This is a genomic window from Sphingomonas sp. P4_G3, from assembly GCF_056401105.1.
The window spans coordinates 338,592-395,766 of record NZ_JBFUJZ010000004.1; the positions used below are offsets into that span (position 1 = coordinate 338,592).

General features: G+C 64.3%; 54 protein-coding genes and 1 tRNA gene (2 of these 55 only partly in view). 28 read left to right on the forward strand and 27 right to left on the reverse strand.

Annotated features, from left to right (window positions below):
* From dnaE to AC1DQQ_RS13470, 7 genes are all read right to left on the reverse strand, one after another.
* Positions 1-541 carry the beginning of a DNA polymerase III subunit alpha gene (gene dnaE / locus AC1DQQ_RS13440; protein WP_478045459.1) on the reverse strand. The gene continues 2,975 nt to the left of window position 1, outside the view, so 541 of the gene's 3,516 nt are visible here — the first part of the coding sequence; the start codon lies at positions 539-541; its stop codon lies beyond the left edge, outside the window.
* 78 nt (positions 542-619) lie between these two features.
* On the reverse strand, positions 620-1,099 hold the full coding sequence (locus AC1DQQ_RS13445) for a glutathione peroxidase (protein ID WP_478030206.1): 480 nt from the start codon (positions 1,097-1,099) through the stop codon (positions 620-622).
* Complete coding sequence (locus AC1DQQ_RS13450) at positions 1,096-1,701, reverse strand: GNAT family N-acetyltransferase (protein ID WP_478045460.1); 606 nt, start codon at positions 1,699-1,701, stop codon at positions 1,096-1,098. Before AC1DQQ_RS13450 ends, AC1DQQ_RS13445 begins: the two co-directional genes overlap by 4 nt.
* Positions 1,701-2,405 carry a signal peptidase I gene (gene lepB, locus AC1DQQ_RS13455; protein WP_478030208.1) on the reverse strand — a complete coding sequence of 235 codons (705 nt, stop codon included), beginning with the start codon at positions 2,403-2,405 and terminating at the stop codon, positions 1,701-1,703. Before lepB ends, AC1DQQ_RS13450 begins: the two co-directional genes overlap by 1 nt.
* Positions 2,402-3,076: an ABC transporter ATP-binding protein gene (locus AC1DQQ_RS13460; protein ID WP_478030209.1), complete on the reverse strand. Its 675-nt coding sequence runs from the start codon at positions 3,074-3,076 to the stop codon at positions 2,402-2,404. Before AC1DQQ_RS13460 ends, lepB begins: the two co-directional genes overlap by 4 nt.
* A complete protein-coding gene (locus tag AC1DQQ_RS13465) occupies positions 3,069-4,325 on the reverse strand; it encodes a lipoprotein-releasing ABC transporter permease subunit (RefSeq protein ID WP_478030474.1) in 1,257 nt (418 codons plus the stop codon). Before AC1DQQ_RS13465 ends, AC1DQQ_RS13460 begins: the two co-directional genes overlap by 8 nt.
* Before the next feature lie 905 nt (positions 4,326-5,230).
* Positions 5,231-7,768 (reverse strand): TonB-dependent receptor, encoded by a 2,538-nt coding sequence (locus tag AC1DQQ_RS13470; RefSeq protein WP_478045461.1) that lies wholly within the window; start codon positions 7,766-7,768, stop codon positions 5,231-5,233.
* Positions 7,769-8,001: 233 nt separating this feature from the next.
* On the opposite strand from AC1DQQ_RS13470, the gene AC1DQQ_RS13475 reads away from it, so the two are divergent.
* Positions 8,002-8,478, forward strand: a complete 477-nt coding sequence (locus AC1DQQ_RS13475) for an Hsp20 family protein (protein WP_478040960.1) — start codon at positions 8,002-8,004, stop codon at positions 8,476-8,478.
* Between the two features lie 109 nt (positions 8,479-8,587).
* Positions 8,588-9,484, forward strand: coding sequence for a diacylglycerol/lipid kinase family protein (locus AC1DQQ_RS13480; RefSeq protein WP_478040961.1), 897 nt, complete (start codon positions 8,588-8,590; stop codon positions 9,482-9,484).
* A gap of 12 nt (positions 9,485-9,496) precedes the next feature.
* Here the strand turns inward: AC1DQQ_RS13480 and AC1DQQ_RS13485 are convergent, their stop codons facing one another.
* Entirely contained in the window at positions 9,497-11,131 is a 1,635-nt protein-coding gene (locus AC1DQQ_RS13485) for a CTP synthase (RefSeq protein ID WP_478040962.1), read from the reverse strand.
* A gap of 98 nt (positions 11,132-11,229) precedes the next feature.
* A complete protein-coding gene (secG, locus tag AC1DQQ_RS13490) occupies positions 11,230-11,664 on the reverse strand; it encodes a preprotein translocase subunit SecG (protein WP_478045462.1) in 435 nt (144 codons plus the stop codon).
* Between the two features lie 248 nt (positions 11,665-11,912).
* Here secG and AC1DQQ_RS13495 point away from each other — a divergent pair, with 248 nt between their 5' ends.
* The 8 genes from AC1DQQ_RS13495 to eda all read left to right on the forward strand — a co-directional run bounded on the left by AC1DQQ_RS13495 (position 11,913) and on the right by eda (position 19,569).
* Positions 11,913-12,233 (forward strand): MarR family transcriptional regulator, encoded by a 321-nt coding sequence (locus AC1DQQ_RS13495; protein ID WP_066583478.1) that lies wholly within the window; start codon positions 11,913-11,915, stop codon positions 12,231-12,233.
* 142 nt (positions 12,234-12,375) lie between these two features.
* On the forward strand, positions 12,376-12,543 hold the full coding sequence (locus tag AC1DQQ_RS13500; protein ID WP_478045463.1) for a hypothetical protein: 168 nt from the start codon (positions 12,376-12,378) through the stop codon (positions 12,541-12,543).
* The gene (gene argC, locus AC1DQQ_RS13505; RefSeq protein ID WP_478030218.1) at positions 12,540-13,469 is read left to right on the forward strand and encodes an N-acetyl-gamma-glutamyl-phosphate reductase; all 930 of its coding nucleotides are present in this window, start codon (positions 12,540-12,542) and stop codon (positions 13,467-13,469) included. Before AC1DQQ_RS13500 ends, argC begins: the two co-directional genes overlap by 4 nt.
* A gap of 83 nt (positions 13,470-13,552) precedes the next feature.
* Positions 13,553-15,022: a glucose-6-phosphate dehydrogenase gene (gene zwf / locus AC1DQQ_RS13510; protein WP_478030219.1), complete on the forward strand. Its 1,470-nt coding sequence runs from the start codon at positions 13,553-13,555 to the stop codon at positions 15,020-15,022.
* A 168-nt stretch (positions 15,023-15,190) separates the two neighbouring features.
* Positions 15,191-15,904 (forward strand): 6-phosphogluconolactonase, encoded by a 714-nt coding sequence (gene pgl / locus AC1DQQ_RS13515; protein ID WP_478030220.1) that lies wholly within the window; start codon positions 15,191-15,193, stop codon positions 15,902-15,904.
* A gap of 155 nt (positions 15,905-16,059) precedes the next feature.
* Positions 16,060-17,871 (forward strand): phosphogluconate dehydratase, encoded by a 1,812-nt coding sequence (gene edd, locus AC1DQQ_RS13520; protein ID WP_478045464.1) that lies wholly within the window; start codon positions 16,060-16,062, stop codon positions 17,869-17,871.
* 118 nt (positions 17,872-17,989) lie between these two features.
* Positions 17,990-18,958, forward strand: a complete 969-nt coding sequence (gene glk, locus AC1DQQ_RS13525; RefSeq protein ID WP_478030222.1) for a glucokinase — start codon at positions 17,990-17,992, stop codon at positions 18,956-18,958.
* Positions 18,955-19,569, forward strand: coding sequence for a bifunctional 4-hydroxy-2-oxoglutarate aldolase/2-dehydro-3-deoxy-phosphogluconate aldolase (gene eda / locus AC1DQQ_RS13530; protein ID WP_478030224.1), 615 nt, complete (start codon positions 18,955-18,957; stop codon positions 19,567-19,569). Before glk ends, eda begins: the two co-directional genes overlap by 4 nt.
* A 110-nt stretch (positions 19,570-19,679) precedes the next feature.
* Here the strand turns inward: eda and mltG are convergent, their stop codons facing one another.
* The 6 genes from mltG to fabD all read right to left on the reverse strand — a co-directional run bounded on the left by mltG (position 19,680) and on the right by fabD (position 24,758).
* The gene (mltG, locus tag AC1DQQ_RS13535) at positions 19,680-20,669 is read right to left on the reverse strand and encodes an endolytic transglycosylase MltG (RefSeq protein WP_478045465.1); all 990 of its coding nucleotides are present in this window, start codon (positions 20,667-20,669) and stop codon (positions 19,680-19,682) included.
* A 7-nt stretch (positions 20,670-20,676) separates the two neighbouring features.
* Positions 20,677-21,936: a beta-ketoacyl-ACP synthase II gene (gene fabF, locus AC1DQQ_RS13540; protein WP_478045466.1), complete on the reverse strand. Its 1,260-nt coding sequence runs from the start codon at positions 21,934-21,936 to the stop codon at positions 20,677-20,679.
* Between the two features lie 118 nt (positions 21,937-22,054).
* Positions 22,055-22,291 (reverse strand): acyl carrier protein, encoded by a 237-nt coding sequence (locus AC1DQQ_RS13545; RefSeq protein ID WP_066583498.1) that lies wholly within the window; start codon positions 22,289-22,291, stop codon positions 22,055-22,057.
* Between the two features lie 92 nt (positions 22,292-22,383).
* A complete protein-coding gene (locus AC1DQQ_RS13550; RefSeq protein ID WP_478040970.1) occupies positions 22,384-22,899 on the reverse strand; it encodes a hypothetical protein in 516 nt (171 codons plus the stop codon).
* Positions 22,896-23,636 carry a 3-oxoacyl-[acyl-carrier-protein] reductase gene (fabG, locus tag AC1DQQ_RS13555; RefSeq protein ID WP_478040971.1) on the reverse strand — a complete coding sequence of 247 codons (741 nt, stop codon included), beginning with the start codon at positions 23,634-23,636 and terminating at the stop codon, positions 22,896-22,898. Before fabG ends, AC1DQQ_RS13550 begins: the two co-directional genes overlap by 4 nt.
* Positions 23,637-23,822: 186 nt before the next feature.
* Entirely contained in the window at positions 23,823-24,758 is a 936-nt protein-coding gene (fabD, locus tag AC1DQQ_RS13560; protein WP_478045467.1) for an ACP S-malonyltransferase, read from the reverse strand.
* A gap of 253 nt (positions 24,759-25,011) precedes the next feature.
* On the opposite strand from fabD, the gene AC1DQQ_RS13565 reads away from it, so the two are divergent.
* The 4 genes from AC1DQQ_RS13565 (at position 25,012) to rplI (ending at position 26,975) form a co-directional block, all read left to right on the forward strand.
* Positions 25,012-25,386, forward strand: a complete 375-nt coding sequence (locus AC1DQQ_RS13565; RefSeq protein ID WP_478040973.1) for an RcnB family protein — start codon at positions 25,012-25,014, stop codon at positions 25,384-25,386.
* Between the two features lie 326 nt (positions 25,387-25,712).
* Positions 25,713-26,111 (forward strand): 30S ribosomal protein S6, encoded by a 399-nt coding sequence (gene rpsF / locus AC1DQQ_RS13570; protein WP_066826697.1) that lies wholly within the window; start codon positions 25,713-25,715, stop codon positions 26,109-26,111.
* Positions 26,112-26,123: 12 nt separating this feature from the next.
* Entirely contained in the window at positions 26,124-26,348 is a 225-nt protein-coding gene (rpsR, locus tag AC1DQQ_RS13575; protein ID WP_066583513.1) for a 30S ribosomal protein S18, read from the forward strand.
* Positions 26,349-26,360: 12 nt separating this feature from the next.
* Positions 26,361-26,975 (forward strand): 50S ribosomal protein L9, encoded by a 615-nt coding sequence (gene rplI / locus AC1DQQ_RS13580; protein WP_478040974.1) that lies wholly within the window; start codon positions 26,361-26,363, stop codon positions 26,973-26,975.
* Positions 26,976-27,393: 418 nt separating this feature from the next.
* Here rplI and AC1DQQ_RS13585 read toward each other — a convergent pair whose 3' ends face one another.
* From AC1DQQ_RS13585 to mutL, 3 genes are all read right to left on the reverse strand, one after another.
* Positions 27,394-27,591, reverse strand: a complete 198-nt coding sequence (locus tag AC1DQQ_RS13585; protein ID WP_478030240.1) for a hypothetical protein — start codon at positions 27,589-27,591, stop codon at positions 27,394-27,396.
* A gap of 146 nt (positions 27,592-27,737) precedes the next feature.
* The gene (locus AC1DQQ_RS13590; protein WP_478040975.1) at positions 27,738-28,178 is read right to left on the reverse strand and encodes an anthrone oxygenase family protein; all 441 of its coding nucleotides are present in this window, start codon (positions 28,176-28,178) and stop codon (positions 27,738-27,740) included.
* A gap of 261 nt (positions 28,179-28,439) precedes the next feature.
* Positions 28,440-30,227 (reverse strand): DNA mismatch repair endonuclease MutL, encoded by a 1,788-nt coding sequence (gene mutL, locus AC1DQQ_RS13595; RefSeq protein ID WP_478040976.1) that lies wholly within the window; start codon positions 30,225-30,227, stop codon positions 28,440-28,442.
* Between the two features lie 141 nt (positions 30,228-30,368).
* Here mutL and AC1DQQ_RS13600 point away from each other — a divergent pair, with 141 nt between their 5' ends.
* From AC1DQQ_RS13600 to AC1DQQ_RS13625, 6 genes are all read left to right on the forward strand, one after another.
* Positions 30,369-31,412, forward strand: coding sequence for a rod shape-determining protein (locus AC1DQQ_RS13600; RefSeq protein ID WP_066583527.1), 1,044 nt, complete (start codon positions 30,369-30,371; stop codon positions 31,410-31,412).
* Positions 31,413-31,481: 69 nt separating this feature from the next.
* On the forward strand, positions 31,482-32,357 hold the full coding sequence (locus tag AC1DQQ_RS13605) for a rod shape-determining protein MreC (protein ID WP_478030245.1): 876 nt from the start codon (positions 31,482-31,484) through the stop codon (positions 32,355-32,357).
* Positions 32,354-32,863: a rod shape-determining protein MreD gene (mreD, locus tag AC1DQQ_RS13610; RefSeq protein WP_478030246.1), complete on the forward strand. Its 510-nt coding sequence runs from the start codon at positions 32,354-32,356 to the stop codon at positions 32,861-32,863. Before AC1DQQ_RS13605 ends, mreD begins: the two co-directional genes overlap by 4 nt.
* On the forward strand, positions 32,860-34,938 hold the full coding sequence (mrdA, locus tag AC1DQQ_RS13615; RefSeq protein ID WP_478045468.1) for a penicillin-binding protein 2: 2,079 nt from the start codon (positions 32,860-32,862) through the stop codon (positions 34,936-34,938). Before mreD ends, mrdA begins: the two co-directional genes overlap by 4 nt.
* Positions 34,931-36,058 (forward strand): rod shape-determining protein RodA, encoded by a 1,128-nt coding sequence (gene rodA, locus AC1DQQ_RS13620; protein ID WP_478045469.1) that lies wholly within the window; start codon positions 34,931-34,933, stop codon positions 36,056-36,058. Before mrdA ends, rodA begins: the two co-directional genes overlap by 8 nt.
* A 122-nt stretch (positions 36,059-36,180) precedes the next feature.
* Positions 36,181-36,256 (forward strand) — tRNA-Lys (locus AC1DQQ_RS13625).
* 107 nt (positions 36,257-36,363) lie between these two features.
* On the opposite strand, the gene AC1DQQ_RS13630 is transcribed toward AC1DQQ_RS13625, so the two are convergent.
* The 4 genes from AC1DQQ_RS13630 to AC1DQQ_RS13645 form a co-directional block, all read right to left on the reverse strand.
* The gene (locus tag AC1DQQ_RS13630) at positions 36,364-37,458 is read right to left on the reverse strand and encodes a glycoside hydrolase family 62 protein (protein ID WP_478040980.1); all 1,095 of its coding nucleotides are present in this window, start codon (positions 37,456-37,458) and stop codon (positions 36,364-36,366) included.
* A 73-nt stretch (positions 37,459-37,531) separates the two neighbouring features.
* The gene (locus tag AC1DQQ_RS13635; RefSeq protein ID WP_478045470.1) at positions 37,532-39,142 is read right to left on the reverse strand and encodes an alpha-N-arabinofuranosidase; all 1,611 of its coding nucleotides are present in this window, start codon (positions 39,140-39,142) and stop codon (positions 37,532-37,534) included.
* A gap of 62 nt (positions 39,143-39,204) precedes the next feature.
* Positions 39,205-40,434: a glycoside hydrolase family 27 protein gene (locus AC1DQQ_RS13640; RefSeq protein WP_478045471.1), complete on the reverse strand. Its 1,230-nt coding sequence runs from the start codon at positions 40,432-40,434 to the stop codon at positions 39,205-39,207.
* A 147-nt stretch (positions 40,435-40,581) separates the two neighbouring features.
* Positions 40,582-41,988: a glycoside hydrolase family 5 protein gene (locus AC1DQQ_RS13645; protein WP_478045472.1), complete on the reverse strand. Its 1,407-nt coding sequence runs from the start codon at positions 41,986-41,988 to the stop codon at positions 40,582-40,584.
* A 296-nt stretch (positions 41,989-42,284) separates the two neighbouring features.
* Between AC1DQQ_RS13645 and AC1DQQ_RS13650 the strand changes: the two genes are divergently transcribed.
* Positions 42,285-44,273, forward strand: a complete 1,989-nt coding sequence (locus AC1DQQ_RS13650; RefSeq protein WP_478040983.1) for a family 43 glycosylhydrolase — start codon at positions 42,285-42,287, stop codon at positions 44,271-44,273.
* A gap of 138 nt (positions 44,274-44,411) precedes the next feature.
* On the opposite strand, the gene AC1DQQ_RS13655 is transcribed toward AC1DQQ_RS13650, so the two are convergent.
* The 5 genes from AC1DQQ_RS13655 to AC1DQQ_RS13675 form a co-directional block, all read right to left on the reverse strand.
* Positions 44,412-45,515: an NAD(P)-dependent alcohol dehydrogenase gene (locus AC1DQQ_RS13655; RefSeq protein WP_478040984.1), complete on the reverse strand. Its 1,104-nt coding sequence runs from the start codon at positions 45,513-45,515 to the stop codon at positions 44,412-44,414.
* Positions 45,516-45,519: 4 nt separating this feature from the next.
* On the reverse strand, positions 45,520-48,135 hold the full coding sequence (locus tag AC1DQQ_RS13660; RefSeq protein WP_478045473.1) for a TonB-dependent receptor: 2,616 nt from the start codon (positions 48,133-48,135) through the stop codon (positions 45,520-45,522).
* A 136-nt stretch (positions 48,136-48,271) separates the two neighbouring features.
* Positions 48,272-49,162, reverse strand: coding sequence for an amidohydrolase family protein (locus AC1DQQ_RS13665; RefSeq protein ID WP_478040986.1), 891 nt, complete (start codon positions 49,160-49,162; stop codon positions 48,272-48,274).
* Positions 49,159-50,235 carry a 4-oxalomesaconate tautomerase gene (locus AC1DQQ_RS13670; protein ID WP_478040987.1) on the reverse strand — a complete coding sequence of 359 codons (1,077 nt, stop codon included), beginning with the start codon at positions 50,233-50,235 and terminating at the stop codon, positions 49,159-49,161. Before AC1DQQ_RS13670 ends, AC1DQQ_RS13665 begins: the two co-directional genes overlap by 4 nt.
* A complete protein-coding gene (locus tag AC1DQQ_RS13675; RefSeq protein ID WP_478045474.1) occupies positions 50,228-50,902 on the reverse strand; it encodes a 4-carboxy-4-hydroxy-2-oxoadipate aldolase/oxaloacetate decarboxylase in 675 nt (224 codons plus the stop codon). The genes AC1DQQ_RS13670 and AC1DQQ_RS13675 overlap by 8 nt, the downstream gene beginning before the upstream one ends.
* Positions 50,903-51,008: 106 nt before the next feature.
* On the opposite strand from AC1DQQ_RS13675, the gene AC1DQQ_RS13680 reads away from it, so the two are divergent.
* The 7 genes from AC1DQQ_RS13680 to pobA form a co-directional block, all read left to right on the forward strand.
* Positions 51,009-52,196, forward strand: a complete 1,188-nt coding sequence (locus AC1DQQ_RS13680) for a LysR family transcriptional regulator (RefSeq protein WP_478040989.1) — start codon at positions 51,009-51,011, stop codon at positions 52,194-52,196.
* A gap of 78 nt (positions 52,197-52,274) precedes the next feature.
* Entirely contained in the window at positions 52,275-53,147 is an 873-nt protein-coding gene (locus AC1DQQ_RS13685) for an NAD(P)-dependent oxidoreductase (protein ID WP_478045475.1), read from the forward strand.
* The gene (locus tag AC1DQQ_RS13690; RefSeq protein ID WP_478030268.1) at positions 53,144-54,169 is read left to right on the forward strand and encodes an amidohydrolase family protein; all 1,026 of its coding nucleotides are present in this window, start codon (positions 53,144-53,146) and stop codon (positions 54,167-54,169) included. The genes AC1DQQ_RS13685 and AC1DQQ_RS13690 overlap by 4 nt, the downstream gene beginning before the upstream one ends.
* Positions 54,166-54,612 carry a protocatechuate 4,5-dioxygenase subunit alpha gene (gene ligA / locus AC1DQQ_RS13695; protein ID WP_478030270.1) on the forward strand — a complete coding sequence of 149 codons (447 nt, stop codon included), beginning with the start codon at positions 54,166-54,168 and terminating at the stop codon, positions 54,610-54,612. Before AC1DQQ_RS13690 ends, ligA begins: the two co-directional genes overlap by 4 nt.
* Before the next feature lie 2 nt (positions 54,613-54,614).
* Positions 54,615-55,511: a class III extradiol dioxygenase subunit beta gene (locus tag AC1DQQ_RS13700; protein ID WP_478030272.1), complete on the forward strand. Its 897-nt coding sequence runs from the start codon at positions 54,615-54,617 to the stop codon at positions 55,509-55,511.
* A 39-nt stretch (positions 55,512-55,550) separates the two neighbouring features.
* Complete coding sequence (locus tag AC1DQQ_RS13705; protein ID WP_478030273.1) at positions 55,551-56,501, forward strand: Gfo/Idh/MocA family oxidoreductase; 951 nt, start codon at positions 55,551-55,553, stop codon at positions 56,499-56,501.
* Positions 56,498-57,175, forward strand: the 5' portion of a protein-coding gene (gene pobA, locus AC1DQQ_RS13710) for a 4-hydroxybenzoate 3-monooxygenase (RefSeq protein ID WP_478045476.1). 501 nt of this gene lie beyond the right edge of the window; 678 of the gene's 1,179 nt are visible here — the first part of the coding sequence; its start codon is at positions 56,498-56,500; the stop codon falls past the right edge of the window. The genes AC1DQQ_RS13705 and pobA overlap by 4 nt, the downstream gene beginning before the upstream one ends.

A 57,175-nucleotide genomic window follows, 5' to 3' on the forward strand; every position in this document is an offset into this window, starting at 1 on the left:
CTGGATCGAAGCGCCGCGCGATCTCGATATAGAGCCGGTCGCCGAAAATCGCCTGCAGCCGGTCGACATAGGCATTGGCGCCGTCGGGTTGATCCTCGGCGAACAACCGGGCGACCCCGCCCTCGCCGCCAGCGGTCAGCGCAATCAGCCCCGCCGAATTGGCTTCGAGCGTGGCGAGATCGACATGCGGATCGAGGTCGAGCGGGCGACCGAGATGCGCCTCGCTGACCAGCCGGCAGAGATTGAGATAGCCGGCCTCATCCTGCGCATAGAGCGCGATCCAGTCGGTCTGCACCGCCTGGCCCTCGGGCAGATCGGGTCGTGCCACCCCCAGCATCGTGCCGATGATCGGCTGCACCCCGGCATCGGCAGCCGCGCCCGAGAACGACATCGCCGCGAACAGCCCGTTTCGGTCGGTCACCGCGGCGGCAGGGAAGCCCAGCTCGCGCGCGCGCTTGGCGATCGCCTTCGGCTCGATCGCGCCGTCGAGCATCGTGTAGGACGAAAAAATCCGGAGGGGCACGAAGCCGGAATGGGGCATGGTGCCAACCTAAGTCGCTCGCCCCGCCTTGGCCACCCCGGCGGCGAGCTTACCCACAACTTTCGACGGTACGCGCGTTCAAAGCAGCTTTTCGATATCCGCCGCGATCTCTTCGGGCTTGGTCGTCGGCGCATAGCGTTCGACCACCTGGCCGTCGCGGCCGACCAGGAACTTGGTGAAGTTCCATTTGATGCCCTCGGTACCTAGGAACCCCGGCGCCTGCTTCTTGAGTTCGCCGTAAAGCGGATCGGCGCCCGAGCCGTTGACGTCGATCTTGGCGAAGACCGGGAAGGTCACGTCGTAGGTCAGCGAACAGAAGTTCGCGATTTCCTCGGCATTGCCCGGCTCCTGCGCGCCGAACTGGTTGCAGGGGAAACCCAGCACCTCGAACCCGCGATCGGCATATTTGCGATGCAGCGCCTCCAACCCTTCATATTGCGGCGTGAAGCCGCATTTCGAGGCGACGTTGACGACCAGCAGGACCTTGCCGGCATAGGCCGAGAGGTCGGCGTCGCTACCATCCGCCGCCTTGACGTGAAACTCGGTGATCGCGGTCATGCGCCCTTCCCCTCATAACGGGCCATCAAGGCGGCGATATTGCGCTTCACCCCCGGCCATTCGTGTTCGAGGATCGAATAGAGCACGCTGTCGCGATAATGGCCATCGTTGAGGATGAGATGGCCGCGTATCACCCCGTCCATCCGCGCGCCCAGCCGCTCGATCGCCGCGCGCGATTGGCGATTGAGGAAATCGGTGCGGATCTGGACGCAAAAGCAGCCGAGCGCCTCGAACGCGTGGGTCAGCAGCAGCATCTTCGCCTCGGTGTTGAGCCCGGTGCGCTGAACGCGCGTGGCATAGACCGTGCCGCCGATCTCGACCCGGCGGTGCTGCTTCGCCATGCGCAGGAAGCGCGTGACGCCGGCGATCTCTCCGGCGGCATCGCGGACAGTGAACGGCATCGCGCGCCCGGCCTCGAACTCGCGTTCGAGCCGTTGGTACCAAGCCTCGACCGTGGACGAATTGGGTATGGTGGTGTGAAAGGCGCCCTCCAGGCCAGAGGCGAACGCCGCGAGGATGCCCTCGCGATCGCCACGCGTCAGCGGCGAGAGCGTGACGTGTCGGCCGTTCAGCGTCGGAATCGTCCGCCAGGGATCGCTCATCACTTTCCGCTACCGGCTGAAGTCGCGGGATCGCGGCGGTCGATCGGTCTCGCCATGCGCCCTTTGACCTTCGACCAGGCGATATAGTCGATCACGCCCAACACCTGCTCGATCGGCACCATCCCGACCCCCATTTCATCGACAGGTGCTCGGCTGTCGGCTGCCTGATCGCGGTTATCGCCCAGCACGAACAGCGTGCCGGGCGGAACCTTGGCGGCGGGCATATCGTCGAACGGACCCGGGATCGTCATCCTGATAACGCGATGCGAGCCGCGTTCACCCGGCAGCCGCTCGGCATAGAGCAGGCTCCGAGTATTCCCGTCTAACGTCGGACCGGCCCCAAGCTCGCGCCGCCGGGCGGCCACGCCATTGATCCAGGGAAAGCCGCCGCGCATTTCGATCGTATCCCCGCCCACGGCGGCTACGCGGGCGACGCGCACCTCGTCCGGCGTGCGCCGATAGACGATCACCTCGCCCCGTGTCGGCTCGCCCGGTTGGCGACGGCGCGGCAGAACCCGATCACCCGGGATGAGGTTCGGCATCATGCTTTGCGATGGGATCGAATAATAGCGCCCGGTGCGCTGACCGTCGAACATTAGACCAACCACCGGCCAGCACAGGTAGAGCAATGCTCCGATGACGAGCGATCCGATGACGAACAATCCCGCGACGATCCGCATCTGGCGGCGCGCGGAAGCATTCATTGAAGGTGCCCTTCGTGCAGGCGCAGGACGCGGTCCATCCGCGCGGCCAGCCGCTCGTTATGAGTCGCTACCACGGCCGCCGACCCTTCCTGCCGCACCAGCCGCAGGAATTCGCCGAACACGATCTCCGCGGTCGCCTCGTCGAGATTGCCGGTGGGCTCGTCGGCGAGGATCAAGGCGGGCCGGTTGGCCAGCGCGCGGGCGACCGCGACGCGTTGCTGCTCGCCGCCCGACAATTGGCTCGGCCGATGCGTCAGGCGATGCCCCAGGCCGAGCGTCGTCAACAGGTCGGCCGCGCGAGCGTCGGCATCTGCGCGCGAGGCCCCCTTCACCAATTGCGGCAGCACGACATTCTCGATCGCGTTGAAATCGGGCAGCAAGTGATGGAATTGATAGATGAAGCCCAGCATGTCGCGGCGCGTCGCGGTACGCTCCGAACTGCTCATCTGCGCCGCTTCGGTGCCGGTGATGCGGATCGACCCGCCGAACCCGCCTTCGAGCAGGCCGACTGCCTGGAGCAAGGTCGATTTGCCCGAGCCCGAGGGGCCGAGCAGCGCGACGATCTCACCGGGCGCGATCGACAAGTTCACCCCGCGCAGGACGTGGATCGTCTCCCCGCCTTGCTCGAAGCTGCGGGTCAGGCCGGTGGTGGCGAGGACGGCGTCACTCATAGCGAAGCACCTGGACTGGGTCGGTGCTGGCGGCGCGCGACGCCGGGTACAGCGTCGCGAGGAAGGTCAGCAGCAAGGTGATCGCGACGACCATCGCGATCTCGATCGGATTGGGCTTGGATGGCAGTTCGGTCAGGAAGCGGATCGAGGGATCCCATAGATTCTGCCCCGACACTTTTTGCACGAAGTCGACGATCGGCTGGCGGAAATAAAGCAGGACGAATCCCAGGATCAGCCCCGCGATCGTGCCGAGAATACCGATCGTCGTGCCGACAGTGATGAAGATCCTGACCATCGCGGCGCGCGGCGCGCCCATCGTCCTGAGAATCGCGATGTCGCGCGTCTTGGCGCGGACCAGCATGATCAGCGATGACGCGATGTTGAACGCCGCGACCAGGATGATGATGCACAGGATCACGAACATCGACACTTGCTCGATCGCCAGCGCCTCGAACAATTGCGCGTTCATCTGGCGCCAATCGCTTACGGCGGCGGTCTGGCCAAGCGACGCGCGCAGCGGCGCCAGGATCGGCCCGACCTGATCGGCGTCCCTGGTGTTGACCTCGATCATCCCCACCGTGTCGGGATCAAGCAGCAGCAGGGTCTGCGCCTCCTCCATCGGCATGACGACATAGACCTTGTCGTAATCGTAGACGCCGATCTCGAAGATTGCGCCGACCGTATAGGACACCATCCGCGGCACGGTGCCGAACGGGGTCGATTGTCCCATCGGGCTCCAGATCGTGACCTGACTGCCGATATCGACGCCAAGCGTTTCGGCCAGGCGCGATCCGATCGCGATCCGGTTGCTGCCGGCGGTCACGCTGTTGAGGTCGCCGGCGACGACATGACCGGCAATCGTCGGATTGCCGCGGATATCGGGCACAGTCAGCCCGCGCAGGCTGATCGGCTCGGCGCGACCATTGTTGGTCATCATCAACGGCTGTTCGATCATCGGCACCGCGCTGGTGACGCCTGGCGTCGCCTTGGCGCGTGCAAGCAATTGCCGCCAGTCGTTGAGCGGACGGCCGCCATAGCCCTGGATCACGGCATGGCCGTTCAGTCCGACGATCTTGTCGAACAATTCGGCGCGAAAGCCGTTCATGACGCTCATCACGATGACCAAAGCGGCGACGCCCAGCATCACCGCGCCTAGGCTGAACCCGGCGACGAGAACGATGAAGCGCTCGCCTTTGCCGGGCAACAGATAGCGCCCGGCAATCATGCGTTCGTAGCTCGACAGGAGAATCAATCAGGCCTCGCGATCCGCCCCCGGAATGTCGGGTGCTTAGGGTCTGTACTCAATAGCGGCGGGGATCGAGATTGCGTTGTGGAGCCCGTCGGCGAGGAGCGCAGCGCAGTCGCGTAGCTTGAGCTACGCGCAAGCAAGCGACGACGTCCGGCGGGCTCCACAACGCAACCTCATCGGGGCGGGCGGATTTTGTCGCGTGGAGGGCGTCGCTCGTCGGTCACGATGCATAATGCATCGCTCCCTCCTCGCTCCTACCCACGCGACAAAATCCGCTCCGTCTCGACCCCGTCGCTATTGAGTACAGACCCTAAGGCGTATCGCGATTACAGGCAACCAAGGCGGTGCTGTGGCGGATTCGACACATGCGCGCCGCAATCGTGCGGCGACCCGTTGTTTGGCGATGACAAGACACCAGTCGCCGCTTAGCAGTTTGCTTCGCGAAACGCAGGTCAATGGCCGTGGTTCGGGGATCGCTTCCAGCTCCGCCTTAAAAGAGGCGTGCGGGCGGAAGTTACAAGGGGGCTGACGAGCAATCGTCACGCAGGCGCCCGGGTCGGAAACGGCCCGGGCGTTTGTCATTTGGGGCGAWGGCGAGCAGCGAAGCTGCAAGCCGGTGCGCGAAGAGCATCGCCCCAAACGGCCGCCGGTCCGCAACGCGGCCCCAGCGACGGCGGCTTCGCCGACCGGCGCTTCTCTCCACGCTTCCTTCTCCCACTTTCCTCTCCCGCTTGCGGGAGAGGAGCGAGACTTGGTGAGCGAAGCGAGCCTAGTCGCAGCGGTGAGGGTCTTCTTTCTTCTGCCGAGCGGGTGTCGAGATAGAAGAAGTAAGAAGACCCTCACCTTCCCACCGCCTTCGGCGGCGGGCCCCTCCCTCTCCCGCAAGCGGGAGAGGGCATAATCGCTCAAAAACTGATCCGGAACGTCCCGCCATAAGTCCGCGGGTCGCCCGGCTGGCCCACAATCAGCCCCGTGCTGCCCGATTGCGTACTCAGCAGCTCGAAATAATGCTGGTCGAACGCGTTGCGCACCCAGCCGTACAGGTTCCACTTGTCCTTGCGGAAGCCGAGCCGGAAGTTGGACAGCGAATAGCCATTGATGTCGGTGTAAAGCGAGCGCGACGGGTTGGACGAGAATTTCGAGCGATAGCTGCCGTCATAGCCGAGATAGACCTGGCCCCCGTTGACCGGGACGTTCACTTCGCCGCCGAACGAGAACGACCATTTCGAGATGCCGGGCAGGATCGATCCCGAGATATCGCAAACCAAGGGACTGAGGCCCGGCGTGCCGGGCGCCGCCGGCGTCTGGCCGGCAAGAGCCGGGTTGCCGCCGGACAATTCGGGCGGGCACGGCGCATTGCGGAAGCGAACGTACTTGGCATCCGTGAAGGCGCCGTTGGTATACAGGCTCAGTCGCGGGCTGGGGCGGAACGACGAGTCGAACTCGATGCCGCGCACGCGGACCCGCGCCGCATTGGCCAGATACCCGCGGATAACGGTCGTCTGCCCGTTATTCACGGTGGCCTGGTAATCCTTGATGTCGGTCCAGAACGCGGCGAGGTTGAACGTCACCCGGCGGTCGAGGAACTGCGTCTTCAACCCGAGCTCGAAGTGATTCTCCTTCTCGGGCTTTACCGTCTGGGTCGACAGGTCGACTCCGGTATTGGTGGAATTGAGCGGCAGTCCCGACAGGTTGATCCCGCCCGACTTGAAGCTGCGCGCATAGGTCGCATAGCCGTGAATGTCCTTGGAGAAATCGTAGGACAGGGTCAGGTCGCCGGACAGGTTCCAGGCGCTGAATTTCGGGCTGTAACGTTGCGGCGCCAGCGTATTGAGCTGATCGGCAAGCGCGGTCCCGTTCTGCAGCAGGGTCGCGACATTATCCGCCGTCGCGACGAAATTGTACTTGGCGTTGTGGATGCTGACGACCGACTCGTAAAAGCCTGATTTCTTGTCGTAATTGAGTCGCAGGCCGGGCTGGATGTGAAAGCCGGGCGCCGCTTCCCAATTGAGTTTGCCGAACACGGCGAAGCTCTGATTGCTGAAATGGATCGAGTTGGTCGAGGTCAGCCCGTCGAGCACCAGCGGATTGCACGCATTGGCCGTCGGCGTGGCGCAACCGCTCGATCCTACCGGTACGTTGCCAGGATTGAGCAGCCACCGGCTCGCCGCCGGGCCCTGCACCTGCGACCCCTGCGTATCGATCGTCTGGTCGAAGAAGAATGCGCCGAGCGTGTAGTTGAGCTTACCGTCGCCGTTCGAGGCGAGGCGCAATTCCTGCGACCATTGCTTCTGCTGCGACGGATTTTGCGAGACGGTGGTGATCGGCAAGCCGACGAAATCGCGGTCGTTGGCGGGCTGCCAATCCCAATAGCGCCAGGCGGTTACCGACGTGATTGTCGCGCCGCCGACGTCCCAGCTGCCGACCAGCGACAGCCCGCCGACCTCCTGGCGTGAGTTGATCGATGCGTCGAGGTCGGTCACGCGGTCGAACGGATCGAAACTCGGCGGCTTGTAGCCGAGCGCCGCGGCCAGCGCGGCATATTGGCGGTTGAGCGGCCGCTGCGTCGCGCCAACCCGGGCGTAATATTGCACGCAGCAATAGGGATTCTGCAGACTGAAATCGGCCGAGAAGTTGAAATCCAGATTGGGCGTCGCTTGCCACAGCAACTGCCCACGCACGCTGAAATTGTCCTGCTTCTGCAGATTCTTGTCGATCGCGGTGTCGTAGATCGACCCGCCTCGCTTGCTCACCGAAGTCGACAGACGCACGCCCAACTTGCCGTCGGCGATCGGCGCCGAGGCCGAGCCTTTCAGCTGGACCAGGCCGTAATTGCCGGCGCTGACCTCGAACGTCGCTTCTGGCGACGAAAGGTTGGGCTTCTTGGTCGTGATGTTGACCGCGCCCGCGGTGGTGTTCTTGCCGTACAGCGTCCCCTGCGGCCCACGCAGCACCTCGACGCGATCGATGTCGACGAAATCGAAGGTCGAGGCGCCGACGCGGCCGATATAGACCTGGTCGATATAGAGGCCGACGCCCTGCTCGATGCCGTCATTGGTCAGCCCGAACGGCGCCCCCAAACCGCGGATATTGATCGCCGAATTGCGCGGATTGCTCGAATAGAATTGCAGCGCGGGCTGGAATTGCTGGAGCCGGTTGACGTTGAACGCCCCGGCATTGGCCAGCGTTTCGCCGCTCAACACCGCCACCGCGAGCGGCACGGTCTGCAAGCGTTCCGACCGGCGGCGTGCGGTGACGACAATGTCGCCCCCTGGCGTCGGCGCGGCTTGCGGATCGGCTTGGGGCTCGGGCGCCGGTGAGGGTGCGTTGGCGGCAGTATCGTCTGGCGCGACGACCGGCGCTGCCGGGCGAGCGGCGTTGTCGGCGAGCGCGATGCTTTGCGGCGATGCGGCGGCAAGCAGGAGCGGAAACGCAGCGAGCATGATTCGGTAATCCCCTAGACGATTGATTAACGCCTTAATCCCCACTGAGTTGCTGGGAATAAAAGCAAGATCGTCTGACCAGCTACGCAAGCCAAACTTTATCACCGTTGAAAGATAACGATATTTTGTCGGACAGGCACTCTTGAACCGGCGCCGGAATGCCCCAGATATGCGATGACGCGACGCCCATCGGGGTCGCGTCGTTGTGACATCGCTCAATGGAGGATGATTAAATGCGACAGTTCGACCTTACTCCCTACCGCCGCTCGACGATCGGCTTCGATCGCCTGTTCGATATGCTCGAAGCCTCGGCGCGGCAGAATGGCGGGGACAATTACCCGCCCTTCAACCTCGAGCGGATTGCCGAGGATCATTATCGCATCACGATCGCGGTCGCCGGTTTCCGCCGCGACGAGATCGAGATCGTCGCCCAGCAGAACCTGCTGACCGTCAAGGGCAAGAAGGACAAGGACGGCGATCAGTCGGCCTATCTTCACCTCGGTATCGCGACGCGCAGCTTCGAGCGCCGCTTCGAACTCGCCGACTTCATCCGGGTCGACGATGCGCGGCTCAATGACGGTCTGCTGACCGTCGACCTGGTGCGCGAAGTGCCCGAGGCGCTGAAGCCGCAGTCAATCGCGATCAAGACGGGCGCCCCGCTCGCCGCAATCGAGACCAGCCCGGCCGCTGACGAAACCAAGGCGGCCTGACAGACCGGCGCTTTCTCGCTCCCTTGAAAGCGCCAATGGGCGTCCGGGCCGACAGGTCCGGGCGCCTTTTTCGTTTCGATGGCGCCGGTCGTCCTGTTAGCTGTCGGCGATGAAGACGCTGCAGGTGACCGTGAACAAGACTGGCGGCACGGCGGCCAAGATGGGCGACGCGCTGGTCGGAGAGCTGGAAAAAGCTTTTACACAAGCGGGGACAACGGCCGACGTCACAGCGCTCGATGGCGAGCAAATCCCCGAAGCGATCGAGGCGGCAGCGAGATCGGGACGGGTGATCGTCGCGGGCGGCGACGGCACCGCTGCCGGCGCTGCGCAAATCCTCGCGGGCAGCGATACCGAACTCGGCCTGCTGCCGCTCGGCACGCTCAACCATCTGGCGCGAGATCTCGGCATCCCCACCGATCTGGGCGAGGCCGCCAAGGTTGCGGTGAATGGCCAGCCTGTCGCGATCGACGTCGGCGAGGTCAACGGACAGGTCTTCGTCAACAACGCGTCGATCGGGCTCTACCCGTTGATGGTGCGCAAGCGCGAAGGTTTGCGCCGTGCCAAGGGCTGGCCCAAATGGCTGTCGACGCTGCCAGCGGCGTTCGCCGTGCTCGAGCGGCTACCGCATCATCGGTTGCGGCTCGATTGGGGCAAAGGCGAGCGCAGGATCGTCACGCCACTGCTGTTCGTCGGCAACAACGTCTATTCGCTTGATCGCGGCGAGGTTGGCAAACGCGGTACCCTGACCGACGGCAAATTGTCGATCTATGCCGTGACGCATCGACGGCGCGCGGCGCTGATCTGGTTCGCCCTGCGCGCGCTGGTCGGGCGCGCTGAACGCTCGCTCGATTTCGAGACGCTCGGCGAATGCGAGACACTTACCGTCAGTTCGAGCGGCGGATCGATCGAAATCGCACTCGACGGCGAACTGAAGCGGATGGACTCCCCACTCGAATTCCGCATCCGCGCAGGCGCGCTGAGGGTACTGACGCCGGGCGACTCCTAAAAGCAGTGACGTCTAGACCAACCTGCTCTGCCGCACCGCCGCCGCGATGAAGCTGGCGAACAACGGATGCGGGTCGAACGGCTTGGATTTCAGTTCCGGGTGGAACTGGACGCCCACGAACCAGGGATGATCGGGGCGCTCGACGATCTCGGGCAGCATTCCGTCGGGCGACATGCCGCTGAACACCAGCCCGCCTTTTTCGAGCGGTTCGCGATAGCCGGTATTGACCTCGTAGCGATGGCGGTGCCGCTCGCTGATGTCGGTCGAGCCATAGATTGACGAAACGACGCTGTTACCGTCGAGCTTGGCGTCATAGGCTCCAAGCCGCATTGTGCCACCCAGATCGCCACCCGCTTCGCGCTTTTGAACGCCTTCAGCCGACATCCATTCGGTGATGATGCCGACCACCGGTTCCTCGGTCGGGCCGAATTCGGTTGACGAGGCCTTCTCGATCCCCGCCAGGTTCCGCGCGCCCTCGATACAGGCCATCTGCATCCCGAAACAAATGCCGAAATAGGGGACGTTGCGTTCGCGTGCGAATTTGACCGAGGCGATCTTGCCTTCCGCCCCGCGCTCGCCGAACGCGCCGGGGACCAGGATCGCGTGGCAGGGTTCCAGGCTCGCCGTGACGTCGCTATCGGCATGTTCGAACAATTCGGCGTCGATCCAGCGGACGTTGACCTTGACCCGGTTGGCGATGCCGCCATGGACCAGCGCTTCGTTCAATGACTTGTACGCGTCCTGCAGGCCGACATATTTGCCGACCACGCCAACCGTCACTTCCCCTTCCGGGTTGGTCAGGCGATCCATGATGTCGGTCCAGCGCGCGAGATCGGGCAGTGCTTCGGAATCGATCCCGAAAGCATTGAGGACAGCGTCGTCGAGGCCTTCCTCATGGTATTGGACCGGCACGGCGTAGATGCTCTTGGCGTCGAGCGCCGGAATGACCGCTTCCTTCGGCACGTTGCAGAACAACGCAATCTTGGCGCGCTCGCTCGCGGGCAATGGCTGCTCGCAGCGGCACACCAGCACGTCGGGCTGCACGCCCAATGCCGCCAGCTCGCGTACGCTATGCTGGGTCGGCTTGGTCTTCAGCTCGCCCGCGGCGGCGATGTACGGCACCAACGTGACGTGGATGCTGACCGAATTGCCACGGCCAAGATCGTTGCGAATCTGGCGGATCGCTTCGATGAACGGCAGCGATTCGATATCGCCGACCGTGCCGCCGATCTCGCACAGCACGAAATCGAGATCGTCGGTCTCGGCGAGCGCGAACGCCTTGATCGCGTCGGTGACGTGCGGGATGACCTGGACGGTGGCGCCGAGATAGTCGCCGCGGCGTTCGCGCTGGATGATCTGCTGATAGATCCGGCCCGAGGTGACGTTGTCCGACTGACGGGCAGCAACGCCGGTAAACCGTTCGTAATGGCCGAGATCGAGGTCGGTTTCCGCCCCGTCATCGGTCACATAGACCTCACCATGCTGATACGGGCTCATCGTGCCCGGATCGACATTGAGATAGGGATCGAACTTCCGGATGCGGACGCGATAGCCGCGTGCCTGGAGGAGGGCAGCCAGTGAAGCCGCCATCAAACCTTTGCCCAGCGAGGAGACCACGCCGCCGGTAATGAAAATAAACCGCGCCATGGGAGTCATCGCCTAGCTGGTATTGGGGGTAAGCCGCAAGCACGCGACTCCGCCCGCGCGAACAAAAAGTCCGCGCGGGCGATTAGAACGAAATGGATTTAGCGGACGGGAACCGCGCCGTTGCTGGCCGGAGCCACCTTATTCTCGCCCGGCGCCAGCGCGCCCGGGAAGGTCAGGTTGCCACCGGCACCCGCCGCCGCATTGGCGGCCGCGCCACCAAAGGCGCCGCCGGCGGGCTGCGGGGCAGTGCCAGCCGGCGCGTTGATCGGCGCCGCGCGATTGAGCGAGGTGTCGATCGACGTCGCATGCCGCGTCGCCGCCATCACTGCGAGGATGATGGTCAAGGTGACGAAGATCGTCGCCAGGATCGCCGTGGACCGCGTCAGGAAGTCTGCGGCACCGCGCGCGGACATCAATCCGGCCGGGCTGCCGCCACCGGTCAGGCCGCCACCTTCCGAGCGCTGCATCAGAATGATGGTGACGAGCGCCGATCCGACGAGCAACTGAACGACAAGGACGAAAGTGAAGAGCATCGAACGACTGTGACCTGCGAAACTGGAGAAAGCGGGCACATAGGCGACCCCACCCCCGCGATCAACCGCTCATCCACCGGACGACACGTGGCGTTTCCATGACATTTCGTGTCCGCACTGAAACTCAATCGCCTCGGCGCACGTTGTTACGCCTGCGATAGCGACCGCCTTTTGAGCCTTGTGGACAATCAGTGAGCACCGACATGAACATTGCCAGCACTTTCGACAGCTCCCCGCTAACGCGGTGGATGAATACGCTGGTCGATTATGTCCGATCCGGCGAGCCCGACCTGACCAACCGCCAGATGGCGCTGCTGCTCGTCGTCTATCTCAGTCCGGGGCCGCATACGGTGCGTGGATTGGCGCGCGCATTGAACGTTTCCAAGCCCGTCGTGACACGCGCCTTGAACAGGTTGGGGGCGCTCGGCTATCTGCGCCGCCAGCGCGACGATACCGACAAGCGCAACATCTTTATCGCGCGTACCACCGAAGGGGCAGGCTTTCTTGAAGAATTCGGACAATTTGTGGGAGAAAGCGACCCGCCCCGCGCCCGCAGAGCCACCGCGTAGAACCTTTGCGCTGACCGGTCCGTCCATATCGATAGACCCGCGCCACAACGCGATTCGCCCCGACCTGGCCGACGTTCGGCTCGCCGAATACGTATTCGCGCCGCATTACGCGGCGCCCCTGCCCTGTGTAGTAACCCGCGCCGTGACCTTGCACGCCGAATCATCCCCCACGTCCGAGCCGCTCGCCGAACTCACCGTCGGTGAGAGCTTCGAAGTGCTGGAAGTCCTGCGCGAGGTCGCCTGGGGCGTGTCGCCCGAACACCGCCTGGCCGGCTATGTCGACCGCACGGCACTGGATCTCGCGGCATGAACGTCAACGTCTTCATCGATGGCGGTGCCGGCACCACCGGGCTAGAGATCCGCGAACGGCTGTCCGGGCGGAGCGACGTCACCCTCGTCACGCTGGACGAAGCGGTGCGCAAGAATTCGACCGCGCGCAAACAGGCGCTGAACGATGCCGATTTCGTCATCCTGTGCCTGCCCGACGATGCCGCGCGCGAAGCGGTGGCGATGATCACGTCGGACAAGACGCGGGTGATCGACGCCTCGACCGCGCATCGCGTCGCCGAGGGATGGGCCTATGGTTTCGCCGAGCTCGAACCGGCCCAGCAGGCGGTGATCGCCGAGGCGCGCTTCGTCAGCAATCCTGGCTGCTATCCGACCGGCTTTCTCGCGCTGGTCCGGCCGCTGGTCCGCGCGGGGCTGATCCCGCACGACTGGCCGCTCAGCGTCAATGCGATCTCGGGCTATTCGGGCGGCGGCAAATCGATGATTGCCGAGTTCGAAGAGGGGAAGGCCAATACAAGCGCCCGGCTATACGCTTTGGGTCTGGCGCACAAACATGTCGCAGAGATGCAGAAGCATGCCCGTATCGCGCATCTGCCGATTTTCACGCCTGCGGTCGCCAACACCTATCGTGGCATGATCGTCGAAGTCCCGGTGCCGCTCCACGCATTGCCGCGCAAACCCTCGCTCGCGCAGATCGAAGCCACTTTGGCCGAGGCCTATAAGGACAGCCCGCTGATCCGGATTGGCGCGGCGGACGCACAGTTCGTGACGATCGAGGACGACGCCGGCAGCGACCGCCTGACCTTGCGCGTCTGCGGCAATGCCGAGGCCGGACAAGCGCGGCTGGTCGCGACGCTCGACAATCTCGGCAAGGGCGCGGCGGGCGCCGCGGTGCAGAATCTCAACATCATGGCGGGATTCGACCCGGTCACGGGCCTGACTTTATGAGCGCGACGCCTTAAATTCGTCGGTCTCCACACTCTCCGCCCTGCGCCAAGCGCAGGGCCAACGGTCTAAACGAGGAAAGCTAGATGCCCGGAACGCGCCAGCCGCTCGACAAATTGCTGCTGTTCGGCGCGACCGGGGATTTGTCGCAGCGCATGTTGCTGCCTTCGCTCTACGGCCTCGACGAAGACGGGTTGTTGCCGGCCAACATGACGATCACCGGCACCGCAAGGACGGTGTTCGAGGACGGTGCGTTCCGCAAATTTGCGAAGGAAGCGCTCGAAAAATACCTGCCCGAGGATCGCAAGGACAAGGACAAGATCGCCTCCTTTCTCAAGCGGTTGAACTATCAGGCGCTCGACGCGACCGAGGCCGACCATTTCAAGAACCTGTCGGACGAACTCGGCGACACTTCGAAGGGTCTCGCGATTTTCCTGTCGACCGCGCCGAGCCTGTTCGAAGCAACAATCAAGGGTCTCAACGGCGCGGGCCTGGCGCATGGCAATGTCCGCATCGGGCTCGAAAAGCCGCTCGGCTACGACCTCGCCTCGAGCCGCGAGATCAACGACGCGGTCGCCGCGGTCTTTCCCGAGGATCGGATTTTCCGGATCGACCATTATCTCGGCAAGGAGACCGTCCAGAACATCCTGGCGCTGCGCTTCGGTAATTCGTTCTACGAGCCGGTGTGGAATGCGCAGGGCATCGACAATATCCAGATCACCATCGCGGAGACGGTCGGACTGGAAGAGCGCGCCGGCTATTATGATGGCGCCGGGGCGCTGCGCGACATGGTCACCAACCACATGCTGCAGCTGCTGGCGCTGATCGCGATGGAGCCCCCTGCCCGTTACGACAAGGACGCGATCCGCGACGAAAAGGCCAAGGTGTTCCGTAGCTTGCACGTCATGACGCCGGAGGAAGTGCCGCATCTGACCGTCACTGGTCAGTACGGTCCCGGCGCGGTCGACGGGAAGATCGTCAAGGGCTATCTGGAGGAACTCGGCAAACCGTCGACCACCGAGACGTTTGTCGCGATCAAGGCGAGCATCGAGAATTGGCGCTGGCAAGGCGTACCCTTCTACCTGCGCACCGGTAAGCGCATGGCGGTGCGCCGCAGCGAGATCGCGATCCAGTTCAAGCCGGTGCCGCATTCGATGTTCGCCGGGCGCGGCGGCCTGCTCCAGCCCAACAAGCTGATCATCCGCCTGCAGCCCGAGGAATATATCTCGATGCTGGTGATGGCGAAGGAGCCGGGTCTCGATCGCGAGGGTATCCATCTGCGCGAAGTGCCGCTCAATCTCAGCCTCGACGCCGAGTTCGCCGGCACGCGCCGCCGCATCGCTTATGAGCGCCTGCTGCTCGACCTGATCGAGGGCGACCAGACCCTGTTCGTCCGTCGCGACGAAGTGGAGGCGCAATGGGCCTGGACCGACGCGATCCGTGCCGGCTGGACGGCCAACGACACCAAGCCCAAGAGCTATGCCTCGGGCAGCTGGGGTCCGTCGACCTCGATCGCGCTGACCGAGCGCGATGGGGTGACGTGGCAGGACGATTGAGTTTCTAAAATCCTCTCCCGCTTGCGGGAGAGGAGCGAGACTTAGGTCGGCGCAGCCGGCCTTAGTCGCAGCGGTGAGGGTCTTCTGTTGCCCCACAGCTGGAAGAAAGAAGACCCTCACCCAACCCTCTCCCGCAAGCGGGAGAGGGCTTTAAGAGCGAAGAGCATTATGGCAACCAACGAAGAAATCGAATGGTGGGAATATGACGATACCGACGAGATGGCGGACGCCGTCTCGGGCGATATCGCGTTCATCATCGAAAGCGCGATCGAAGCGCGCGGCGGTGCAGTGGTCGCGCTGGCCGGTGGCAAGACGCCGATCCCGATCTACGCACGGCTCGCCAAGGCGAAGCTCGAATGGAAGCGGGTGACAATCATCCCCGGCGACGAGCGCATCGTGCCGCTGGGCGACCCGCTGTCCAACGTGACGATGATCGCCAAGACCTTCCTGCCGCTCGGCGCGCGCGTGATGCCGATCGTTCCGCAAGCGACGGCGGACTACAAAGCGGCGGGCCGATCGGCCGACGCGCTGATGCAGGATCTGCATTGGCCGCTCGATCTCTGCCTGCTCGGCATTGGTGGAGACGGCCATACCGCCTCGATCTTCCCGGGTCCGGATTTCGACGAAGCGCTGAACGGTCCCAAGGAGCGCCGGATGCTCGGCGTCATGCCCGACCCGCTGCCGCCCGAAGCGCCCGTGGCGCGCGTGACGCTCAGCCGTGCGGCGATCGTCTCGTCAGCGGCGGTGATCATCGCCATCACCGGTGCCGACAAGAAGAAGGTGCTGGAGGACGCGATCAGCCAGGGGCCGAGCTCGTCCTATCCGATCGGGCGCGTTCTCGCCGATACCGAGCTTCCCGTCGACATCCACTGGGCGCCGTAGCCACGGTCAGGCCACCGAGAGAGTGGCCCCGGTTTCAGCGCATACGAATTTCCATCACCCAGTGAGGCGCGCGGGCTTGCCCAGACGTTGGGCAGGTCTAGGACGAAGTTGAAAGAGCTGGCACGTCCTGCTCCTGGCAAACGGACCCCAAGACCATGAACCCGGCAGTATCCGCCGTCACCAACCGTATCGTCGAGCGCTCGCGCCCGACGCGCCGCGCCTATCTCGACCTGATCGAGCGGGAACGCGACCGCGGATCGCGGTCGCGGGCGACGCTCGGTTGCGCCAACCTCGCGCACGGTTATGCCGGGACCGAGGAAGATCGCGACGCGATGAAGACTAATGCCGCGATGAATATCGGCATCGTCACATCGTATAACGACATGCTGTCGGCGCACGCGGTCTATTATCGCTATCCCGAGCAGATGAAGGTCTGGGCGCGCGAAGTCGGCGCGACCGCACAGGTCGCCGGCGGCGTGCCGGCAATGTGCGACGGCGTAACCCAGGGTTATCCGGGGATGGAGCTGTCGCTGTTCAGCCGCGACACGATCGCGCTGTCGACCGCGATTGCGCTGACTCACGGGCTGTTCGAGGGCGCCGCTTTGCTCGGCATTTGCGACAAGATCGTGCCCGGTTTGCTGATGGGTTCGCTGCGTTTCGGCCATTTGCCGACGATTCTGATCCCCGGCGGTCCGATGCGCACCGGCATTCCCAACAAGGCCAAAGCGGCGGTCCGCGAGCAATTCGCCGAAGGGAAAGTCGGCCGCGAGGAATTGCTCGAAGCCGAGATCGGCGCCTATCATTCGAAGGGCACCTGCACCTTTTACGGCACCGCCAACACCAACCAGATGATGATGGAGGTGATGGGCCTCCACATGCCCGGCGCCGCTTTCGCCAATCCCGGCACCAAGCTGCGCCAGGAACTGAGCCGAGCGGCGGTGCATCGTCTCGCCGAGATCGGTTGGGACGGCGACGATTACCGTCCGCTTGGGCATTGCGTCGATGAACGCGCGATCGTCAACGCGGCGGTCGGCCTGCTCGCGACGGGCGGATCGACCAACCATCTGATCCATCTGCCGGCGATCGCCCGCGCGGCGGGGATCGTGATCGACTGGGAAGACTTCGATCAACTGAGCCGCGCCGTGCCCTTGGTCGCGCGCGTCTATCCCAACGGATCGGCCGATGTGAACGGCTTCGAGGATGCCGGCGGCATGCCGTTCGTGATCCGCGAATTGCTCGGCGCCGGTCTGCTCCATGGCGACATCCTGACCGTAGCGGGGAACTTCGCCGATTACGGCAAGCGCCCGGTGGTCGAGGGTGACGGCCTGCGCTGGGAAGATCCCGGCGCGAGCGGCGACGAGACGATCCTGCGCCCTGCCGCTGCTCCCTTCTCGACAGAAGGCGGCTTCCGCATCCTGACCGGCAATCTCGGCCGCGCCTGCATCAAGGTGTCGGCGGTCGACCAGGATCGCTGGGTGGTCGAGGCACCGGCGCGCGTGTTCCACGATCAGGCCGACGTCCAAGCGGCGTTCAAGGCCGGCGAACTCGATCGCGACGTCGTCGTGGTGATGCGCTTCCAGGGCCCGCGTGCGAACGGTATGCCCGAGTTGCACAAGCTGACCCCGCCTTTGGGCGTGCTCCAGAACAAGGGCTATCGCGTGGCGCTGATCACCGATGGCCGCATGTCGGGCGCGTCGGGCAAGGTGCCGGCGGCGATCCATTGCTCGCCCGAGGCCTTGGGCGGCGGTCCGCTCGGTCGCGTGCGCGACGGCGACGTCATCAGGCTCAATGCGGTGAACGGCACGCTCGACGCGCTGGTCGACGCGGTCGAATGGGATGCGCGCGATCTCGCGGAATGTCCGCCGGCTGCGGAGGGAATGGGGCGCGAGCTGTTTGGGTTATTTCGCGGGGCGGCTGACGAAGCGGAATTGGGCGCCAGCGCGATTTTCGCGGGCGCTGGGCTGTAAATACTCTCCCTCTCCCCATCGGGGAGAGGGTCGGGGAGAGGGGCAGGACCGAGGCGGCGTCGTTTGTGACTGCCCCTCTCCCCTGCCCTCTCCCCAAAGGGGAGAGGGAGTTTAGGTAATGGAAGTCGTCGCAGTCGATATCGGGGGCACCCATGCCCGCTTCGCCATCGCGGAAGTAGCGGACGGCAAGGTCGTCTCGCTCGGGCCGGAAACTACCCAGAAGACCGCGGAGCACGCCTCGCTCCAGACCGCGTGGCAGGATTTCGGCCGCCAGCTCGGCCGAGAGCTACCCAAGGCGGCGGCGATCGCGGTCGCGTCACCGGTGGGTGGCGACGTCATCAAGCTGACCAACAATCCCTGGATCATCCGCCCCGCGCTGATCCCCGAACGGCTCGGCGCCGACATCTATGTCATCGTCAACGATTTCGGCGCGATCGCCCACGCCGTGGCCCAGCTTGCCGATGAGGACTTCCAGCACATTTGCGGCCCCAAGCGACCCCTGGCGCGCAGCGGCGTGACCTCGATCTGCGGGCCGGGCACCGGCCTGGGCGTCGCGGGGGTGCTCCATGCCGGCGGCACCTATCATGTGCTCTCGACCGAGGGCGGGCATGTCGATTTCGCCCCGCTCGACGCGTTCGAGGATGCGATCCTCAAGCGGCTGCGCAAAACGTTCACCCGCGTCTCGGCCGAGCGGATCTGCGCCGGGCCGGCGATCGTCGCGATCTACGAAACTCTGGCCGAGATCGAAGGCAAGGCAATCCGCCACCTCGACGACAAGACGATCTGGACGATGGCGTTCGAAGGATCGGACAGTCTGGCGATCGCCGCGCTCGACCGCTTCGTGCTCGCGCTCGGTGCGTTCGCCGGCGACCTCGCACTGATGCAGGGGGCGAAGGACGTCGTCATTGCCGGCGGTCTGGGCCTCAAGCTCAAGGAGCATTTCGCGCGGTCGGGCTTTTCCGAACGCTTCACCGCCAAGGGGCGGTTCCAGCAGATGATGGCCGCTATCCCGGTCAAGCTGATCACCCATCCCCAACCCGGCCTCTACGGCGCCGCGGCCGCTTTTGCCCAGGAGCATGCCAAGTGAACGACACCGTCAACCCGATCGAACGTATCATGCTGGCGGCGCCGGTCATTCCGGTAATCGTGATCGAGGATCTGGCGAGCGCAAGGCCGCTGGCCGAAGCCTTGGTCAAAGGCGGCCTGCCCGTGCTTGAAGTGACGATGCGCACGCCGGCCGCGCTCGATGCGATCCGCGAGATGAAGAAGGTCCCGGGCGCGATTGTCGGTGCGGGCACCGTCATCAACCCCGCTCAGTTCGCGCAAGTGATGGATGCCGGGGCCGAATTCATCGTGTCGCCGGGCCTGACCGAGCGTCTGGCCGAGCCGATCATCGCCAGCGGCGTCCCCTATCTGCCGGGCATCGCCAATTCGGCAGATCTAATGCGCGGACTCGATCTCGGGCTGACGCACTTCAAATTCTTTCCGGCGGAAGCCAATGGCGGGCTGAAGGCGCTCAAGAGCTTGGCGGCGCCATTCTATCAGTGCAAATTCTGTCCGACCGGTGGGGTCAGCGAGGCCAATGCACGCGAGTGGCTGGCGTTCGAACCCGTGCTGTGCGTTGGCGGAAGTTGGGTGTGTTCGGGCACGCCAGAAGAGGTTGAGGCGAAAGCGCGGGCTGCGGCTGGGTTGCGATAATCACGTCACCCCAGCGAAACCTTTAGCCGTCACCCCAGCGTAAGCTGGGGTCTCAAGCGGCATTGCGCCATCGCCCAAGATCCCAGCTTACGCTGGGATGACGGCTCGCGTCACATCTCGCCCCGCGCCCTTCTGATCGCATACCATTTCTGTACGTTGGCATTATGCTGCTCGAGCGTGTCGGCAAACACATGCCCGCCCGTCCCGTCCGCGACGAAATACAGCGCCTGAGACTCCGCCGGATTGAGCACCGCGTCGATCGATGCCCGCCCCGGATTGGCGATCGGCCCCTTAGGCAACCCCGTCATCGCATAGGTATTGTAGCCGTTATTCGCCTCGAGCTCCGAGCGCAGGATGCGGCGGCCGAGCGGCTTACCCTTGGTCACGGGGTAGATCACCGTTGGATCGGCCTGGAGCGGCATGCCGCGTTTCAAGCGGTTCGAATAGACGGCGGCGACCATCCGCCGTTCAGACGGCTTGCCGGTTTCCTTCTCGACGATCGACGCGAGGATCAGCGCTTCACGCGGCGTCTTGGCAACGGTCGTCGGCGAGCGCTTCGCCCAGGCCTGGTCGAGATAGAGCGCCATCGCGTGCTGCATGCGCTGGATGATCGCCTCACGGCTGTCGCCGCGTTCGAAACTATAGCTGTCGGGCAGCAGCGAGCCCTCGGCGGGCACGTCGATCTTCCCCGTCAGCTCGGACATCGCCATCAGCCGCTCCTGCGCCATGATCGACGGCCAGCCCTCGGGGATGGTGATGAAGCGCTGGAGCGTCTTGCCGCCCTGCAGCAGTTTCAGGATGTCCGACTGGCTGAGATGCGCGGGGATGCGGTACTCGCCGGCCTTGATCCCTGCCCCACCGCCAAAGAATTTCGCGAGCAACATGAAGCGGCTCGCGGACGAGATCGCGCCAGCCTGTTCGAGTTGCTCGGCGGCCTTGTTGAGGCTGGTGCCGGGCGCGATCGAGACAGTGACGTTCTTCTGCAACGGGCCGCGCCCGCCCCAGCTATAGACGAGCCAGAAACCACCTGCGACCAATAGCAGCGCGGCGACTAGGCCGAGGCATCCGAACCGGCTGCCGCCGCGCTTCTTTCGGGCCATGACGAGGTCAGACCGCCTTCATCACCAGGCTGGCATTGGTGCCGCCGAAGCCGAACGAGTTGTTGAGCACCGCCTTGACCTTACGCTCCTTGGCGACGTGGGGGACGAGATCCACGCCCGCGCAATTGTCGCTCGGATTGTCAAGGTTGAGCGTCGGCGGCACGATCTGGTCGCGCAGCGCCAGGATGCAGAAGATCGATTCGACCGCGCCCGCGCCGCCGAGCAGATGGCCGATCGCCGACTTGGTCGACGACATCGACATGGTGGCGATGTTGTTGCCGAACAAGCGGCGCACGGCGTTAAGCTCGAGCTCGTCGCCCAGCGGAGTCGAAGTGCCGTGGGCGTTGATATAATCGATGTCGCTCAAGTCGAGGCCCGACTTGCGCATCGCCATTTCCATCGACCGGAACGCGCCCGATCCTTCTGGATGCGGCGCGGTGACGTGATAGGCGTCGCCCGACAGGCCATAGCCGATCACTTCGGCATAGATTTTGGCGCCGCGCTTCTTGGCGTGCTCATATTCCTCAAGGCACACGACACCGGCGCCCTCGCCCATGACGAAACCGTCGCGGTCCCGGTCGTACGGACGGCTACCGCGCCACGGTTCGTCACGGAAGCCGGTCGACAGCGCGCGCGCCTGGCCAAAACCGGCGATGCCGATCGGGCAGATCGCGCCTTCCGCACCGCCGGCGAGCATGACGTCGGCATCGTCCATCGCGATCATCCGCGCGGCGTCGCCGATCGCATGCGCGCCTGTCGAACAAGCCGTGACGACGGCGTGGTTGGGGCCCATCAGGCCGTATTTGATCTGCACCTGGCCGGTGATCAGGTTGATCAGGCGGCCATGGACGAAATGCGGCGAGACGCGCTTGGGACCTTTTGCGGCGAGCACCAGCGATTCGCTTTCGATGCCCGGCAAGCCACCAATGCCCGATCCGATCGAGCAACCGGCGCGAAAGCGTTCTTCCTCGCTCATCTCGGTCAGGCCGGCATCTTCGAGCGCCTGGCCGGCGGCATCGATGCCGTAGATGATGAACGGATCGACCTGGCGTTGAACCTTGTGGTCGACGCGCTTGTCCGGATCGAAGCCATATTCGTGATCGGCCGGCTTCACTTCGCACGCATAATTGCTGTGGAAGTCGGTCGCGTCGAAGCGCGTGATCGTCCCCGCGCCTGATTTGGCTGCGATGATGTTCTTCCAGGCCGTTTCGACATCCGCCCCCAAGGGGGTCACCAGGCCCAGGCCGGTCACGACTACGCGCCGCATGGTCTTCTCCAATCCAAGTCTCTTACAGCGAAACGGCCCCCCGGCCCTGGGTAACCCTGGGACGGGGAGCCGCTCGTTACTCTATACGCCCGCGGCGGTCAGCCACGGAAAAGAGGGCTCAGCCCTGATGTGCGTCGATATAGGTGATCGCGTCGTTGACGGTCGTGATCTTCTCGGCGGCATCGTCCGGGATTTCGACCCCGAATTCTTCCTCGAACGCCATCACCAGCTCGACGATGTCGAGGCTGTCGGCACCGAGATCGTCGATGAAGCTAGCCTCAGGCGTCACCGAACCGGCTTCGACGCCCAGGTGCTCGACCACGATCTTCTTCACCCGGTCGGCAGTATCGCTCATTCGTCAGCTTCCCTCTATTGTTCCGGGGTACCCCGGGGAATTTCCTGAACGCACGTAGAACGCGAGTGGTGCCCGCGCAAGAGGGGGCACGTTCACGCGGCGGCGAACTCCGCCGGATAGAACTCGATTGCGGCCAGTGCGGAGAAATATAGCAGCACGTGGCGGCGCGCGCGCGGCTGCGCCGCCGCTCCCCTCACCGATGCCAGTGCACCTGAAGACGCCTTTTCGATCAGGCTCTTGCGGTCCTGGGTCGGCAGAGCTGCGTAAGCTGTCGCGAGTTTGGTGGCGTCGAGCCCATCGCTCCGCAACGCGGCTTCGGCACCCAATTTCGTCGCCCTTCCTTGGGTGTAGGAAACGGCAGCCTGAACCGCGTCCGGCGACCAACTGCCGGCGGTGCGGCAGGCTTGGCGCGCGGCGAGCAGTGCGTCGCGGTCGGTATCGAGCGCGGCTGCGGGATTGCCGCCCTTGTCGGCCGCGGCGACGACGCCGTCGCCAATCCGCTGCATCGCGGTCGGACCCAATTTCGCCTCGATGCAACCGATATCGCCTGATGCCGCCCAGGCAGTACCGGGCGCGAGCAGGGCGGCGGCGATCAGGATGATCCTCACAGCATTGCCATCCCGCCATTGACGTGAATTGTCTGGCCGGTGACGTATCCGGCTTCCTTCGACGCGAGATAGACCACAGCGGCACCGATATCCTCGCCGGTGCCGAGATCGCCCGCCGGGATCCGGCCGAGCAACGCAGTTTTCTGCGCTTCCGGCAGTACGTCGGTCATCGCGGAACGGATGAAGCCGGGCGCGACGCAATTAACGGTGATGTTGCGGCTGGCGAGCTCTTGCGCCAGCGCCTTGGACATGCCGACCAGCCCGGCCTTGGACGCGGCGTAATTGGCCTGTCCGGGATTGCCGGTGGCACCGACCACCGAGGTGATCGAGATGACGCGACCGTAGCGCGCCTTCATCATCGGTCTGGCGGCGGCGCGGACGAGGCGGAACGCGGCTTCAAGGTTGACTTTGATCACCTGCTCCCATTCCTCGTCCTTCATCCGCATCGCGAGATTGTCGCGCGTGACGCCGGCATTATTGACCAGGATATCGAGCTTGCCGCCCAGCGCCTCGACCGCCTGCGGCACCAGCGCGTCGACCGCGGCGCCGTCCGACAGATCGCATTGCAACGCGACATGATCCCCGCCAAGCGAAGCCCGGAACGCCTCCAGCTTGTCGGCATTCGATCCCGACACTGCGAGCCGAGCCCCCTGCCCGGCCAAAGCCTGCGCGATCGCCGATCCGATCCCGCCGGACGCGCCGGTAACGAGGGCCGTCATGCCTGTGAGGTCGAACATCATTTCATCTCCAGATTTTGATTTTGGTTCACGCGGAGGCGCTAAGGCGCAAAGGGTTTGTAGTCATTGGCTACGCGACGGAGCTCTTCTTGAGCATCTCGCCGCATTCGCAACGCGTCGTCAACGACAGCAGACGCCAGAGCCTATATATCCTGCAATCTTCGCGCCTTCGCGCCTCCGCGTGAATCAAAAAGATTTAGCCAACGCCTCGATGTCCTCCATCGAGATCACGCTTGACGCATCCACGTCCGGAACGATGCGTTTGACCATTGGGCTCAGCACCTTGCCGCCGAATTCGACGAAGCGCTCGACGCCGGTGTCGGCCATGTTGATCACCGACTCGCGCCAGCGCACCATGCCCGTCACCTGTTCGACCAGCAGCTTGCGGATCGTATCGACGTCGCTGACCGGCTGCGCGGTGACGTTGGCGAACACGGCGACCAGCGGCGTGTCGATGCGCGCCTCGGCCAGCGCCTTTTCCATCGCATCGGCGGCGGGCTGCATCAGCGGACAGTGGAACGGTGCCGATACCGGCAGCGCGATGGCGCGCTTGGCGCCATAGTCCTTCGCGATTTCGATCGCACGGTCGATCGCTGCCTTGGCGCCCGAGATCACCACTTGCGACGGATCGTTGTCGTTGGCGACGGTGCAGACCTCGCCCTGCGCGGCGGCTTCGGCGATCTTCTGCGCGATCGTCAGGTCGGCGCCGAGCAACGCCGCCATCGCGCCCACGCCTACCGGGACCGCCGCCTGCATCGCCTCGCCGCGGTGGCGCAGCAACAATGCGGTGGTGGCAAGGTCGAGCGCGCCGGCGGCACATAAGGCGCTATATTCGCCCAGACTGTGGCCCGCGACGTAGTCGGCCTTGTCGACCAGCTTCAGCCCACCTTCCTTCTCCAGCACGCGCAATGTCGCGATCGCGTTCGCCATGATCGCGGGCTGAGCGTTGGCAGTCAGCGTCAGTTCGTCGGCGGGCCCGTCGAACATCAGCGCCGACAAATGCTGGCCGAGCGCCTCATCGACTTCCTGGAACACCTCGCGCGCAGCGGCGCTGGCCTCGGCGAGCGCCTTGCCCATGCCGACCGCCTGGCTGCCCTGGCCCGGAAATATGAAAGCGCGCATCGTCGTCTCCCCGATTGAGGCTGCGGCACTAGAAATGCTGCGCTGGTTAGGCAAGTTCGGTCGTTTTGGTGCGGGCCGAAATTCGCACCGAGATGCGTTCCGCTGATGAAGTATTCCGCGGCGCCGACCGACCGCCTCTTCGACCTGCTACAGGTTGATACAAAATCACTCGCTTCCCGCGACACCTTCACGACATGCGCTTCCCAAATTGCCCTCCGACGCCATTCACGACGTCGTCCGAATGGAGGTAACGATGAAAAAGCTGATCCTCACGGCTGCGGCCGTTTCGCTACTTGCCAGCCCGCTCGTGATCGCGCCGGCTTCCGCCGCGCCGCAGCGCGACGATCGCACCAAGGTCAGGACCGGCCCGGACGGGCGCCCCGTCCTCATCACGCATGCAGTCACTTCACCGGCGCGCCCGAGCTTTCGTCGCTGGAACAAGGGCCAGCGCTTCGATTATCGCTATGCGCAGAATTATCGCGTGGTGAACAATTGGCAGCAATATCGCGGCCGCCGCCTCTACGCACCGCCGCGCGGCTATCACTGGGTGCGGTCGGGCAACGACGCGGTGCTCGTCGCGGTCGCGGGTGGCGTGATCGGCGCGGTTATCGCAGGCGCGTTCAACTGATGTAAAGCCCCTCTCCCGCGTGCGGGAGAGGGAGGGGCCCGCCGCGAAGCGGTGGGAGGGTGAGGGTCTTCTTTCTTCTTCCTCCTCACGGAATCAAAAAAGTAGAAAGAAGACCCTCACCCAACCCTCTCCCGCATGCGGGAGAGGGCTTTCCACGCGCGAGAGGGCTCTGCTCCCGCAACCTTGCTTTCCGTCCGGAAACCTGTATGGGAGCCGCCATCGGGGTGGAGGGACGCGTTCTCTCCGCCCCGGTTGCTTTGAAGACGATAGCCGGAGGGGCGTCCGTATGGTGCGGCGTCAGCGATCGGCCAAGATAGAGGTAAGACATGGCTCTTTACGAGCACGTGTTCCTTGCGCGCCAGGATCTGGCACAAGCGCAAGTGGACGCACTGGCGGAAGCCGCCACCAAGATCATCGAGGACAATCAGGGCAAGGTCGTCAAGACCGAGACCTGGGGCCTGCGCAGCCTGGCCTATCGCATCGCGAAGAACCGCAAGGCGCATTACGTGATGCTCGAGATCGACGCACCGGGTTCGGTCGTCGCCGAGCTGGAGCGCCAGACCCAGATCAACGAAGACGTGATCCGCTACATGACCGTCAAGGTCGACGAGCACGAGACCGGCCCGTCGGTGATGATGCGCAAGAACGAGCGCGATCGCGAGCGTCGCAGCGAGCGCGGCGACCGCAACGACCGCGGTCCCCGCGGCGGTTTCGACGGCGAATAAGGAGCAACGACCATGGCACGACCCTTTTTCCGCCGCCGCAAGAGCTGCCCGTTCTCCGCGAAGGATGCCCCCCGGATCGACTATAAGGACGTCCGGCTGCTGCAGGGCTTCGTCTCCGAGCGTGGCAAGATCGTCCCCTCGCGCATCACCTCGGTGAGTGCGAAGAAGCAGCGCGAGCTGGCCCAGGCCATCAAGCGCGCGCGTCACCTGGGCCTGCTGCCCTACCTCGTTAAGTAAGGAGCGCCCGCGATGGACGTTATTTTGCTGGAGCGCGTCGAGAAGCTCGGCGCCATCGGCGATGTCGTGAAGGTCAAGGACGGCTTTGCCCGTAACTACCTTCTGCCGAACAAGAAGGCGCTGCGCGCCAACGAAGCCAACCGCAAGGTGTTCGAATCGAACCGCGCCCGCATCGAGGCCGACAATGCGTCGCGCCGTACCGATGCCGAGAAGGAAGCCAAGAATTTCGACGGCGTGGCGATCACCCTGATCCGTCAATCGTCGAACACCGGCCAGCTCTACGGATCGGTCGCGGTCCGCGATCTGGTCGAAGCGCTCGAAGCCGACGGCCACAAGGTCGCCAAGTCGGCGATCGTGCTCGCCAAGCCGATCAAGGCGATCGGCGTCTACGACGTGAAGGTCCAGCTGCATCCCGAGGTCGCGGTGACCGTCAAGGTCAACGTCGCCCGCTCGCCCGAAGAGGCCGAAATGCAGTCGAAGGGCGTCGACGTCATGGCGCAGATGTTCGAGGAAGGCCGCGAGGTCACCGGCTTCACCGAGGATTACGATCCGAACGCCGAGCCAGGCGCGACCGCCGAGGCTCCGGCCGAAGCCGCTCCGGCCGCCGAGGAAGCCTCGGAAGGCTGAGTTCTTTCAGCTTCAGACATAGAAAAAGGGCCGTCCGGATCGCTCCGGGCGGCCCTTTTCTTGTGCGACCCTTCGGGGGCTGGGGTCGCGGGTCGACGCTCTTGGGGGGATCAGAGCGTCGTAACGTAGGCGCCGACGACCGCTGTCAGCGGGATGAGCGCGAAGATTACAGGCAGAACCTTGCTCACGGCTTCGTTTCCTTCGGCCGTCATGGCCGTTGGCAGTGAAATGTGCACGGGACCGCTTTCTTTCCAGAAGATGAACGGGAAACTTATCGTTTCAGGATGAGAATAGCCGCTTGGCCGCTTCGGAACGTCACTGCCGCCCGAACAGTTTCTTGATCTCGCTATTCGCCAGCTTCTCGAAGGCAGCCTTACAAATGTGAAGGCGGAGGCGGCAATCGGGTGGAAAGCCGCCGTCAAAAATGAGCGAGACTAGCGAGCGTGGCCCAGACCATCGCCACCATTGCCAGGAGCGAGCCGGAGAACGCCAACAAGCCCCATGTCACCTGGGCGTGCCGAGAATGCCGCACGTCCGCTGTGATGCGCTGGCCGCAATAAATCAGGTTGCAGACGAGCAGTGCCAGTGTCAGCAGGATGAAGCTTAGGATCTGCACACTGCAATCATCGCTCAGGCAACGAATGTCTGCAAGTGAGGCGCTTCCGGCCCGGCAGCTTTCCCCACCCGAAACCCGCCGGTCGACTATCAGGCCCGGCGCCCGCTGTTCAGCCGCTGCACGAGAAAAATGGTCGAAGCGGCCGTTTAGCCTGCGCCTGCCAACGCCCAGACAAAGAGCAGCGCCGTGGCTGCGCCCAGTGCGCTCCTGAGGTTGTGCAGCTTTCCCCACTGAACCAGCATCGCGCGGCTTTCAGCGCCCGCCTCGCTTACCGGCGTCGCCATCAAGCGTTTGTTGACGGGCATGATGACGAATAGCGTGAACGGCCAGTTGGCGAGCAACAGGATGCTTCCGGCAAACCACCGCCAATCCGCCGAAAGATACCCGACGATCAGTCCTGCCGCGCCCCCGGCAATCGCCAACCCGGATTGGATCGGTAGCGCTCGCTTGTAGCTGGGCTGCCATTGCGCCAGCAAAGGGCCATCCGACAATCCGAGACGTGAAGGATGCTCCACGAGACTTATGTAGAATGCGGCACCGGCGAACAGCGTGGCGAAAACGAGAGCCGCTATCGAGAGTTGAAGCATAAATGTTCCTCGGCATCAGCCGGGAGGACGCGAGACCCATGTCAGCGCCCTCCCAAACGAGTTGGGTGGACGCCGCGGCTGGGAAGAACCCGATGAACGGGCGCAGGAGCTACCGACCTGCAACTCTATTTTCGGCATTTCCAGAATGATCGGTGACGGGGCGAATTGCAAGGTCCGAATGTCTGCAAATGGGCCGACGGGATCATTCAACCTGGCCGCTCGACCTCAGACGCAACCATAGATGAAGTCGTCTAACCTTCTCTATTTTCTACCGAACAGTTTCTCGATATCGCCATGCGCCAGCTTCACCCAGGTCGGGCGGCCGTGGTTGCACTGGCCCGAATGCGGCGTCACTTCCATCTCGCGAAGCAAAGCGTTCATCTCGGCGACCGACAGCACGCGACCGGCGCGGACCGAGCCGTGGCAGGCCATGGTCGAGGCGACGTGATCGAGGCGTTCCTTGAGGCTCAGCGCTTCGTCGAACGCGGCGAGTTCGTCGGCGAGGTCGGTGACGAGGCCGGTGACATCCCCCTGCCCCAGCAAGGCCGGGGTCGAGCGGACCAGCATCGCGCGCGGACCGAAGCGTTCGAGGTCAAGGCCGAGTTCGGCCAATTCCTCGATCCGCGCCTCAAGCCGGTCGCAGGCGGGTTCGTCGAGTTCGATCACTTCGGGCAATAGCAGCGCCTGCGCCGCGACCTTGCCGCCGGCCAGCGCGGCGCGCATGCGTTCGAGGACGAGGCGTTCGTGGGCGGCATGCTGGTCGACCAGCACCAATCCGTCCTCGGCTTCCGCGACGATATAGGTCTTGGCGACCTGACCGCGCGCGACGCCGAGCGGATGCGCGACGTTTTCGGGTGGCGGTGCCCAGGCCGGTTCGGCGCGCGCCGCCGGCGGCGGCATGGAGAAGGTGGAACGGTGCTCCATCACCGACGTCGCCCCGGCGAAGGCCGGGGCCGCGGGCGATTCCGAATACTGCCAGAGATCCCGACCTTCGTCGGGATGACGGATTTGCGGTTCCGGCTGCCACGCCGCCAACGCGGCTTCATTCGGACGCTGCGCGCTGCGATGGCCCGCCTCGTCGAGCGCGCGGCGTAGGCCGCTGACGATCAGCCCGCGGATCATCTGCGGCTCCCGGAAGCGCACCTCGGTCTTGGCGGGATGGACGTTGACGTCGACCATGTCGGCGGGAAGATCGAGGAAGAGTGCCACCACCGGATGGCGATCGCGCGCCAGCATCTCGGCATAAGCGCCGCGCACTGCGCCGGCGAGCAACCGGTCCTTCACCGGACGGCCATTGACGAACAGATATTGATGATCGGCGACGCCGCGATTGAAGGTCGGCAAGCCGGCCACTCCGCCCAGCCGCACCCCTTCGCGCTCGAGGTCGATCGCGACGCTGTTCTCGATCAGCGCGCGGTCGGTTAGCGCGGCGACGCGGCCGGGGCGATCCTCTGGCGCGTTGGTCGATAGCGCGCGCCGGCCATCATGCTCGACCGAAAAGGCGATGTCGGGCCGCGCCATCGCCAGGCGCCGCACCACGTCGAGACTCGCGCCATATTCGGCGCGCGGGCTCCGCAAGAACTTGCGGCGGGCGGGGACGCGGTCGAACAGCGCCTCGACGCGGACGCGCGTGCCGGGCGGAAGCGCGGCAGGCCCCTCCTCCAGCACCGCGCCATTGTCGACCACGCGTCGCCAGCCATCGGCGCCGCGCACCCGGCTTTCGAGCGTCAGTCGCGCGACGCTGGCGATCGACGGCAGCGCCTCGCCGCGAAAGCCGAGCGTGACGACATTTTCGATCGCCTCATCGGGCAGTTTCGAGGTTGCGTGGCGCTCCAGCGCGAGCGCCATATCGGCCGCGGACATGCCGCATCCGTCGTCGATCACTTCGATCAAATCGATGCCGCCAGAGGCCAGTTTTACGGCAATTCGGGTCGCCCCCGCATCGACCGCGTTTTCGACTAATTCCTTCAACGCACTGGCGGGTCTTTCGACCACTTCACCGGCGGCGATACGGTTGACGAGATGCTCTGGAAGGCGGCGTATTGACATGGGTTTGACTCTAGACCAAGCGACGCCATCCCGCGACTGCAAATGCCAACAAACCGGAGCCCGGATTTGGCTTTGGCGGACGGGGTGAAACAACCCGGCGCATGCCGTCACTACGGTCTCGAATTCGGACGGTCACATCGAATGGTCTTCTCGCGTTTCTTCAAATTCATGTCGCATGACATGGCGATCGATCTGGGGACGGCCAATACCGTCGTCTATCTGCGTGGCCGCGGCGTCGTCCTCAACGAACCGTCGGTCGTGGCGGTCGAGACGATCAACGGGGTCAAGAAGGTCAAGGCGGTCGGCGACGACGCCAAGCTGATGATGGGCAAGACCCCCGACAGCATCCAGGCGATCCGTCCGCTGCGCGACGGTGTCATCGCCGACATCGACGTCGCCGAGCAGATGATCAAGCACTTCATCCACAAGGTGCATGGCGGGCAACGCCGCTTCATGCGCTGGCCGCAGATCGTGATCTGCGTGCCATCGGGCTCGACCTCGGTCGAGCGCCGCGCGATCCGCGATGCCGCGTCGAACGCCGGCGCCAGCCAGGTGTGGCTGATCGAGGAACCGATGGCCGCGGCGATCGGCGCCGACATGCCCGTGACCGAACCGATCGGATCGATGGTCGTCGATATCGGCGGCGGCACGACCGAAGTTGCCGTGCTGTCGCTGCGCGGCCTCGCTTACACCACCTCGGTCCGCGTCGGCGGCGACAAGATGGACGAGGCGATCGTCTCCTACGTCCGTCGCAACCATAATCTGCTGATCGGCGAAGCGACTGCAGAGCGGATCAAACAGGAAGTCGGCACGGCCAAGCCGCCCGCGGACGGCATCGGTCAGACGATCCACATCAAGGGTCGCGACCTGGTCAACGGCGTTCCCAAGGAAATCCAGATCAACCAGGGCCAGATCGCCGAGGCGCTGTCCGAGCCGGTCGGGACGATCGTCGAGGGCGTGCGCATCGCGCTCGAGAATACGGCGCCCGAACTCGCCGCCGACATCGTCGACCAGGGTATCGTGCTCACCGGCGGTGGTGCGTTGCTCGCGGGGATCGACGAAGTGCTGCGCGATGAAACCGGCCTGCCGGTGACGATTGCCGAGGACCCGCTGACCTGCGTCGCGCTGGGTACCGGCCGCGCGCTGGAAGATCCGATGTTCCGCGGCGTGCTGCATAACGCTTGATTGAGTCTCGGGCCTGATCCAAGCCTGAGAGCGAAAGAATCCCGGGGCTTCGGGGTGCGAGGGAAGTGAATGGCGTCGCCACGCAACCGGCGCCCGGGTTATTCGCGGCGGGCGCAATATAGTCTGTTCATCGGCTACGTGATCGCGATCGCGGGCGTGCTCGTGGGCGCCGTTCTGCTGCTGATCTCCAAGCTCGACCCACCCGCTTTCTCGGCGTTACGCGCCGGGACGGCGGAAGTCACCGCGCCGGTCAGCTGGGGCGTCGGCTCGGTCGTGCGCGGGATCGGATCGATCCCCGGCTGGATCGGCAGCTATTTCGGCGTGCATGGCGAGAATGCGCGGCTGAAGGAGCAGGTCCAGCGCCAGGAGCAGGTTCTGCTCAAGGCGCGCGCGATCGCCTATGAGAATATCCGCCTCAAGAAGCTGCTCAACATGCGTGAGCCGGCAATCGAGGACATCATCAATGCGCGGTTGGTGAGCTCGTCGGCGTCGAGCACGCGGCGTTATGCCCTGATCTATGCCGGCATTGCCCAGGGCGTGCATGCCGGCATGCCGGTACGCGGACCCGATGGTCTGGTCGGTCGGGTGATCGAGGCGGGTCCGGATACCGCACGGGTGCTGATGATCATCGATCCGGAAAGTGTGATCCCGGTGCGGCGCCTGAAAGACGGTGCGCCGGGCTTCGCCGCCGGGCGCGGCGACGGCTTGCTCGAAGTGCGGCCGATCGCGATGACGACCGGCCAGTTCGCCCCGGGCGACATCCTGGTGACGTCGGGAACCGGGGGCATCTTCCCGCCCAACGTACCGGTCGCCAAGGTCACCGAGCGCGGCCGCGACAGCGCGCTCGCCATGCCGCTGGCGCGCCCCGATGCGCTCGATTTTGCCACGGTGATGAAGACCTATTTGCCACCGCCGCCACCACCCGCGCCGGACACGCGTCCGTGAGCAGGCCGCCGAGCGCGTTCGCTCCCCAAACCTCTCCCACCGGCCAATGGCTCATTCCGGTCGGTTCGGTGATGGCGGGGTCGCTGGTCACCGTGATTCCGTTCATCGCGACCTTTCCCGTGCTGCCGCCGTTCGGCCTGATGATTCTGCTCGGCTGGCGGCTGATGCGACCCGAGGCCTTGCGTGTCTGGGCGCCGATTCCGTTCGGGCTGTTCGACGACCTGGTCAGCGGCCAGCCATTGGGCAGCGCGGTGATGTTGTGGAGCATGGCGTTTCTGGCCATCGATATGCTCGACCAGCGGCTGGTGGCGCGCGATTTCTGGCAGGATTGGGTGCTGGCGACGGGCGCGATCGCTTTCGCGTTGATCGGAGGACGCTTGATCGCGACCGGGATAGAGGCGCATGTCGATACACTGTTGTTGTTCCAGGTGATCGTCGCGGTGCTGCTCTATCCCTTCGTCGCCCGTCTGGTCGCTTGGCTCGACCGCAAACGGGGTCGCGCGTGAACCGTCCGACGCGCCTGGTCAACGAGGTCCAGCAATCCTACAGCTTCTCGCGCCGCGCGCTCGTGCTGGGCGCGGCGCAAGGTGCGGTCGCGGTGGCGCTGGCCAGCCGCATGACCTGGCTCGCGGTGATCGAGAACCAGCGTTATCAGGTGTTGGCCGAAAGGAACCGCGTCAATTTGACGCCGATCACGCCCCGGCGCGGCTGGATCATCGATCGCTACGGCCATCCGATCGCCAATAACCGCACCGATTTCCGCGTCGACATCATTCCCGATCGCCTGCCCAAAGAGCAGATCGATCAGGTGTTGAAACTGCTCCAGCAATTATTGTCGCTGCCCCCCGAACAGGTCGCACGTATCCAGACCGACCTCAAGCGCGCTGCCGGGTTTCAGCCGGTCCAGGTCGCGGAAAATCTCGATTGGGACCGCTTTGCCGCGGTCCAGGTGCGCCTGCCGGAACTGCCCGGTGTGGCGCCGACCCGCGGCTATTCGCGGAGCTATCCGGCGGGGCCCGCGGTCGCACACCTGACCGGCTATGTCGGTGCGGCGTCAGCCGAGCAATACAAACAGACCAAGAATTCTCTGTTCATCACTCCTGGTTTCAAGATCGGCAAAGACGGCCTTGAAAAAGCGCTAGAATCGAAGTTGCAGGGCGTCCCCGGCGCCAAGCGCGTCGAGGTTACGGCGCATGGCAAACTGATCCGTGAACTGGAGACGCGGCCGGACCTACCCGGCCATAACCAGCGGCTGACGATCGACGCCGGATTGCAGGAATATGCCGCGCGCCGCCTCGGTACCAATTCGGGCTCTGCGGTGGTCATCGACATCACCAGCGGCGACCTGCTCGCCTTCGTGTCGATGCCGGCTTACGACCCCAACAGCTTTTCCGACGGCATCAGCCATCTCGAATGGAAGATGCTGTCGGATAACGACCACGTGCCGTTGATGAACAAGATCCTGCAGGGGCTTTACCCACCGGGATCGACGGTCAAGCCGATGAACGGTCTGGCGCTGCTTCGGGCCGGTGTCAGCCCGGAGGACCGGATCAGCTGCGGCGGTGCGCTGCGGGTCGGCAACGGCATCTTCCACTGCCACAAGAAATCGGGGCATGGGCCGCTCAACCTCAAACAAGCGATCATGGCCAGCTGCGACATCTATTTCTACGAGATGGTCCGGCGGCTGGGATACGATCAGGTTGCACCGGTCGCACGGATCATGGGGTTGGGACAGAAATTCGACCTCCCCTTCTCGACGCAACGCTATGGCACCGTCCCCGACAGCGGGTGGAAGCTCAAGAAGTACAAAGCCGATTGGACCGTGGCCGACTCGCTCAATGCGTCGATCGGCCAGGGCTATGTGCTGGCAAATCCGATCCAGCTCGCGGTGATGGCGTCGCGCATCGCGTCGGGCCGGTCGCTGCAGCCGCGCATCCTGATGAACGGCAATGCGCCGATCGCCAATCCGCTGCCGCTCGATCCGCAGCACCTCGCCTATATCCGCGACGCTATGTACGGGGTGGTCAATCAGGGCGGCACCGGTGGCCGCGCCCGCCTCAACATCCCCGGCGTCTCGCTCGGCGCCAAGACCGGCACCGCGCAGGTCCGGCGCATCACCATGGCCGAGCGCGCGGGCGGCGTGCGATCGAACGCCTCTTTGCCGTTCAAGATGCGCGACCACGCCTTGTTCATCTGCTTCGCGCCCGTCGAGAACCCAAAATATGCCGCCGCCGTCGTGCTCGAACATGGCGGCCATACGGTGACCAATCTCGATACGCCGGGGATCGGGCGCGACATCATCACGTACCTGCTCGACCGCGACCGCGCGCTGAAATCGCTGGCCGAGGTCGAACCGACCTGGGGCGGCGATATCGCCACGCGCATGGCGGCCGAGACCGCCGCCTATAAGAGCCAGATCTCGCTGGTGCAGGGTGCACAGACCGAAATCAACGCCACGGCGGCGCCGACCGACGCCCCGGCGGTCGAAGCGGCAACCGACGCCGCCAATTCGTCGGCCGCGGCGATCGCCAATACCGCGCAGCCGGCCGAAGAAGGGTCGCGCGAGGCGACGAATGACTAGAGGGTCCTCTGCCAATCTCGGCTTCGTGCCCGAACCGCTCGCGCAATTGCCGTGGAAGATCATCCTGCTGGTCCTGGCGATCGGCTGTTTCGACCTGCTGGTGCTCTATTCGGCGGCGGGCGGGCATATCCGCCCCTGGGCGCTGTCACAGGGTGTCCGCTTCTTCGTCCTGCTCGGCGGCGCGATGGCCTTGTCGCGCGTACGCGAAAGCACCTGGAGCTCGATCAGCCTGCCGATCTACGTGGTCATCATCCTGATGCTGCTGGGGGTCGAGATCCTCGGCAAGGTCGCCGGCGGCGGCCAACGCTGGCTCGAGCTCGGCATCATCCGCCTGCAGCCGTCCGAATTGATGAAGCCGTTCATCGTGCTCGCCTGCGCGCGCTTCTACGAGATGCTGCCGCCGGCCGAGATCCGCAAGTTCGGCGCGATATGGCCGCCCTTGGTGCTGATCGGCATTCCCGCCGCGCTGGTCATGCTTCAGCCCGATCTCGGCACCGCGCTGATGATCACCGCCGGCGGCATCACGGTGATGTTCCTGGCCGGCATTCCGCTGCGCCTGTTCATCGGCGGCGGGCTGGCGGGCGCGATCCTGGCACCGATCGCGTTCAACTTCGTGCTCCACGATTACCAGCGCAACCGCATCCTGATCTTCATGGATCCGGAAAGCGATCCGCTCGGCACCGGCTATCATATCAGCCAGTCGAAGATCGCGATCGGATCGGGCGGGATTTTCGGCAAGGGCTTCCTGAACGGCACGCAGAGCCATCTCGATTATCTGCCGGAAGGGCACACCGATTTCGCGCTGGCGACGATGATGGAGGAATGGGGGCTGGTCGGCGGCGTGCTGTTGGTCGTCGCCTGGTTCACGATCATCTGGTGGGCGGTCAATGTCGCGCTCAAGGCTGAAGGGCGTTTCGCCCGGCTGACCGCCGCAGGTTTGGCGACGACCCTGTTCTTCTACGTATCGATCAACATGGCGATGGTGATGGGCATGGCGCCCGTGGTCGGCGTGCCGCTGCCGCTGATCAGCTTCGGCGGATCGTCGCAGCTGACGGTGCTGTTATGCATCGGCATCCTGATGTCGCTCGACCGCCAGAACCGGCAACAGACCCGCTGGTAACGGCCAGGCGGGCGCCAATTGCGGCGCCGCAAAAAAGGGGTTGCAAAGCGCGCCTGCGATGGTAATTGCCCCCCTCCCCGTCCGGGGAGCCGCTCTTAACAGCGGCAGCCGCAAACCGGCATGGACGCATAGCTCAGTTGGTAGAGCAGCTGACTCTTAATCAGCGGGTCCTAGGTTCGAGCCCTAGTGCGTCCACCACCTTTTCAATGGCTTAACGGCATGACCTGGGCCAGCCAAGGGCGGCTCGACGGTGGGATGCACGAGATCGTCGACCACCGCGAAGCTCCGCAATTCTACCCGCCCGATTAGGGTCTGTCCTTTTTGTGGCACATGTCCGTGATCGGATTTGCCCCCTTGGCTGTCAGAAGGCCGAGCCGGTATGGCAGCTGGATGTAATCGGAGGGGTGAACCGACGGGTCGTTACCTTGGAACAGGAACCGAAGCGGCTTGCAGGGGTCAATGACCTGGGTCTGATCCGTCGTGTCCCGGATCAGTTCGCCATGCGAAACACCCTCGGACCAGATGCCTTCCACGTTGTCGGCTGTTGCGAAGGGATTTTTGGCGGCTGAACCCAGCGGCACCCAGGTGCCTTCCAAACCGTCGCTTTTCCATATCCGGAAATAACGCCCCTTCGGGCTGATTGCCTCGACGACGGTGAGGTACGTATTGGTTCCTTTTACCCGATAGTGGCTGCTTGCCTCGAACGCGTCCTCTCGAGGCTCGGTGATGACGGTGACGGTATTGTGGAAGCCGTTCGGGAATTGATCGATCCCTGTCTCCGACCGCATGACGTGGCCGTTATCGTCGGTATTGAAGAGGTAGCACTTGGTGTCGTTGCAGAGAATGTAGAAATCTAGCCACCCCTTCCCCGCCGGAGGCTTCGTGATGTCCGGCGCCGTGGCAAAGAATGGGCGAGCAGCGCTCCATGACATCGGGTCGTCGATGTTGGTCGTGGTGGAATACATCGGATCGCCGCCCTGAAATATCAGGTACCAGAGCTTTTTCGGAGCAAAGTAGAACACTTCCGGCGCCGCGCGGTACCCAGGGCCTATCGGCGATTTCTCGAGGGGGAATATCGGCGCCGTCGATGCGGACGACCAATCGGCGAAGCTGGTATAGGCGATGCCCCATCCCTTCGATCCGGCCGTGGTCATGAAGACATGGTATTTTCCGTTCGCAAATACGACGGACGGATCCTTTACCGCGTAAACGGTCTGGGATGGATCCGGCTGCGGCCCGATCAGCGGTGCGCTTGATTTCCAGTAAAAGGCTCCGTGAGACGGCGCAGAGGATGAACCGGCAGACGCCCCGGCACATCCGGCCAGCAGGGCCATGGCCGCCAGGCTCGCTGGACAGAATGTCAGGGCCTTCATCCCCCGCATGTTCTTTTTGAAGTTCATAGTATGAATATCTTTCAAGCTTGAGCCTGGCCGTTAAGATGCAAGCGTATTGGCCCGCTCCTGGGCGCTCCGATTATTCGAGACCAAGCACCGTCACCGATGCCGGCGCGACAGTGATGGTCAGCTTGCCGCTCGCAACCTTGGCCGCCAATGCCTTGGGGGCGACGATATTGGGTGCGTCGAAGGTGTTGACGCTGTCGACCTTCGGCGCCGAAAGGGTTTGGCCCGAAGCCCTCTTGGCTTTCACACCGGCGAGCGAAACGCCGAATGTCGCGGGCGACTTCGGGTCGATATTGGTGACGGCGATCCATATTTTGCCGGCCTTGTCCCTGGCCGCAATGACGTCGACACGCGGCAGGGTGATCCCGTTCGTCATATAGGTGCCGGCGTCGAAGGTCAGCGGCACGAAGGTCGCGTCCTGGAACGGCACGTACATGTGGAAGACGTGATAGGTCGGCGTCAGCAGCATCTTGCCCTTGTCGGTCAGGATCATGGCCTGCAGGACGTTGATCATCTGCGCGATATTGGCCACGCGGACGCGGTCGGCATGGCGCGCGAAGATATTGATGTTGAGGGCGGCCAGCACGGCGTCGCGCTGAGTATTCTGTTGCACTAGGCTGCCCGGGTTCGACCCCGGCGTCGGGGCCAGCCACGAGCCCCATTCGTCGACCACCAGGGCGACCTTCTTTTCGGGATCATATTTATCCATGATCGCCGACTGCGTCTTGAGCGTATACTCCATGCCGATCGAGTCTTTCAGCAGGACGGCATAGTCCTTCTCGCCAAAGCCGGTGTCCGCCATATGCGGCGGCCAGCCGCCCGCGCTGTAGGAGTGCAGCGACAGGCCCTCGATATCCCAGGCCCAGGAACGGCTCTTCCAGGCCTTCATGACGGCGTCGGTATAGGTGGGGTCGGCACCGCTCGGTCCGACGGCAACGCGCTTCATCGGCTGGGCAGCGTTGTAATTGCGCACGAAGTGCGAAAAGCGCTTCATTTCGCTGATGTAGAAGTCCGGCGACATGGGGCCGCCGCAGTCCCAGGATTCGTTGCCGAGGCCAAGGATGGCAACCTTGTACGGCTCAGGGTGACCGTTTTTAGCGCGCTCGGCACCCAGGGCGTCGTCGGTCGGGGCGGTCATGTACTCAAGCCATTCGGCCGCTTCCTGCGCAGTGCCAGAGCCGAGATTGACCGAAACATAGGCTTCGGTTCCGATCTGCTGGGCGAAGTCCATGAATTCGTCGGTGCCGAAACTATTGGGCTCGCCGATGGCCGGCTTGCGCTCAGGGCCGACTCCGCGGCGCCAGTTATATTGATCGGCGAAGCAGCCGCCCGGCCAGCGGACGTTGGGGACCTTGAGCGCCTTCAAGGCCGCTACGACATCGTTGCGAATGCCGCGCGTGTTTGGGATCGTGGAATCCCTGCCGACCCAGATGCCGCCGTAGATACCGCTGCCTAGATGCTCGGCGAACTGGCCGAAGATATTGCGGTCAATCACCGCGCCGGGCTTGGACGCATCGAGTGTTACCTGAACCGGAGCATCGGCGGCAGGCGCTACGCTTGCCGGCATGGCGATGCACAGCAGCAGGGCGATGCGGGCAGCCCAGGTCAGGGACGAAAAGCGCCGCTTTGCCTGCTCGCCTGACGGCGAGATACGGGTCGTGCGTGGAAACAGGCGCGTAATCATGCGAATCCTTCTGGCATTAGCGTTGATGCCCAGCGATCAGCGTCTGCGCGGCCGGGCGTGTCCTATGATTTCGCAGGGCCAGTCAGGAGCAGCATCAGCACGCTGTGCGGCGCCAGCCGCGCTTGCAGTTTGGTGCTCGTGTCGCCCGTCTTCGTGCTCCACAGGTCGGACCAGCGGTAGACGGCCTGCTTGAAATCGACCGACCGGTTGCTCAGCCCGTCGGTCAGGACTTCCGCCTTCCAGTCATGGTCAACGTTGGTCGGCTGGTTGGAGCGGTTCAGGAACAGCAACGCCCATTTGCCGCCGTCGAGCGGCTTGGCATAGGTTTCCAGCGGACCGTCGACCATGACGCGCAGCGCCTGCACACCCAGCTTGTCCTGGCTCACCGCGATCACGCCGGGGTTGGTCAGGATGCGGCGGGTCGACTCGGACATGGAACGCAGGTCGTTGCCCAGGATGAGGGGCGAGGCCATCATGGCCCAGATCGACAGATGGGCGCGGTCTTCGTCCTCGCTCATGCCGTTGCCCACTTCGAGCATGTCCATATCGTTCCAGTGGCCGGGCCCTGCGAACTTGCGCAGGCCGGCCTGCCTGTCGAGGATGCGCAGTACGCCCAGACCAGTCGAAAGACCGGGACTGAATTCGCAGTCGAAGCAATTATAGATATCGGGCGTGGTGCGCCACGAATGGCCAACCTGGCCGGCCCACTCCCACGGCTTGCTCATGCCCCATTCGCACAAGCTGAACAGCATCGGACGGCCCGACTGGGCGATCGCGTCGCGCATCGTGGTGTAGGCCGCTTCGGCGCTCATGCCTGGGGTGTTGCACCAGTCGTACTTGACGTAATCGATGCCCCAGCGCGCATAGGTCCGCGCATCCTGATATTCGTGGCCGCGGCTACCGGGACGGCCGCCGCAGGTGGTCGCGCCGGCGTCCGAGTAGATACCCAGCTTGAGTCCCTTGCCATGCACATAGTCCGCCAGTGCCTTTATGCCGGACGGGAAGCGCTTGGCGTCGGGCTGAATGTTGCCGTCGGCGTCGCGCTGGCCTTGCCAGCAATCGTCAATGTTCACGTACTGGTAGCCGGCGTCCTTCATGCCGGACTTTACCATGGCATCGGCGGTCTCGCGGATCAGGCGCTCGTCGATTTCGCAGGCAAATTTGTTCCAGCTGTTCCAGCCCATTTGCGGGGTGCTGGCCAGGCCTTCAGCCTTTTGAGCCCAGCAATTGCCGCAGGCGGCAGCACCCAGCAAGATGCCTAACATGAGCCGCGCTATGCCTTTGATGTTCACTTCGCATCCCTTCATCATGTCGATGCTGGCACTCGGCCAGGATATGGAAGATTCCGCTCACGCTGCGGATCTCACCAGAAATTGTCAGAAGATCGTCGACTGACGATCCTCCGCGCGGAGCGACGTCGATCTTGAGAGGCCGGACCTTCAGGGCGCGGCGAAAACCGCGGCGATCGTCGATGGATTGAAGTCGGCGCCGGTGTTGCGGTCGAACAGCCCGCACGTGTGATTGGGGAAGGCGCCGGTGTCCCAGTAAAAGGGTGCGAAGCCATGCCGGATCGCGGACCCGGTGACATATTTGGTCCAATAGTCCCTGTACTTCAGCGACGGATCATATTCGGTCTTTGAGATGGCACAATATTCGCCGATGATGACGGGAATGCCCTTGTCGGCATAGGCGGTCTTCGCCTTGTCGAATTGGGCGTCGACATGCGCCTCGTTGTCCCATGCTTCGGTTGCTGCGGGATCGGTTGCGATCGATCCCCACTGCCAGATGGCGCTCTTGTCGTTCAGCGTGAAGTTGTATGAGTCGTAATAATGGAACTCCATCATCAGCCTGCCGCTGACGGTGTCGGTTGGGACGGGAGCTCCACACGCCGTAATCGTATTGGTGATGTCGGTGTTATAACCCTGGAAGACCAAAGTTCGTGACGCATTGCTCCCGCCGGTCGCGCGCACCGCGTCGACGAACGCCTGGTTGAAACCCTCCTGAACCGAGCAATTTTCCTGCGACGGCACGCCATAGTCCACGTGGATTTCGTTAGTGCCGGCGAACAGCAAATGGTTGTCGTAATCTTTGAAATTGTTCGCGACTTGCGTCCACAAATTCTTGTACGCCGCGTTGCCGGCAACCTGGTTCGCAGCCGTCGGCGTGTACCAATCGCTCTTATGCTGGTTGATGATCACGTACAGCCCGGCGTTGCGTGCCATATCGACCACTTCCTTGACCCTGGCGAGCCAGAACGGCGCGATGGTCCCGGCGCTGTCGGCATATTGTGCCCACTCGACGGGAATGCGCACACTCTTGAAACCGGCGGCCGCGACTGCGTTGAGCAATTTCTGGTTTATCACGGGATTGCCGTAAACGGTCTCCTGCGAAGTCGTGTGGGGCTTGCCGTAGTCGTTTAACGACTCAAGCGTATTGCCGATGTTCCAGCCCTTGCCGAGCTCCGCCGTGGTGACCGCCGCAAGCACTGGGGTTGGTGTTGGGGTCGGCGTGGCGGCCGGCATCGGTGTGGGAGCCGGCGCAGGCGCTGGTGTGGGTGTCACCGTTCCGCTTCCGGCCGCGGCGCCGCCTCCGCAAGCAGTCAGACCGAGCGCAACCAGCCCCGACAGCGGCACCGGTCGGTGCACTCGCCCACAAAATTTCATGTCCTCATCCCCAGGCACGTTGGCCGACAACCCTTGCGCACTGGCGCCGAGTTCATGCGGGCTATACGTCAACGAAAATAGCGCGCCGGGAATTGTTTCGGGCCGGAAAATGCTGGCTGCGAAATGGACACGGCGACTGCGAACTGGCTGCAGCGCCGGCTCACCAGCCCGAATCAGGAACATTAGAGGTATCAGCGGATCCTAGATCCGAGCTCTAATATATCCGATTTTCTTTCAATGACTTGATAGGCATGCAATAGGCTCGTCCGGGCATAGGCAGTTCGCAAGGCACATTATAGCCGATCTCTGGTAGCGTTATCAGATTCCAGCTTTGTGGTATCAGGGCACAAAATGAGGGAGGCATAATGCGGCCTGGGTCGAAATCGTCCGGACTCGTCATATCCGGGCTGGCATCATGCCTGGCCTTTACCCTGGTTACAGGAGCATCGCCCGCATCCGCCGTGGATCGGGACGGTCCGGTGGCGCGCACGTCCAAGGGCATGTCGACAGAGACCTGGACGCCGGATAACGGTGACGGCACGTTCACTAATCCATTATTCTATGACGAGTTTTCAGATCCGGACCTGATCCGCGTCGGCGACTGGTTCTACCTGACCGGCACCACCATGCACGCCATGCCCGGCCTGCCGATCCTGCGCTCGAAGGACTTGGTCAACTGGGAATTCGTTGCCTATGCTTTGGACAAGCTCGACCTCGGCCCGGCCTACCGGCTGGAGGATGGCCGGAATATCTACGGTCAGGGTATCTGGGCGCCATGCTTCCGCTACCATGACGGCAAATTCTACATCTTCTCGAACGTCAACGGCCAGACGACCCAGATGTTCACGGCCACCGATCCCAAGGGGCCGTGGACGCGCACGCCGATGAAGCGCAGCTTTCACGATTTGTCCGTCCTGTTCGATGACGACGGCAAGGCCTATGTCGTCTGGGGTCATCAGGACATGCACCTGGCCCAACTTACCGATGACCTGACCGACGTGGTTCCAGGCACCGAGCGCGCCCTGTTCACCGCCGATGCCGGGATGGGCGAAGGCGCGCATTTCTACAAGATAGACGGCAAATATTACATCATCAGCGCCGAATATGCCGGCGGCTTTCGGATGCCGGCGGCGCGGGCGGATCGCGTGCTGGGCCCCTATGAGGTCGATCGAGCGATCAGCTTGCACGAGGACTTCGGCATGGCGGCGGGCCAGCGCACGGCCACGGCCAAACCGCCGTTCAAGTTCTGGGCGCCCGGCGCCGCCGCCAGTCACGGCCTGGCGATGCACCAGGGGGGCATCGTCCAGACGCCGGAGGGCGAATGGTGGGGTTTTTCGATGATGGATTTCAATTCTGTCGGCCGCCTGCTCGACCTGTCGCCGGTCACCTGGAAGGACGGCTGGCCCTATTTCGGGCTGCCGGGTAATCTGACGCGTACGCCGCGGACCTGGGTGAAGCCCAAGACCGCCACGCCGCAGCCCGTGCGGGTGCCCTACCGCCGCAGCGACGATTTCTCGGCGCCGCGGCTCCAGCCGATATGGCAGTGGAACCATGTCCCGGTCGACGGCAAATGGTCGTTGTCGGAACGGCCCGGCTTCCTGCGGCTTCATGCCTTGCCGGCGACCTCATTCTATGACGCGCGCGATACGCTGACGCAGCGCGCGATCGGGCCGATGTCGACCCCGACCGTCCTGCTCGATGCGTCGCACCTGAAGCCTGGCGACATGGCCGGCCTGGGGCTACTCAATCTGCCCTATGCGACTTTGGGCGTCGAAAAACGTACCGACGGGCTCGACATCGTCCTCCATGACCAGCGCTCCGACAAGACGGTACGGGTGAAGATGACGGGGACGCGCATCTGGCTTCGTGCCGACTGCGATTTCCTCACCGAACGCGCGCGCTTCAGCTATTCGTTCGACGGCGTCACCTTTACCCCGATCGGTGAGCAGGTCGTGCTGGTCTATCAGACCTTCACCTTCCAGGGCGTTCGCTACGGATTGTTCAGCTACAATAGGACCGGCGCCGAAGGCGGGTTCGCCGATTTCGACAATATCCAAATCTATCAGCCGCATACCCGCGGCCTGATGCGACCCATTCCCTATGGCCGATCGATCCGGCTGACCTCGTTTCATGCGACGACCGGGCTCGCGGCCGGCGCTGCGGGCCTGGCTTCGGCAGTCCCGACGCGGTTCGAGGTCGTCGACCGCAAGTTGGGCCGCATCGCCCTGCAATCGGGCCGACGCTATGTTACCGTCGGCGCGAATGGAGAGGTGACACTCGTGGCCGGCCAGTCCGGCAAGGCGCAAAACTTCCAATGGATTGAAACGCCGACTGGAGAACTGGTGCTGATGTCGTTGGCGACCAACCGCTTCCTCCGCATCGATCCGAAGACCGGCAATATCCGAGCCGACAGCCCCGGCCCGATGCCGGACGATAGCGATGGCGCGCGCTTTATCTGGTCGGAATAGAAAGGGCGGCGCTGGCGCCCGTGTTGGCTTTCGTGCCGCTAGCCAATTCGGCTTTTTGGTGGCGAAGCCGCTCCCGATGCCGCGGCACCAACACCGGTCCGTAAACATGGGCGTTGGAAACTGGCGAGCCGTTTATCTTCACTCGGCCTGCCCCTCGCCCACCGGCATCACCAGCACCGGCTTGACCACCGATCCGTCGCTGGAGGCGGCGAAGGCGCGCTCAATCTCGGCGAAGGAATAGGTCCGGACGATCTTTTCCAGTGGCAATTCGCCGGCTCGATAATGATCGATGAGCCGCGGAATGAAGCGGCGCGGATCGATGCCGCCCTCGACCACCCCAACGACCCGTCGGCCGACAGCCATGATCGCGGAAGGATCGATCGAGATCGACCCGCCGGGCGGATAGGCACCAACCAGCGCAAGCGTGCCACGCGGCGCGAGCAGATCGACCGCTCGCTCCACCAATGCCGGAACGCCGGTCGTGTCGACGATATGGTCGAACGCGCCCGACAGCCGCTCGATCGCATCGGCGGTTTCCGTCGCGCCGAGGTCGCGCGCCAGATCGAGGCGCCCCGGATGGAGGTCGAGCACCGCGATTCTGCCCGCGCCGAGGATCCGTGCGGCCATCACTGCCGCCAGCCCGACCGCGCCGGCACCGAACACCGCTATCGACTGGCCGGGTTGCAGGCGCAGCGTTTCCATCACCGTGCCCGCGCCCGTCTGGATGCCGCAGCCGAGCGGCGCGAGCAGGTCGAGCGGGAGTGCGGGGTCGATCGGCACCACATTGTCGGCATGGGCGAGCGCCGAGGTGGCAAAGGCCGATTGGCCGAAGATGTTGCCTCCGACCGCCGCGCCATCGCGTCGGATATCGCCCTCGCCCGGCGTCCGCGCGCCGAGAAAATTGCGCGGGACGAACTCGTCGCAATAGCCGGGCTGATGATCGTCGCACGCCGCGCATCGGCCGCAACTGTGGAAGCTGAGCAGCACATGATCGCCTGGCGCGATCCCCTCGACCGCCGAACCCACCGCCTCGACCACCCCGGCGCCTTCATGGCCCAGCACCACCGGAAAGGGGATCGGCAACCCGCCGTCGCGCATCACCATGTCGGTATGGCAGACCCCGCAGGCGTGGATCGCGACCCGGACCTGCTCTGGACCCGGTGGATCGATGGTAACCGCGGTGAGCGTGAACTCGCCGCCGGGCGCCTCGACGATCGCAGCCTGGGCTGTCAGTCCTTCCATCGGATCAGAACCGGAAGCCGAACTTGGCATACCATTCACGTGGCCGGTTATAGCTTCCGAAGAAGACCCCCGCCGATACGTTCGATCCGCCCGAGGTGAGGTAGCGGCCGTCGGTCAGGTTGGTGCCGCCGACCGTCAGCGTCCAATGGTCGCCGGGCTCGCGATAGGTGAGGCTGGCATTGACCGTATTGGTCGTGGGCCGGAACAATAAATAGGTGCGTTGCGCGTCGTTCCACGCGCTGGTGGTATGGCTCCAGTCGGCGAGCAACACCAGCGCTCCGCCATTCCCCAGCCTGGTCTCATAGCGAGGGCTGAGGCTGATCTGCCATTTCGGCGTCTTGGGCAAGGACGCCCCTACCAGCGTTCCCGCCTGGAAAATATTGGCGCCGCCCACCGCAGTCGCGGCCGGGGACACATAGGTGTAATAGGCATCGGTGTAGCCGACCGATCCGTTGATCGTCAGGCCGGCCACAGGCGCTGCGACCATCTCCACCTCGAAGCCCTTGATCCGGGCATTGCCGGCATTGGCGATGGTCGGCGACGTCCCGATCTGGATGTTGAGCTGAATACCCTGATAGTCGGTCGTATAGGCGGCCGCGTTGAGCTGGAGCTTGTGATCGAACCAGGTCGATTTGACGCCAGCTTCCCAGGTCGTCGCCTTTTCCTCATCGAAACCCGGCGCGACATTGCCCTGCGGATTGGTCAGGCGCGTGGTCCAGCCGCCGGTCTTGTAGCCCTTCGACCAGCTGCCATAGAGCAGGATGTCCTTGGCGGCGTGGAGCTGGATGCCGACCTTGGGCGAGAAGTTGGTGAAGGTCTTGCGGTTGACGCCCGGCACATAGACGCGGACCGGATTGCTCGGATCGGGGAAGGACAATCCCTGTTGGCAAGTCACTGGCGCCAGCGGGAACGGGCCGTTGGGCGTGATGTTGCCATTGGCGTCGGAACAGCCGAACAATTTGTAGTTGAACCCGTTGAGCTCCTGCTGCCCGCCCTCGAATTGCTTGTTTTCGCGCGTGTAGCGCCCCCCCAGCGTGATTCCGATCAGGTCGATCGGGCGGAAATCCACCTGCCCGAAGGCGGCATAATTCTCGGTCTTGAGCGTGTTGGGACCGTCGACCTGGATCAGCCCTTCGGCGAAGGTGACATAATCATGCAGGTCGCCGGCTTCCTTGAAATAATAGGCGCCAAGCACATAGTTGAGTTTGTTGTCGAACGCCTTGCCGAGCAGCTGCACTTCCTGGCTGAACTGCCATTGGTTCATCTTGAAGCTGAGCTGCAGGAAGTTGAGCGGCGAGCCGTCGGCATCGAGACCGGCATTCCAATGGAGAGCGCGATACGCGGTGATCGACTTGATCGCGACGTTCTTCGCCAGGTCGATATCGACGATGCCCGACACGCCCCAATTCTTCAGGTCGGAATAGCTGTTGCCGGTGGCGTAGCTGCGATTGGGATCTGCGGTGACGAAGCGGCTGTCCCATGGCAACCGGTCATTGTTGGGGTTGCCGTCGACATTGACGCTGGCCACGCTCGGCAGCTTGAATTGCGGGCTGTATTGAGTGCTCGTCACGCCGCACAGCGCCTGCGCGCCACGCGCGGCGATCTGCGCCGAGGTGGCGCCGATACAGAAATTGTACAGGCCCGCGAACAGGAAGCCGGTCGTGCCGGTTGGGTCGAAGGCCGTGCCTGGCAGATTGGTCGTGCCGGCAAAATTGCCCGGTACAGTTTCGGCGGTTCCCAGCAGCTTGTTCGCCGATGTTCCCTTGTCGCGGCTGTAATCACCCGACACGGTCAGTCGGACCGGGCCGCCATTGTCCCATTTGAGCTTGCCGCGCAGGTTGAAATTGTCATTGGCGCCTTCGCTCCGCGCGCTGTCATATCCCGCGGCGTCGAAAGCGGTGAAGGACGGCGAATTGTTCGCGCGCGCATCGGGATAGGGAATGCGCTTCAGATAGCCGTCGCGCGTCCGCACACCGAACGTCAGCGACGAAGACAGGCCGTCGGTAATCGGGATATCGACCGTGCCGCGCGCCTGGAGGAGGTTGAAGCTGCCGGTAGTGATGTCGCCGCTGACGCGGAAAGTCTTGCCCGGGTCATGCGTGACGATCGAGATCGCACCACCGATCGTGTTGCGGCCGAACAACGTGCCCTGCGGTCCCTTCAGGATCTCGACGCGCTCGACATCGGGCAGGTCCTGGTTGGCGCCGACCGTTCGCGCCAGATAGACGCCGTCGAGGTAGATGCCGACCCCCGGATCGATGTTGAACGCGAAATCGTCCGACCCGATGCCGCGGATATAGGCGGAGAGAACGGCGGTGGAGCCGGAAAAGGGCGTTCCCGCATCGAGATTGACGTTGGGCGCGATCGCCGACAGCTGCGAAATGCTGGTGACCGCGCGCTCCTTCAGCGTATCGGCGGTGAAGGCCGAAATCGCGATCGGCACGTCCTGCACATTCTCGGACCGCTTCTGCGCGGTGACGACGATATCGGGAATGCCGCTATTGGTCTCGACCTGGGCCGGGTCCGGCTGGGGTGGCGTCGCGGGCGCCGCTTGCGCATGCGCGAGCGACGGCAGGATGACGGTGGTCCCCAACAGGATGCCGATGATTGACGTGCGCAAAATTGTCCTCCCCTGAACCCGGCCGCTTCGAACGGTCTGAGGAAGCTTAGTAGCGCTCGCCGATCCCGTCGGCTTGGATTGGAGCGAATGGCGGCCATGGACTCACGCGAACCGAGCTGCCCCGGGAGAGGTGGGTTCAGCCGATTGTCTCGGGCCAGTATAGCCGTTCGGGATTTTCGATCAGCAGCTTGCGCTGCAGTTCGGCCGTCGGGGCGATGCGCGGGATCATGTCGACCAGCGCGCCGTCGTCGGGGATCGCGTCCTGCATATTAGGGTGCGGCCAATCACTGCCCCAGAGGGCGCGATCGGGATAATCGGCGACCAGCGGCGCGACGGCGGCGGCGAAATCGTCCCAGGGCGCTCCGGCAGGATCGAGCCGGTCGGGACAGGTTGCCTTGAACCAGATGTCGTCGCGGCTGTCGAGCAACCGGCGGAATGCTTGCATGTCGGCGCCATCGGGCCCCTGGGTGACATCCGGGCGCCCCATATGGTCGATTACCAAAGGCACCGGGATGGCATCGAGGAACGGCCGTAATTCCGTCAGGATATCGGCCTCGAAATAGACCACGACATGCCAATCCGGCGGCAGCCGCCGCGCTACGTCGAGGAACTTGTCCTTGGGCGCGTCGTCGACCAGCCGCTTGAGGAAATTGAAGCGGATGCCGCGGCAGCCGCCGTCGTGCAGCGCCTGCAACTCAGCTTCGCCAATGGCGGGGTCGACCACGGCGACTCCCCTCGCCTTGCCGTCCGATCGTGCGATCGCGTCCAACGTCGCGGCGTTGTCGGTGCCGTGGCAGCTCGCCTGAACGATCACGTTGCGGTCGAACCCCAGCCGGTCGCGCAGTGCGAACAGCATGTCCGGCCCGGCATCCTGCGGCAGATATTTCGCTTTGGCGCTGAACGGGAATTGCGCGGCCGGTCCGAACACGTGGCAATGCGCGTCGATCGCGCCGGGCGGGGGAACGAAATGCGGCGTCGAGGGCGATTCCGTCCAGCTGCGGATGCGCCCATTCGCGTCGAGAGTCATGCGAACACCTCGCCATCCATCAGCTTGCGAGCGGTGCGGAGCAACGCGGCGGTCGCGACCTGGCCGTTGTCGTCGAGCGTCAGCACGCAGCTCATTTCGCCGGTCGGGTGCTCGACCGACAGCGTCTTGACCGATCCGTCCGGAATAACAGCGACCGCGGCGGCGGGCGAGCCGGGAACCAGGCAGGCCGTGGCGACGCTGACCGCGCCCAGCACGCCGATCGTGGCATGCGCGCGATGCGGGATGAAGCTTCTGGCGGTCACCGCTCCACCATGTTTCGGCGGCGCCACCAGCATCATCTTGGGCACCGACTTCGCGGTCACATCGCCCAGGTTCATCAACGGCCCCGCCTTGAGCCGGATCGCCTCGATCCGCGCCTTGAGCGCGGTATCGCCGTCGAGCGTCTCGCGATCTTCATAGCCGGTCGCTCCGACATCCTCCGCCCGAAACACCACGCAGGGCATGCCGTTATCGATCAGCGTGCAGGCGACGCCTTCGATCTCGTCGGTCGCGTTGCCGGTCGGCAGCAACGCGCCGCAGGACGACCCGGCGGTATCACGGAATTCGAGCGGGATCGGCGCCGCGGTACCCGGCACGCCATCGATCCGCGCCTCGCCATGATAGACCGGTGCGCCATCGCGCGTCCGCACGGTAGCAACCGCGATCTGCCCGGTATTCTCCATGAAGATCGCGACGCGGGTCTCCTCGCCGGCCGCCGCGACCAGACCGCGCTCGATCGCGAACGGACCGACCCCGGCGAGCATATTGCCGCAATTCTGCGCGTCGGTGACGATCGCCTGGTCGACGAACACCTGCAGGAACAGATAATCGACGTCGACACCGGGCCGGGTCGACCGCGAGACGACCGCGACCTTAGAGGTCAACGGATCGGCACCGCCCATGCCGTCGATCTGGCGCGGATCGGGCGATCCCATCACGCGCAACAGGAAAGCATCGCGTGCGGCGGGGTCGGCGGGCAGTTCATCGGCAAGGAAGAACCCGCCTTTCGACGTGCCCCCGCGCATCCACATGCAGCGGATGCCCTGACTGCCCGGGGCGGCCAAGTCACTCATATTTCAGCCCCATCGCCGCGAGCTTGCCGCGCATGTCGTAGATGTCGAGACCGAGCTCACCCGCCGCCAGCCGCTGGCGCTTGGATTCCTCATTCGCCTCGCGCGCCTGGGCCTGTTCGAGCACGGCGCCGGCATCGGCCCGCCGGACCACACACACGCCGTCGTCATCCGCCACGATCACGTCGCCTGGCTCGATCGCTGCACCCGCGCAGACGATCGGCACGTTGACCGATCCCAGGGTCGCCTTGACCGTCCCTTGCGCGAACACCGCCTTCGACCAGACCGGAAAACCCATCTGCGTCAGGTCGCGAACGTCGCGGACGCCCGCATCGATCACCAGCCCGCGGCAGCCCCGCGCCATCGCCGACGTCGCCAGCAAGTCTCCGAAATAGCCGTCCTCGCACGGACTGGTCGGCGCCAGCACCAGGATGTCGCCATCCTGCAACTGCTCGATCGCGACATGGACCATCCAATTGTCGCCCGGCGGCGCGGAGATCGTCACCGCCGACCCCGCGATCCGTGCGCCCGGCCAGATCGGCCGCAGCCGGCTCGCGAGCAGTCCGATCCGGCCCTGCGCTTCGTGCACCGTGGCGACGCCGGCATGCGCCAGGCCATCGATTACCGACGCGTCGGCGCGCGCGATGTTGCGAACCACTCGACCAGCCATGTCCACCTCGCCTCAAAACATTTCGCCGTCAGCGCTAGAGAAGGCGCTGGCGGGGCGGCATTCACAATTATCCCCCAGCGATAAGTTTTTGCTATGATCGCCGCCGATGACCAAGCCCTTCGATCTCAACATCCGGCATTTGCGAGCAATATCGGCGATCGTCCGCCACGGCAGCATGAGCGCCGCCGCCGAGGCCGTGAGCCTGTCGCAGCCCGCGCTGACCCAAGGCCTCGCCAAGCTCGAACGCCAACTCGGCGCGACGCTGTTCGAACGCCACCCCGACGGCATGTCGGCGACGGCCGAGGGTCGGCTGGCGAGCGAACGCGTCGATGCCGCGCTCAACCATCTGACCGTCGCCACCCGCGCCACCGCGCGAGGCGGCGCGCGCAGCTTCGCGCGGCCCGAATTGCTGATGACCGCGACGCAGCTGCGCGCGTTTCTTGCAGTAGCCGATGCCGGTAGCTTCGTCGGTGCAGCCGATGCCACGGGTCTGTCGCAGCCGGCCATTCATCGCGCGGTCCGCGATCTCGAACAGCTCTGCGCCACGCCGCTGGTCGAACGGCGCGGCCGCGGCGTCGCGCTGTCGCCATCAGGCACCAAGCTGGCCCGGGGAATCCGGCTGGCGCGGAGCGAACTCGCCGCGCTGATCGCGGAAGTCGCGGCCGAGCCTGAGGGCGGCGGCAGCGTGGTGGTCGGCGCCATGCCGCTCTGCCGCGCGCTGATCCTGCCAGCCGCGATCGCCCAGTTCACCCGCGACTATCCCGGGACGATGATCGACGTGGTCGAGGGATCGTGGCGCGAGCTGGTCGATCCGTTGCGCGATGGCGTGCTCGACCTGATGATCGGCGCGCTTCGCCCGGCCGCACCGCCCGATTGCGTGCAGATGCCGTTGATGATCGACCGGCTCGCGGTGATCGGCCGCGCCGGCCATCCCTTGGCGCGGGTCGAGCAGCCCTCGCTGGAGCAACTGGCCGGCTATCCGTGGATTGTCGGCCAGCCCGGGACGCCGCTCCGCCTGCAATGGGAAGCCTTGTTCGCCGGGCATCCCCGTCCCCGCGCACCGATCGAATGCGGATCGGTAATGGTCATTCGCGGCGTGCTCGCCGATGGCGACTTCCTGACCCTGTTGTCACCCGACCAGGTGGCGCTGGAAGTCGATGGCGGGATGCTCACGACCATCGGCCCGCGGCTGGAACACAGCACGCGCACGATCGGCATCACGACGCGCGATCACTGGCGGCCGACTCTGCCCCAGGCGCGCTTTATCGAATTGCTGCGCGCGACCATCGCCTGATCCGGACTTCAGGAATTCCGATAGCGATCCCGGCAAACCGATTGGGGCGTCGGCGGCCATAAAGGCTAGCGCTGGGCAATGGACGGAGGGATTGCCTTTATCGGGTTTGGCGAAGCCGGGCAGGCGTTCGCCGACGGACTCGGCGGCCCAGCCCGCGCCTATGACCGCAAGACCTATGTCGGCCCGACCCGCCGGGCCAAGCTGGACGATTACGCCCGGCTGGGCGTGCAGGGCGCATTGACCAACCAGGCCGCGGTCGAAGGCGCCGGGCTGATCCTGTCGCTGGTGACCGCGGACAAGGCGCTCGCGGCGGCCCGCGAAACCGCGCGCGGCATCGAGCGGGGTGCGGTCTATTGCGACATGAACTCGGTCGCGCCGCAGACGAAATGCGAGGCGGCAGGTGCGATCGAGCAAGCCGGCGCGCATTATGTCGACGTGGCGGTGATGGCGCCGGTGCATCCCGCCGGGCGTGCCGTTCCGCTGCTGGTCAGCGGACCCCAAGCCGAGCGGGCGGCGAAGGCTTTGGGCGCGATCGGCTTCGGCAATGTCCGCGTCATCGCCGGCGGCGTCGGTACCGCTTCGGCGATCAAGATGATCCGGTCGGTGATGGTCAAGGGGATCGAGGCGCTGACCGCCGAATGCGTGCTGGCGGCCGAAGCGGCGGGCGTGCGCGACGAAGTCATCGCCTCGCTCGACGCCAGCTGGCCGGGCGCCAATTGGGGCCGCCGGGCCGATTACAATCTCGACCGGATGATGGTGCATGGCCTGCGCCGCGCGGCCGAGATGGAAGAAGTGGTGCGGACGCTCGACGCGCTCGGCACCGGATCGGCGATGAGCCGCGGAACGGTCGAGCGCCAGCGCGCCATCGGGTCGCGCGCGATGACGCCTGCTGCCACGCTCGACGCCAAGGTCGCGGCGTTGCTCGATCGTTCGAAGGACCAGGCTGCATGACATTGGTGATCGACTGCCACGGCCATTATACCACGGTGCCCGCCGCCCATAGCGATTGGCGCGAGGCGCAAAAGGCCGCGCTCAAGGAGGGCCGGACTCCGCCCCCCTACCCCGCCATCTCCGACGACGAGATCCGCGAAAGCCTGGAAGCGAACCAGATCCGGCTGATCCGCGAACGCGGCGCCGACATGACGATCTTCAGCCCGCGCGCTTCGGCCATGGCGCCGCATGTCGGCGACGAAGCGGTCGCGATGGCCTGGGCGCGGGTCAATAACGACCTGATCAAGCGCTGCGTCGATCTCTATCCGGATGTTTTCGCCGGCGTCTGCATGCTGCCGCAGAACCCGAAGGCGGATCTGACAGGGTCGATCGACGAACTCGAGCGCTGCGTCACCGAACTCGGCTTCATCGGCTGCAACCTCAACCCCGATCCCGGCGGCGGCCATTTCACCGCGCCGCCGCTGACCGACCGTTTCTGGTATCCGTTCTACGAGAAGATGGTCGAGCTGGACGTGCCGGCGATGATCCACGTCTCGGGCAGCTGCAACCCGGGGCTGCACGCCACCGGCGCCTATTACATCGCCGCCGACACGATCGCCTTCATGCAGTTGATCGAGGGCGATCTGTTCAGCGATTTTCCGAATTTGCGCTTCATCATCCCGCATGGCGGCGGGGCGGTACCCTATCATTGGGGCCGCTATCGCGGGCTGGCCGACATGCTCAAGAAACCCGCGCTGGCCGGGCACGTCATGAACAACGTGTTCTTCGACACCTGCGTCTATCACCAACCCGGCATCGACCTGCTCGCCAAGGTGATCGACAGCAAGAACGTCCTGTTCGGCAGCGAGATGGTCGGCGCGGTGCGCGGCATCGATCCCGAAACCGGCCAATATTTCGACGACACCAAACGCTATGTCGACGCGCTCCCGATCGGCGATGCCGAACGGCACGCAATCTTCGAGGGCAATGCCCGCCGCGTCTTCCCGCGCCTCGACCAGCAATTGAAGGAGAAGGGGCGATGAACGAGCCCGAGGACATCCATTCGTATCTCGCCCAGCTCGAGGACATTCCCGGCACGCGCGTCTTCACCGCGAAGCGCGCGCGCCAAGGCTATCATATGAACCAGTTCGCGATGAGCCTGATGGAGGCCGAAAATCGCGAGCGCTTCAAAGCGGACGAGCGCGCCTATCTCGACGAATGGCCGCTGTCCGACGACCAGAAGGATGCGCTGCTGCGGCGCGATTACAATCGCTGCCTCGATCTCGGCGGCAACGTCTATTTCCTCGCCAAGCTGTTTTCGACCGACGGGCTCAGCTTCGCCCAGGCGGTCTCGACGATGACCGACATGAATTTCGAGGATTACACCAAGATGATGATCGCCGGCGGCCGCTCGCCCGAGGGCCAGCGCTCGATCAAGGCCAATCGCGACGCCGGCGCCGGCGAAGACAAGCAAGGGAACCGCTGACCATGGCACGCATCACCGCCGGCGTCGCATCCAGTCATGTGCCGCTGCTTGGCGTCGCATCCGATTTCGGCAAGGATTCCGACGACTATTTCGCCCCGATCTTTGCCGGCTATGACTGGACCCGCGCCTGGGAAAAGGCCGAACGGCCCGACGTCGTCATCCTGGTCTATAACGACCACGCGTCCGCTTTCGACATGAAGATCATTCCGACCTTCGCGATCGGCTGCGGCGAGCGATACAAGCCGGCCGACGAAGGCTGGGGACCGCGCCAGGTGCCCGAAGTCGAAGGGCACCCCGATCTCGCCTGGCATATCGCGCAGAGCCTGATCCTCGACGAATTCGACATGACCATCATCAACGAGATGGATGTCGATCATGGCCTGACCGTTCCGCTGACGATGATGTTCGGCAAGCCCGATGCCTGGCCGTGCAAGGTCGTCCCGCTGGCGGTCAACGTCGTCACTTATCCGCCGCCCTCCGGCAATCGTTGCTGGGCACTCGGCGAGGCGATTGCGCGCGCCGTCGCGAGCTTCCCGGAGGATCTGAATGTCCAGGTCTGGGGCACTGGCGGGATGAGCCATCAGCTTCAGGGTCCGCGCGCGGGGCTGATCAATCCCGAATGGGACAATCGCTTCCTTGACGGGCTGATCGGCGAAAGCGACCATCTGCGCCGCATCCCGCATATCGAGTATCTCCGCGAGACCGGGTCCGAAGGGATCGAGATGGTGATGTGGCTGATCATGCGCGGCGCGCTGGGCAAGCGCACGCGCGCGTTGCACCGCCATTATCACGTGCCGTGCAGCAATACCGCGATCGGCCATATCGTGCTGCGGCCGGACAATGGCGAAGGGCTGGATATGACCGGCGGCGATTACGACGCGGCGCTCGCGGCCGAATAGTCCGCGCCTCCCCGCCAGAATTCGATCAGGAGACACGCATTGACGCTTCGTATCGCCCTCGCCGGCGCCGGCGCTTTCGGCGAGAAACATTTGGACGGCCTGGCCAAGATCGACGGGGTCGAGGTGGTCTCGTTGGTCGGCCGCCGGCTCGAGCCGACCCAGGCGATCGCCGCCAGATACGGCATCGGTCATGCCACCACCGAACTGGCGGAGGCGCTGGACCAGCCGGGGCTCGATGCGGTCATTCTCTGCACGCCGACCCAGATGCATGCCAGCCAGGCGCTGCAATGCCTCGACGCGGGCAAGCATGTGCAGGTCGAAATCCCGCTGTGCGACAATCTGACCGACGGCGAAGCGGTGCTGCGCAGGCAACAGGAAACCGGCCTGATCGCGATGGTCGGCCACACGCGGCGGTTCAATCCCTCGCACCAATATATCCATCGCAAGATCACGGCCGGCGAACTTGCCGTCCAGCAGATGGACGTGCAGACCTATTTCTTCCGCCGGCAGAACATCAATGCCAAGGGCGAGGCGCGGAGCTGGACCGATCATCTGTTGTGGCATCATGCCGCGCACACGGTCGACCTGTTCGCCTATCAGGCGGGGCCGATCGTCCAGGCGAATGCGGTCGAGGGGCCGATCCATCCCGAGCTCGGCATCGCGATGGACATGTCGATCCAGCTCAAGGCCGAAAGCGGCGCGATCTGCACCTTGTCGCTGAGCTTCAACAATGACGGGCCGCTCGGCACCTTCTTCCGCTATATCTGCGACAACGGCACCTGGATCGCCCGCTATGACGACCTCGTCACTGGCAAAGAAGAGCCGGTCGACGTGAGCAAGGTCGACGTGTCGATGAACGGCATCGAACTGCAGGACAGGGAATTCGTCGCCGCCATTCACGAGGGCCGTGAACCCAATGCCAGCGTGGCGCAGGTCATGCCGTGCTACCGCGTCCTCGACGCGCTCGAGAAGCAGCTCGCCCGATCGTGACCACGCGGCGAACGCAGGTCGCGATCATTGGTGGGGGACCTGCGGGCCTGTTGCTTGGCCATTTGCTGCGCGCCGAGGGAATCGACTGCCTGATCGTCGAGCGCCAGACCCGCGCGCATGTCGAAGCGCGTATCCGCGCGGGTGTGCTGGAGACGTTGACCACCGATCTGCTCGCCCGGTTCGGCGTCGACGCCGGCCTGAAAGCGCACGGCATCCGGGAGGAAGGCTTTAACCTCGCCGATGGCGAGCATGTGATCCGCATCGACATCACTCGGCTGACCGGCAAGCACGTCATCGTCTACGGCCAGACGGAAATGACCCGTGACTTGATCGCGGCGGCTCCCGAGCGGCAGCTGGAGATCGTGTTCGAGGCGGGCGAGGTCGCGATCCACGATCCCGACAGTGACGCCCCTTCGATCAGCTATACCAAGAACGGGATCGTCCATCGTGTCGACTGCGCGTTCATCGCCGGCTGCGACGGCTTTCACGGACCGTCGCGCAAGGCGATACCGGCCAGCCCGGAACGCGTTTTCGAACGGGAATATCCGTTCGGCTGGCTCGGCATCCTCGCCGATGTCCCGCCATGCCATCCCGAGCTGATCTATTCGAACAGCGACCGCGGCTTCGCCCTCGCGTCGATGCGTTCGGCGACGCGCAGCCGCTATTACATCCAG

Bases quoted from the DNA above. Each gene is read 5' to 3' on its own strand.
- AC1DQQ_RS13445 (WP_478030206.1), bottom strand. From the start codon at position 1,099: ATGACCGCGATCACCGAGTTTCACGTCAAGGCGGCGGATGGTAGCGAC.
- AC1DQQ_RS13630 (WP_478040980.1), bottom strand. From the start codon at position 37,458: ATGAACTTCAAAAAGAACATGCGGGGGATGAAGGCCCTGACATTCTGT.
- AC1DQQ_RS13675 (WP_478045474.1), bottom strand. From the start codon at position 50,902: ATGGCTGGTCGAGTGGTTCGCAACATCGCGCGCGCCGACGCGTCGGTA.
- AC1DQQ_RS13605 (WP_478030245.1), top strand. From the start codon at position 31,482: ATGGCGTCGCCACGCAACCGGCGCCCGGGTTATTCGCGGCGGGCGCAA.
- fabG (WP_478040971.1), bottom strand. From the start codon at position 23,636: ATGTTCGACCTCACAGGCATGACGGCCCTCGTTACCGGCGCGTCCGGC.
- zwf (WP_478030219.1), top strand. From the start codon at position 13,553: ATGCCCGGAACGCGCCAGCCGCTCGACAAATTGCTGCTGTTCGGCGCG.
- ligA (WP_478030270.1), top strand. From the start codon at position 54,166: ATGAACGAGCCCGAGGACATCCATTCGTATCTCGCCCAGCTCGAGGAC.
- fabD (WP_478045467.1), bottom strand. From the start codon at position 24,758: ATGCGCGCTTTCATATTTCCGGGCCAGGGCAGCCAGGCGGTCGGCATG.
- AC1DQQ_RS13485 (WP_478040962.1), bottom strand. From the start codon at position 11,131: ATGGCGCGGTTTATTTTCATTACCGGCGGCGTGGTCTCCTCGCTGGGC.
- mutL (WP_478040976.1), bottom strand. From the start codon at position 30,227: ATGTCAATACGCCGCCTTCCAGAGCATCTCGTCAACCGTATCGCCGCC.
- AC1DQQ_RS13635 (WP_478045470.1), bottom strand. From the start codon at position 39,142: ATGATTACGCGCCTGTTTCCACGCACGACCCGTATCTCGCCGTCAGGC.
- AC1DQQ_RS13680 (WP_478040989.1), top strand. From the start codon at position 51,009: ATGACCAAGCCCTTCGATCTCAACATCCGGCATTTGCGAGCAATATCG.
- AC1DQQ_RS13690 (WP_478030268.1), top strand. From the start codon at position 53,144: ATGACATTGGTGATCGACTGCCACGGCCATTATACCACGGTGCCCGCC.
- AC1DQQ_RS13545 (WP_066583498.1), bottom strand. From the start codon at position 22,291: ATGAGCGATACTGCCGACCGGGTGAAGAAGATCGTGGTCGAGCACCTG.
- AC1DQQ_RS13495 (WP_066583478.1), top strand. From the start codon at position 11,913: ATGAATACGCTGGTCGATTATGTCCGATCCGGCGAGCCCGACCTGACC.
- rplI (WP_478040974.1), top strand. From the start codon at position 26,361: ATGGACGTTATTTTGCTGGAGCGCGTCGAGAAGCTCGGCGCCATCGGC.
- AC1DQQ_RS13565 (WP_478040973.1), top strand. From the start codon at position 25,012: ATGAAAAAGCTGATCCTCACGGCTGCGGCCGTTTCGCTACTTGCCAGC.
- edd (WP_478045464.1), top strand. From the start codon at position 16,060: ATGAACCCGGCAGTATCCGCCGTCACCAACCGTATCGTCGAGCGCTCG.
- rodA (WP_478045469.1), top strand. From the start codon at position 34,931: ATGACTAGAGGGTCCTCTGCCAATCTCGGCTTCGTGCCCGAACCGCTC.
- argC (WP_478030218.1), top strand. From the start codon at position 12,540: ATGAACGTCAACGTCTTCATCGATGGCGGTGCCGGCACCACCGGGCTA.
- AC1DQQ_RS13470 (WP_478045461.1), bottom strand. From the start codon at position 7,768: ATGCTCGCTGCGTTTCCGCTCCTGCTTGCCGCCGCATCGCCGCAAAGC.
- pgl (WP_478030220.1), top strand. From the start codon at position 15,191: ATGGCAACCAACGAAGAAATCGAATGGTGGGAATATGACGATACCGAC.
- AC1DQQ_RS13480 (WP_478040961.1), top strand. From the start codon at position 8,588: ATGAAGACGCTGCAGGTGACCGTGAACAAGACTGGCGGCACGGCGGCC.
- AC1DQQ_RS13590 (WP_478040975.1), bottom strand. From the start codon at position 28,178: ATGCTTCAACTCTCGATAGCGGCTCTCGTTTTCGCCACGCTGTTCGCC.
- AC1DQQ_RS13655 (WP_478040984.1), bottom strand. From the start codon at position 45,515: ATGGAAGGACTGACAGCCCAGGCTGCGATCGTCGAGGCGCCCGGCGGC.
- AC1DQQ_RS13665 (WP_478040986.1), bottom strand. From the start codon at position 49,162: ATGACTCTCGACGCGAATGGGCGCATCCGCAGCTGGACGGAATCGCCC.
- AC1DQQ_RS13460 (WP_478030209.1), bottom strand. From the start codon at position 3,076: ATGAGTGACGCCGTCCTCGCCACCACCGGCCTGACCCGCAGCTTCGAG.
- AC1DQQ_RS13700 (WP_478030272.1), top strand. From the start codon at position 54,615: ATGGCACGCATCACCGCCGGCGTCGCATCCAGTCATGTGCCGCTGCTT.
- rpsF (WP_066826697.1), top strand. From the start codon at position 25,713: ATGGCTCTTTACGAGCACGTGTTCCTTGCGCGCCAGGATCTGGCACAA.
- secG (WP_478045462.1), bottom strand. From the start codon at position 11,664: ATGCTCTTCACTTTCGTCCTTGTCGTTCAGTTGCTCGTCGGATCGGCG.
- AC1DQQ_RS13670 (WP_478040987.1), bottom strand. From the start codon at position 50,235: ATGAGTGACTTGGCCGCCCCGGGCAGTCAGGGCATCCGCTGCATGTGG.
- AC1DQQ_RS13450 (WP_478045460.1), bottom strand. From the start codon at position 1,701: ATGAGCGATCCCTGGCGGACGATTCCGACGCTGAACGGCCGACACGTC.
- AC1DQQ_RS13645 (WP_478045472.1), bottom strand. From the start codon at position 41,988: ATGTTCCTGATTCGGGCTGGTGAGCCGGCGCTGCAGCCAGTTCGCAGT.
- fabF (WP_478045466.1), bottom strand. From the start codon at position 21,936: ATGCGGCGCGTAGTCGTGACCGGCCTGGGCCTGGTGACCCCCTTGGGG.
- mltG (WP_478045465.1), bottom strand. From the start codon at position 20,669: ATGGCCCGAAAGAAGCGCGGCGGCAGCCGGTTCGGATGCCTCGGCCTA.
- rpsR (WP_066583513.1), top strand. From the start codon at position 26,124: ATGGCACGACCCTTTTTCCGCCGCCGCAAGAGCTGCCCGTTCTCCGCG.
- glk (WP_478030222.1), top strand. From the start codon at position 17,990: ATGGAAGTCGTCGCAGTCGATATCGGGGGCACCCATGCCCGCTTCGCC.
- AC1DQQ_RS13475 (WP_478040960.1), top strand. From the start codon at position 8,002: ATGCGACAGTTCGACCTTACTCCCTACCGCCGCTCGACGATCGGCTTC.
- lepB (WP_478030208.1), bottom strand. From the start codon at position 2,405: ATGAATGCTTCCGCGCGCCGCCAGATGCGGATCGTCGCGGGATTGTTC.
- AC1DQQ_RS13600 (WP_066583527.1), top strand. From the start codon at position 30,369: ATGGTCTTCTCGCGTTTCTTCAAATTCATGTCGCATGACATGGCGATC.
- AC1DQQ_RS13685 (WP_478045475.1), top strand. From the start codon at position 52,275: ATGGACGGAGGGATTGCCTTTATCGGGTTTGGCGAAGCCGGGCAGGCG.